At 40.5% G+C, this 56,719-nt stretch carries 59 protein-coding genes and 4 riboswitches (2 of these 63 only partly in view); of the genes, 23 read left to right on the forward strand and 36 right to left on the reverse strand.

Translation table 11 applies throughout. The annotated features are described in order from the left end of the window. Positions 1-27, forward strand: the 3' end of a protein-coding gene (locus DFO73_RS00290) for a globin domain-containing protein (RefSeq protein WP_110062805.1). Its footprint begins 360 nt before the window's first position; only the last 27 of its 387 coding nucleotides appear in the window; the start codon falls outside the window, past its left edge; its stop codon occupies positions 25-27. Positions 28-67: 40 nt separating this feature from the next. On the opposite strand, the gene DFO73_RS00295 is transcribed toward DFO73_RS00290, so the two are convergent. The 3 genes from DFO73_RS00295 to DFO73_RS00305 form a co-directional block, all read right to left on the reverse strand. Further along, positions 68-484 (reverse strand): hypothetical protein, encoded by a 417-nt coding sequence (locus tag DFO73_RS00295; protein WP_110062806.1) that lies wholly within the window; start codon positions 482-484, stop codon positions 68-70. 193 nt (positions 485-677) lie between these two features. Beyond that, on the reverse strand, positions 678-1,682 hold the full coding sequence (locus DFO73_RS00300; protein WP_110062807.1) for a DUF3231 family protein: 1,005 nt from the start codon (positions 1,680-1,682) through the stop codon (positions 678-680). A gap of 141 nt (positions 1,683-1,823) precedes the next feature. Then, positions 1,824-3,992 (reverse strand): beta-propeller domain-containing protein, encoded by a 2,169-nt coding sequence (locus tag DFO73_RS00305; RefSeq protein ID WP_110062808.1) that lies wholly within the window; start codon positions 3,990-3,992, stop codon positions 1,824-1,826. Between the two features lie 107 nt (positions 3,993-4,099). On the opposite strand from DFO73_RS00305, the gene DFO73_RS00310 reads away from it, so the two are divergent. After that, on the forward strand, positions 4,100-5,089 hold the full coding sequence (locus DFO73_RS00310) for a DMT family transporter (protein WP_258309118.1): 990 nt from the start codon (positions 4,100-4,102) through the stop codon (positions 5,087-5,089). A gap of 39 nt (positions 5,090-5,128) precedes the next feature. Here the strand turns inward: DFO73_RS00310 and DFO73_RS29055 are convergent, their stop codons facing one another. Further along, the gene (locus DFO73_RS29055) at positions 5,129-5,257 is read right to left on the reverse strand and encodes a hypothetical protein (protein WP_258309119.1); all 129 of its coding nucleotides are present in this window, start codon (positions 5,255-5,257) and stop codon (positions 5,129-5,131) included. Positions 5,258-5,564: 307 nt separating this feature from the next. On the opposite strand from DFO73_RS29055, the gene DFO73_RS28335 reads away from it, so the two are divergent. Further along, positions 5,565-5,711: a hypothetical protein gene (locus tag DFO73_RS28335; protein WP_181395863.1), complete on the forward strand. Its 147-nt coding sequence runs from the start codon at positions 5,565-5,567 to the stop codon at positions 5,709-5,711. 16 nt (positions 5,712-5,727) lie between these two features. On the opposite strand, the gene DFO73_RS00315 is transcribed toward DFO73_RS28335, so the two are convergent. The 3 genes from DFO73_RS00315 to ltaE all read right to left on the reverse strand — a co-directional run bounded on the left by DFO73_RS00315 (position 5,728) and on the right by ltaE (position 8,216). Next, positions 5,728-6,576 (reverse strand): CAP domain-containing protein, encoded by an 849-nt coding sequence (locus DFO73_RS00315; protein ID WP_258309120.1) that lies wholly within the window; start codon positions 6,574-6,576, stop codon positions 5,728-5,730. Between the two features lie 395 nt (positions 6,577-6,971). Further along, on the reverse strand, positions 6,972-7,118 hold the full coding sequence (locus tag DFO73_RS28340) for a hypothetical protein (protein ID WP_181395864.1): 147 nt from the start codon (positions 7,116-7,118) through the stop codon (positions 6,972-6,974). A 75-nt stretch (positions 7,119-7,193) separates the two neighbouring features. Further along, entirely contained in the window at positions 7,194-8,216 is a 1,023-nt protein-coding gene (ltaE, locus tag DFO73_RS00325) for a low-specificity L-threonine aldolase (RefSeq protein WP_110062810.1), read from the reverse strand. A gap of 948 nt (positions 8,217-9,164) precedes the next feature. Here ltaE and qoxA point away from each other — a divergent pair. Genes qoxA through qoxD form a run of 4 tightly spaced genes read left to right on the forward strand, consistent with a single transcriptional unit; the run spans position 9,165 to position 13,015 of the window. Then, on the forward strand, positions 9,165-10,154 hold the full coding sequence (qoxA, locus tag DFO73_RS00340) for a cytochrome aa3 quinol oxidase subunit II (RefSeq protein ID WP_110062812.1): 990 nt from the start codon (positions 9,165-9,167) through the stop codon (positions 10,152-10,154). Continuing rightward, complete coding sequence (qoxB, locus tag DFO73_RS00345) at positions 10,144-12,120, forward strand: cytochrome aa3 quinol oxidase subunit I (RefSeq protein WP_110062813.1); 1,977 nt, start codon at positions 10,144-10,146, stop codon at positions 12,118-12,120. Before qoxA ends, qoxB begins: the two co-directional genes overlap by 11 nt. Then, the gene (gene qoxC, locus DFO73_RS00350; RefSeq protein ID WP_110063510.1) at positions 12,110-12,715 is read left to right on the forward strand and encodes a cytochrome aa3 quinol oxidase subunit III; all 606 of its coding nucleotides are present in this window, start codon (positions 12,110-12,112) and stop codon (positions 12,713-12,715) included. Before qoxB ends, qoxC begins: the two co-directional genes overlap by 11 nt. Then, on the forward strand, positions 12,716-13,015 hold the full coding sequence (qoxD, locus tag DFO73_RS00355) for a cytochrome aa3 quinol oxidase subunit IV (RefSeq protein WP_110062814.1): 300 nt from the start codon (positions 12,716-12,718) through the stop codon (positions 13,013-13,015). Positions 13,016-13,106: 91 nt separating this feature from the next. On the opposite strand, the gene DFO73_RS00360 is transcribed toward qoxD, so the two are convergent. The 4 genes from DFO73_RS00360 to DFO73_RS00375 form a co-directional block, all read right to left on the reverse strand. Next, the gene (locus DFO73_RS00360; RefSeq protein ID WP_258309121.1) at positions 13,107-13,340 is read right to left on the reverse strand and encodes a hypothetical protein; all 234 of its coding nucleotides are present in this window, start codon (positions 13,338-13,340) and stop codon (positions 13,107-13,109) included. Between the two features lie 126 nt (positions 13,341-13,466). Then, positions 13,467-13,736: a hypothetical protein gene (locus DFO73_RS00365; protein ID WP_110062816.1), complete on the reverse strand. Its 270-nt coding sequence runs from the start codon at positions 13,734-13,736 to the stop codon at positions 13,467-13,469. Between the two features lie 101 nt (positions 13,737-13,837). Then, positions 13,838-14,419: an energy-coupled thiamine transporter ThiT gene (gene thiT, locus DFO73_RS00370; RefSeq protein ID WP_110062817.1), complete on the reverse strand. Its 582-nt coding sequence runs from the start codon at positions 14,417-14,419 to the stop codon at positions 13,838-13,840. Positions 14,420-14,485: 66 nt separating this feature from the next. After that, positions 14,486-14,587, reverse strand: a riboswitch (TPP riboswitch). Positions 14,588-14,639: 52 nt separating this feature from the next. Further along, a complete protein-coding gene (locus DFO73_RS00375) occupies positions 14,640-15,980 on the reverse strand; it encodes an MATE family efflux transporter (protein WP_110062818.1) in 1,341 nt (446 codons plus the stop codon). A 483-nt stretch (positions 15,981-16,463) separates the two neighbouring features. Here DFO73_RS00375 and DFO73_RS00380 point away from each other — a divergent pair, with 483 nt between their 5' ends. Continuing rightward, positions 16,464-18,194, forward strand: a complete 1,731-nt coding sequence (locus DFO73_RS00380; protein ID WP_110062819.1) for an AAA family ATPase — start codon at positions 16,464-16,466, stop codon at positions 18,192-18,194. Between the two features lie 720 nt (positions 18,195-18,914). Here the strand turns inward: DFO73_RS00380 and DFO73_RS00385 are convergent. Continuing rightward, entirely contained in the window at positions 18,915-21,314 is a 2,400-nt protein-coding gene (locus DFO73_RS00385) for a M14 family metallopeptidase (RefSeq protein WP_219993411.1), read from the reverse strand. Between the two features lie 438 nt (positions 21,315-21,752). On the opposite strand from DFO73_RS00385, the gene DFO73_RS00390 reads away from it, so the two are divergent. Beyond that, positions 21,753-23,057, forward strand: coding sequence for a sensor histidine kinase (locus DFO73_RS00390; RefSeq protein WP_110063511.1), 1,305 nt, complete (start codon positions 21,753-21,755; stop codon positions 23,055-23,057). A 213-nt stretch (positions 23,058-23,270) separates the two neighbouring features. On the opposite strand, the gene DFO73_RS00395 is transcribed toward DFO73_RS00390, so the two are convergent. Together DFO73_RS00395 and DFO73_RS00400 are read right to left on the reverse strand one after the other, a co-directional pair. Then, positions 23,271-23,423, reverse strand: coding sequence for a lmo0937 family membrane protein (locus DFO73_RS00395; protein WP_110062821.1), 153 nt, complete (start codon positions 23,421-23,423; stop codon positions 23,271-23,273). Between the two features lie 156 nt (positions 23,424-23,579). Then, a complete protein-coding gene (locus DFO73_RS00400) occupies positions 23,580-24,509 on the reverse strand; it encodes a TetR/AcrR family transcriptional regulator (protein ID WP_258309122.1) in 930 nt (309 codons plus the stop codon). A 128-nt stretch (positions 24,510-24,637) separates the two neighbouring features. Between DFO73_RS00400 and DFO73_RS00405 the strand changes: the two genes are divergently transcribed. Further along, positions 24,638-27,700, forward strand: coding sequence for an efflux RND transporter permease subunit (locus DFO73_RS00405; RefSeq protein WP_110062822.1), 3,063 nt, complete (start codon positions 24,638-24,640; stop codon positions 27,698-27,700). A gap of 424 nt (positions 27,701-28,124) precedes the next feature. Here the strand turns inward: DFO73_RS00405 and queE are convergent, their stop codons facing one another. Genes queE through queC form a run of 3 tightly spaced genes read right to left on the reverse strand, consistent with a single transcriptional unit; the run spans position 28,125 to position 29,988 of the window. Beyond that, a complete protein-coding gene (gene queE, locus DFO73_RS00410) occupies positions 28,125-28,856 on the reverse strand; it encodes a 7-carboxy-7-deazaguanine synthase QueE (RefSeq protein ID WP_110062823.1) in 732 nt (243 codons plus the stop codon). Next, positions 28,849-29,325: a 6-carboxytetrahydropterin synthase QueD gene (gene queD / locus DFO73_RS00415; RefSeq protein ID WP_110062824.1), complete on the reverse strand. Its 477-nt coding sequence runs from the start codon at positions 29,323-29,325 to the stop codon at positions 28,849-28,851. Before queD ends, queE begins: the two co-directional genes overlap by 8 nt. Positions 29,326-29,328: 3 nt before the next feature. Further along, positions 29,329-29,988 (reverse strand): 7-cyano-7-deazaguanine synthase QueC, encoded by a 660-nt coding sequence (gene queC / locus DFO73_RS00420; RefSeq protein WP_110062825.1) that lies wholly within the window; start codon positions 29,986-29,988, stop codon positions 29,329-29,331. Positions 29,989-30,038: 50 nt separating this feature from the next. Further along, positions 30,039-30,081, reverse strand: a riboswitch (PreQ1 riboswitch). Positions 30,082-30,234: 153 nt separating this feature from the next. On the opposite strand from queC, the gene DFO73_RS29060 reads away from it, so the two are divergent. Continuing rightward, positions 30,235-30,363, forward strand: a complete 129-nt coding sequence (locus tag DFO73_RS29060) for a hypothetical protein (RefSeq protein WP_258309124.1) — start codon at positions 30,235-30,237, stop codon at positions 30,361-30,363. A 68-nt stretch (positions 30,364-30,431) separates the two neighbouring features. On the opposite strand, the gene DFO73_RS00425 is transcribed toward DFO73_RS29060, so the two are convergent. Beyond that, a complete protein-coding gene (locus DFO73_RS00425; protein ID WP_258309125.1) occupies positions 30,432-31,154 on the reverse strand; it encodes a CBS domain-containing protein in 723 nt (240 codons plus the stop codon). Positions 31,155-31,607: 453 nt separating this feature from the next. Here DFO73_RS00425 and pxpB point away from each other — a divergent pair, with 453 nt between their 5' ends. The 6 genes from pxpB (at position 31,608) to DFO73_RS00455 (ending at position 38,200) form a co-directional block, all read left to right on the forward strand. After that, positions 31,608-32,315, forward strand: a complete 708-nt coding sequence (gene pxpB, locus DFO73_RS00430) for a 5-oxoprolinase subunit PxpB (RefSeq protein ID WP_110062826.1) — start codon at positions 31,608-31,610, stop codon at positions 32,313-32,315. After that, complete coding sequence (locus tag DFO73_RS00435) at positions 32,315-33,316, forward strand: biotin-dependent carboxyltransferase family protein (RefSeq protein WP_110062827.1); 1,002 nt, start codon at positions 32,315-32,317, stop codon at positions 33,314-33,316. The genes pxpB and DFO73_RS00435 overlap by 1 nt, the downstream gene beginning before the upstream one ends. 12 nt (positions 33,317-33,328) lie before the next feature. After that, complete coding sequence (locus DFO73_RS00440; RefSeq protein ID WP_110062828.1) at positions 33,329-34,099, forward strand: LamB/YcsF family protein; 771 nt, start codon at positions 33,329-33,331, stop codon at positions 34,097-34,099. Positions 34,100-34,345: 246 nt separating this feature from the next. Further along, positions 34,346-35,536, forward strand: coding sequence for an NRAMP family divalent metal transporter (locus tag DFO73_RS00445; protein ID WP_110062829.1), 1,191 nt, complete (start codon positions 34,346-34,348; stop codon positions 35,534-35,536). A 20-nt stretch (positions 35,537-35,556) separates the two neighbouring features. Then, complete coding sequence (locus DFO73_RS00450; protein ID WP_110062830.1) at positions 35,557-36,348, forward strand: putative hydro-lyase; 792 nt, start codon at positions 35,557-35,559, stop codon at positions 36,346-36,348. A gap of 529 nt (positions 36,349-36,877) precedes the next feature. Further along, entirely contained in the window at positions 36,878-38,200 is a 1,323-nt protein-coding gene (locus tag DFO73_RS00455; RefSeq protein ID WP_110062831.1) for a M14 family zinc carboxypeptidase, read from the forward strand. Positions 38,201-38,233: 33 nt separating this feature from the next. On the opposite strand, the gene DFO73_RS00460 is transcribed toward DFO73_RS00455, so the two are convergent. Both DFO73_RS00460 and DFO73_RS00470 read right to left on the reverse strand, forming a co-directional pair. Beyond that, complete coding sequence (locus DFO73_RS00460; RefSeq protein WP_110062832.1) at positions 38,234-39,376, reverse strand: metallophosphoesterase; 1,143 nt, start codon at positions 39,374-39,376, stop codon at positions 38,234-38,236. Between the two features lie 435 nt (positions 39,377-39,811). Further along, on the reverse strand, positions 39,812-40,657 hold the full coding sequence (locus DFO73_RS00470) for an SDR family oxidoreductase (protein ID WP_110062833.1): 846 nt from the start codon (positions 40,655-40,657) through the stop codon (positions 39,812-39,814). A gap of 120 nt (positions 40,658-40,777) precedes the next feature. On the opposite strand from DFO73_RS00470, the gene DFO73_RS00475 reads away from it, so the two are divergent. Together DFO73_RS00475 and DFO73_RS00480 are read left to right on the forward strand one after the other, a co-directional pair. Then, positions 40,778-41,113, forward strand: a complete 336-nt coding sequence (locus DFO73_RS00475; protein WP_110062834.1) for a hypothetical protein — start codon at positions 40,778-40,780, stop codon at positions 41,111-41,113. A gap of 28 nt (positions 41,114-41,141) precedes the next feature. Beyond that, positions 41,142-42,167 (forward strand): AI-2E family transporter, encoded by a 1,026-nt coding sequence (locus DFO73_RS00480; RefSeq protein WP_110062835.1) that lies wholly within the window; start codon positions 41,142-41,144, stop codon positions 42,165-42,167. A 20-nt stretch (positions 42,168-42,187) separates the two neighbouring features. On the opposite strand, the gene DFO73_RS00485 is transcribed toward DFO73_RS00480, so the two are convergent. From DFO73_RS00485 to DFO73_RS00495, 3 genes are all read right to left on the reverse strand, one after another. Further along, complete coding sequence (locus DFO73_RS00485; protein ID WP_110062836.1) at positions 42,188-42,628, reverse strand: HIT family protein; 441 nt, start codon at positions 42,626-42,628, stop codon at positions 42,188-42,190. Beyond that, positions 42,629-43,477: a hypothetical protein gene (locus DFO73_RS00490; protein ID WP_110062837.1), complete on the reverse strand. Its 849-nt coding sequence runs from the start codon at positions 43,475-43,477 to the stop codon at positions 42,629-42,631. Positions 43,478-43,608: 131 nt separating this feature from the next. Beyond that, positions 43,609-44,676, reverse strand: a complete 1,068-nt coding sequence (locus DFO73_RS00495; RefSeq protein ID WP_110062838.1) for an undecaprenyldiphospho-muramoylpentapeptide beta-N-acetylglucosaminyltransferase — start codon at positions 44,674-44,676, stop codon at positions 43,609-43,611. Positions 44,677-44,794: 118 nt separating this feature from the next. Between DFO73_RS00495 and DFO73_RS00500 the strand changes: the two genes are divergently transcribed. After that, positions 44,795-45,172 (forward strand): hypothetical protein, encoded by a 378-nt coding sequence (locus tag DFO73_RS00500; protein WP_110062839.1) that lies wholly within the window; start codon positions 44,795-44,797, stop codon positions 45,170-45,172. Between the two features lie 17 nt (positions 45,173-45,189). Here DFO73_RS00500 and DFO73_RS00505 read toward each other — a convergent pair whose 3' ends face one another. The 12 genes from DFO73_RS00505 to DFO73_RS00560 all read right to left on the reverse strand — a co-directional run bounded on the left by DFO73_RS00505 (position 45,190) and on the right by DFO73_RS00560 (position 53,402). Further along, on the reverse strand, positions 45,190-45,504 hold the full coding sequence (locus DFO73_RS00505; RefSeq protein ID WP_110062840.1) for a DMT family transporter: 315 nt from the start codon (positions 45,502-45,504) through the stop codon (positions 45,190-45,192). After that, complete coding sequence (locus tag DFO73_RS00510; RefSeq protein ID WP_110062841.1) at positions 45,501-45,839, reverse strand: DMT family transporter; 339 nt, start codon at positions 45,837-45,839, stop codon at positions 45,501-45,503. Before DFO73_RS00510 ends, DFO73_RS00505 begins: the two co-directional genes overlap by 4 nt. Before the next feature lie 67 nt (positions 45,840-45,906). Continuing rightward, positions 45,907-46,005: riboswitch (guanidine-I (ykkC/yxkD leader) on the reverse strand. A 48-nt stretch (positions 46,006-46,053) separates the two neighbouring features. Next, positions 46,054-47,286, reverse strand: a complete 1,233-nt coding sequence (locus DFO73_RS00515; RefSeq protein WP_110062842.1) for a dicarboxylate/amino acid:cation symporter — start codon at positions 47,284-47,286, stop codon at positions 46,054-46,056. 144 nt (positions 47,287-47,430) lie between these two features. Continuing rightward, positions 47,431-48,069, reverse strand: a complete 639-nt coding sequence (locus tag DFO73_RS00520) for a hypothetical protein (protein WP_142669496.1) — start codon at positions 48,067-48,069, stop codon at positions 47,431-47,433. A 113-nt stretch (positions 48,070-48,182) separates the two neighbouring features. Next, positions 48,183-48,482: a DUF3817 domain-containing protein gene (locus DFO73_RS00525; protein WP_110063514.1), complete on the reverse strand. Its 300-nt coding sequence runs from the start codon at positions 48,480-48,482 to the stop codon at positions 48,183-48,185. A gap of 86 nt (positions 48,483-48,568) precedes the next feature. Then, entirely contained in the window at positions 48,569-48,847 is a 279-nt protein-coding gene (locus tag DFO73_RS00530) for a hypothetical protein (RefSeq protein WP_110062844.1), read from the reverse strand. 87 nt (positions 48,848-48,934) lie between these two features. Then, positions 48,935-49,690 (reverse strand): exodeoxyribonuclease III, encoded by a 756-nt coding sequence (locus tag DFO73_RS00535; RefSeq protein WP_110062845.1) that lies wholly within the window; start codon positions 49,688-49,690, stop codon positions 48,935-48,937. Between the two features lie 154 nt (positions 49,691-49,844). Then, entirely contained in the window at positions 49,845-50,159 is a 315-nt protein-coding gene (locus DFO73_RS00540) for a hypothetical protein (RefSeq protein WP_110062846.1), read from the reverse strand. 145 nt (positions 50,160-50,304) lie between these two features. Continuing rightward, complete coding sequence (gene thiE / locus DFO73_RS00545) at positions 50,305-50,982, reverse strand: thiamine phosphate synthase (RefSeq protein ID WP_110062847.1); 678 nt, start codon at positions 50,980-50,982, stop codon at positions 50,305-50,307. Continuing rightward, positions 50,972-51,796 (reverse strand): bifunctional hydroxymethylpyrimidine kinase/phosphomethylpyrimidine kinase, encoded by an 825-nt coding sequence (thiD, locus tag DFO73_RS00550; RefSeq protein WP_110062848.1) that lies wholly within the window; start codon positions 51,794-51,796, stop codon positions 50,972-50,974. Before thiD ends, thiE begins: the two co-directional genes overlap by 11 nt. A 13-nt stretch (positions 51,797-51,809) precedes the next feature. Then, positions 51,810-52,622, reverse strand: a complete 813-nt coding sequence (gene thiM, locus DFO73_RS00555) for a hydroxyethylthiazole kinase (RefSeq protein WP_110062849.1) — start codon at positions 52,620-52,622, stop codon at positions 51,810-51,812. An 18-nt stretch (positions 52,623-52,640) separates the two neighbouring features. Continuing rightward, a complete protein-coding gene (locus DFO73_RS00560; protein WP_110062850.1) occupies positions 52,641-53,402 on the reverse strand; it encodes a 3-oxoacyl-ACP reductase in 762 nt (253 codons plus the stop codon). A gap of 114 nt (positions 53,403-53,516) precedes the next feature. Then, positions 53,517-53,627: riboswitch (TPP riboswitch) on the reverse strand. A 108-nt stretch (positions 53,628-53,735) separates the two neighbouring features. Here DFO73_RS00560 and DFO73_RS00565 point away from each other — a divergent pair. After that, a complete protein-coding gene (locus DFO73_RS00565; protein WP_110062851.1) occupies positions 53,736-54,188 on the forward strand; it encodes an OsmC family protein in 453 nt (150 codons plus the stop codon). A gap of 102 nt (positions 54,189-54,290) precedes the next feature. On the opposite strand, the gene DFO73_RS00570 is transcribed toward DFO73_RS00565, so the two are convergent. Continuing rightward, positions 54,291-55,040, reverse strand: coding sequence for a Cof-type HAD-IIB family hydrolase (locus tag DFO73_RS00570; protein WP_110062852.1), 750 nt, complete (start codon positions 55,038-55,040; stop codon positions 54,291-54,293). 457 nt (positions 55,041-55,497) lie between these two features. Here DFO73_RS00570 and DFO73_RS00575 point away from each other — a divergent pair, with 457 nt between their 5' ends. Then, entirely contained in the window at positions 55,498-56,064 is a 567-nt protein-coding gene (locus DFO73_RS00575) for a sigma-70 family RNA polymerase sigma factor (RefSeq protein ID WP_110062853.1), read from the forward strand. After that, a protein-coding gene (locus DFO73_RS00580; protein WP_110062854.1) for a hypothetical protein crosses the window boundary here: on the forward strand, positions 56,057-56,719 show its 5' portion. Its footprint extends 423 nt past the window's final position; the window shows 663 of its 1,086 coding nt (coding positions 1-663); the start codon lies at positions 56,057-56,059; its stop codon lies off the right edge, out of view. Before DFO73_RS00575 ends, DFO73_RS00580 begins: the two co-directional genes overlap by 8 nt.

Raw genomic sequence — 56,719 nt, forward strand, 5'->3', positions numbered from 1 at the left:
GCAATTATGGTTAATAGTTTTGAATAAGAAAAAGACCTTCCTTTAATTTGGAAGGTCTTAAGCCTTTTTAAAGTGATTCGAAATATTCTTTCGCATTTTCTGCTGATTGGAACATTTTCACTTCTGTCACTTCTTTTTCGTCATATGCAACGCCCAGGAACCCATCTGCAAGCTGGAGAATATCTGCAGAAGAAGTATTTTCTTCATCGACTATAACAGTCTCCTCCATTTCAAGCTGACCTTTTTCCGCCCATGACTGAATTTCTGCTGAATAAGTATCTATATTCATCCCCTCATCGATTCGGTCATCCAATTCTGCAACGGACAGAGGTTTCTCTGCCCCTTTTTGGCCCTCAAGGGTATTGTTTTCTTCACTGTTCTTTTCTTCCACATTTACCTCTTCTGAAGCGTTATCTGTTTCTTCGTCTGCCCCGCAAGCAGTCAGCAGCATCACAGCAGAGAATGCATATACCAATTTGCGCATTACATTCAGCTCCTTTTCCTTTTTTCCATTCTAGTATTCTATTACCCCATTTTTTTGGTTGCATTCATAGGAAAAGTACAGCTGTTTGTTTTCTTGCTGGATAAGGGACGGACCTTGCCGCTGCAATTGCGGGTCGTGTCGCGGTTACATCCCTAACAAAATAAGCACCACAACATAGGGTGCTTTCAATCTTCTATTTCTTCCTTAATTCTTCCCTATCAAGTGATTGTGGCGGTTTTTCAAGCCAGCCGTTATCAATCATAATTTTTGCACCATCTTCTGCATACCCTCCAACTTCTGCCATCATTTTCGCATAGCGGGTAGCGAGATCCTTTCTTATGCTTGCTCCAATTGCGATGCCAAAGTCCATAACACCAACAGCGGTGATACTGGCAATTTGAAACATCATTAAACGGTCAGAGAAAGGCGGAATAGTTGAATCTGTTAAAGATCCATCCCAGGTGCTGGGATAAGCAACGTCATCATTTTTTAATACATTGAGAAAATACTCAACATTCTTCAGACTCATTTCGTAGCCTTTTATAAAATAATTGCTAATTTCTTTTTGCTTGGCTACCTGGCTATATGCTAATAACATTGTCTTTGCGATATTAGCTACTTCTATATTTGTTCCTAGATGGGCAATCTCAATCGCGAGCAATTGCCTTTTTTTACCCACTAGTCCTCCCAGAAAATGATAATCCGAAACGTAGTTAACTTTACTTGGATAATTGATATAGGGTGATCGAATGAAATAACCCTTTTCTTCCATTGCATCAGATGCCATGTCAAATAGATTTTCAGTTTGTTCATAGTATTTTTTAAAAAAGCTCCGGATGTCTCTCCTTGCTGATACTGATTTAGCAAGTGAATAGGCATTTAATCCGGTTCTTCCTAGATGGTGCATAAATCTTAAATAAGTTACATCCGAAAACAGCTTGGGGGCATCTTGAACCCAGTCGTTTTCATTAAATCCATTAGGTATGGGGAAATTTTCTTTTTGAAACAAGGAGCTAATGTCTTCTATATGATTCTGGGCAATGGATAAAGCATATTCCAATACAGGCAATACATCAGGATCCTCGTATGTATTTATATAATGCTTAATGCAGCATACCGCTGCTGTGTCTGCTACATAAGTATTCCAAAGCATTGCCATTTCAGATGATATTAATTTGGGAATACTGCTTCCATTCATATTTTCACCAGCCATTTATTTGAAATTATATTTGTATACTATTAATTTTATCTTCTCCTTTAATGAGGGAATTCATTCGCTTAATTGGAAATGTATTCCTGAAAAAAGAACCGGCTTTGTAAGAGCCAGTTCCTCATTTCGTTATGGCAGCTTTAAATCACCCGTTTTTGAGTAGTCTTCCATATGATAGGCAGCAATCCTTTTTGGTGATAAAGCATAGATATGATCACCGATATAAATGAGCCGTTCAATAGTGTTTTCCCACTCCTCATATACCACATCGGTTTCCTGGTAAGTGACTGTCGTTTTCTGTTGAATCCCCTCATTAGCATCTATTCTGTAAACATAAGCTCCTTGGAATTCAAATCTGGATTCGAATTGGCTGCCTTCAACACTTTTGTAAACAGTAATGGGAAAAGCAAACAGATTTTTCTCTTTGTGAAAAAGGAGGGCTTTATGGTCATAATTTAAAGGAGAGTAAGTCCCTCTTCCACCAATTATTTCAGTATCTTTTTCTATTGGGTTATTCATATCGCTAACATCGAAAAGAGATATTTTGACTCCTTCTGTTGTAATAATTGGCTGGTTTCCTGATCCCTTTCCAGACATTACCTTTGTATTATGGCCAAAGCCAATTAGATGATTTTCATCCAAGGGATGCAGATAGTTGCTAAAACCGGGTATTTTGAGTTCACCCATTACCGCTGGTTTTTTAGGATTAGAACCATCGATCACAAAGAGCGGGTCGGTTTCCTTAAAGGTTACCATATAAATCCGATCATTCATGAACCTGGCAGAATATATTCGCTCACCCCTTGCAAGGTCTTCGAGCTGGCCAATCTGCTTTAAATTTTCATCCAAAATATGGAGGTTATTAGATGACGGGTTCCGATTGTCCCAAGCTTGGCCCTTCGTTGTGACTACTCTAAAATTTCCTTTATATTCATCCATGGAAAATTGATTTAGGACTGTACCCTTTACTTCGGCTGTATTTTGAAACTCTACTTTTCCGCCTTTTAAGTTGAATTTATAGATACTGGTGTCTGGGCTGAATACGCGATCTTCTGTAATTGGTTTATAATGATAATTGGAAACAGCCAAATAGAGATTGTTTTTGGACATAAATAGTTCAGTTCCGCTGCCTAAATACGTTGTTATGCCCAAATCGGCTTCTGGGTCTTCCAAATCCATAACGGCTATATTCGTATAGTTTGCATTTCTGGAATTTGGAAAGTATTGAATTTCGTTATAATCGATTGCTTCTAAATCCCTGTTTTTAGAAGTATCGGAGTAGCGCGGGCGCAGGTCTGCATTTTCATTTCTTTCAAGAATCCAAAATTCAGGATAATGGCTTGTAACCATATAAACCTTTCCATCCATTAGTCTCGAAGCAAGCAAACTGCCTTCTATTTCAATCTCCCTTAACCGTTTTGGCTTTTGTTTATTTTGGACATTGTACACGATAGCTTTTGTTGATTGAAAAGCAGGTGCAATCATTAAATCAGCTTCTGCTTTCCCCTGACTTTTAGCCAGCTCCTTATAGCTATGGCCCATGACTACTAATTGGTTTCCTTCCAAAAATAAGTGAGAAGGAGAAAAGGATGAATTAAAAGTAAGCATGGAATCCACTTCCATTTTGTCAGCAGGCACTGCTTTAATAATCTGAACTTTCCCTTCGCTTATTTTATAAATATGATTGCCATTCGTTTTAACCAGGTCAGCTTCATCAATTCCCTGCACTTGAACATTAGTCTCCGAGTAATCCGCCCCGGCTGTATCAGCTCCACTTTTTTCATTGCTGCTTTGCTCGCTTACTGCAAAATCCCTGCCAGAAAAATACTTCTGGCCCTCTTTCAGCAGTTTTAAAAAGTAAGCATTTAACTTTTCCTTTGACCCAATCGTAGGCAGGGTTTCCTTAACCGTAAAAGCAGCTTCAAAGGAACGATTTAAACTTCTGCCTGACTCTGCTTTTATGCGTGTTGTAAAAACTAAAGAATAATGAGGGGAATTCACTTTATACCCATTTTTCGGGGGCTGGACGAGTATGGTTTTTTTGTCCCTGTCCAGTGATACACCGACATGCTGCTTCTTGCCATCTTGATCCAACACATAGACCGTTTGGCTATTAACACTTTGAGCATCCAGTTCTTTTGAAAACTCAACCTCCCAAACTTTATCTTTCAAGACAATGAGTTCTTCACTCTTTCCTGCAAGATCACTGATAATTTTTAGCCGGGTCCCAAAGACAATCGAAACGATTAAAAATAAAATGATCGCCATGCCGCCAATCAAAAGCCATTTTCTTCTCATTTTAGACACCCCTTTAAATCAATTGACGGGTTCGATCTTCCAATTGTTACAATTTCCAATTGATATATTTTCAGAAATTAATGAACTCTTTTGCGAAGAGAGGTAAAATGGAAATTATATTAGGATGGGAAAGAGGTTTTACTGTGCAAGCTGGTGCAAACAAAAATTACGGTTTTTTATTGTTAATATTGGCAAATATGATTTGGGGTGGAAATTTTGTGATTGGCAGAATTGGAGTGGATTATTACCCGCCCCTGCTTTTTTCTCTATTCAGATGGCTGATTGCATTTCTGCTTCTTACTCCATTTATGGTAAAGCCCCTCAAAAAGGATTGGAAGATTCTTTGGCAGCATAAAGCTGTCCTTTTGCTTTTGGCAGTGACAGGGGTGGCAGGCTATAATACGATTATTTATTTTGCCCTGCAATACACAACCTCCATAAATGCATCTGTTGTGAATAGTACAACTCCTCTATTCATTGCAATCTTTGCCATTTTTATTTTAAAAGAAAAGCTTTCATTTCATCAGATTGCCGGAATCATTTTATCTGTTCTCGGAATTTCGTTTATCATTTCAAGGGGATCCATTGATGCTTTTCTTTCATGGAGCATTAACGCAGGAGACCTCTTTGTATTAACTGCAGTTCTTTTGTGGGCAATGTATTCTGTTATTGGGAAGAAATATTCCGGTGTATTGCCAGGGCTTTCGACGTTTTATGTGACTTCATTCCTTGGCATTTTAATATTAGCGCCCTTAAGTTTGATTGAATACAGGCTCTCTGGTGTTGAACCGGCCTTTTCGATTTTTTCGATTGGGATTCTGCTGTATGTCGGCTTTCTGGCCTCCATTGTTGCATTCTTATCATGGAATTATGGAGTTTCAATAATTGGAGCTTCTAAAGCAGGTGTTTTTCTAAATCTTCTACCTGTTTTTGCGACTATTTTTGCGGTTCTATTCACATCAGAATCATTGTATCTATACCAGATAATAGGCGGAGTTATCGTTATTTTCGGTGTATTGCTTTCGTCCAGGATATCTTTTCGAATTAAAAATAAGAATTTTAAGCAGAACAATATTTCCCCATATAAAGCCCAATAAAAAAACTCCCAGCGATTGCTGGGAGCTTTTCTTTCTATATTACCAATCCTGGGTTCTCTCAAGTAAAATATCGATTTCAACTTGTCTGATCATATAGCCAAGATCTTCTTCTGCAATTTCCGATGTGGATTCCAAAATCTGATCAATATCCATTTGCACCAATCTCATAACCAGACCTCCTATTTTAATCAACTTTCTACATAAACAATTTATGTATATTATCTATTTCCTGCTATACTATTCGAGCAGCACTCAACCGCTATGGGGGTAAGCAAAAAAAATATTTTCATACTTATTACCCGCATCCACTATTTGATAAACCAATATGCCGAAAAATTTTTATGTAGTAATTGATGCAAAAATGAATTTGTCACGTACCCTTTCCCGTTTAAATAGTATATAGGGACTGAAGTTTAAAAAATCTTTTACAGGGAATAGTTTCACCAACTATAATTCTTGCTAGAAGGTGCTTATAATGGATGCCAATTTTGATGATTTTGCAAAAGTTTTGGAGTCTGCTCTTGATAAAGGGCAATCAGAGAGTCAAATTACGATTCATGAGTTAGTTGATGATATTAAAAACCAGCTAGAGCCACTAATAAATAAAAAAGAAATCGGCTGAACGCCGATTTCTTTTTTTATTTGCTTATAAACATTTGAGTCCAATAAGACCCGTTTTCTGTATATCCAACTCCTATATGAGTGAATGTTCCATTCAGGATGTTTTTCCGGTGGCCTTCACTGTCCATCCATGCCTGAACGACTTGCTGTGGTGTCTGCTGTCCCATTGCAATATTTTCTCCGGCACTGCTGTAGTTGACACCAAAGTCTCTCATCATGTCAAATGGTGAACCATAAGTAGGACTTGTATGTGAAAAATAATTTTTTTGCTGCATATCATTTGATTTTGCCTGTGCCACATTACTTAATGGATTACTTGCCTTTAAGGCTGAAAGTCCATTCTTTGTTCGTTGTTCATTCGTTAACTCAATGACTTGTGCTTCAAAATTATTGATTTCGTCACCTTGTGCTGCAGGTGCCTGTCCAGTTTCATCCCGCGGCGCTGGTGTTGCCGGCTGCTGTCCGGCAATTCCACCCTGGCCGTATGGCTGCTGGTTAAATTGGTCGGCCCCGGGTTGGCCAGGCGCCATTCCTTGGTCTTGCTGCTCGTTTTCTCCAAATTGGAAAAATGGCAAGCCGCCATCGTTTGTTAATTCGCTGTGGGGGAATTCCTGGCTAGGCATCGCTGTGCTGTAAGAATTCGGGTCAATGGTCAAATAACCGTTATGGACTCTTTGCACTTCAATTGGAGCCTGTCCTCGTCTCTCTCTTTCCACATTCGCATTATTTGTGTTGCTTATTTCCTCCAGCTCATTACCCGTTAAATTTCCATTATCCATCCCTTGCTCTGCATTATTATTGCATGCTGAAAGCAAAAGTACGAAAAATACACCAATAAGAAAGTTTCTGTTAAAGAGCATCTTCATTTTAAGCATATCTCCTTTAAAATTAATTTTACTTTCTTATAATGCGGATTAGTGAAAGAAAATATAGTTGGAAATATAGAGAAAAAGCCTATTTCTCAAGGGGAACTTCAAGTTTTTCGCAGCATATTTTGATGGTAAGGAAAAAAGAGGAGTGATATTTTGAGGCAATATATTATAACAGGAATGAATGGGGCTTCTTATCAGGGGTTTCCGGAGCTTTCTTTTGGGCTTTGGCACCAGCCTGTTCACCATGGGTACCCTTTTCATAGCATTTGGCATCCCAGTCATTATTTTGCCCAACATCATAACTATTCTGCACCTGTATGGCAGGGAAGGCATTAATTGCATTAAAAAACGCATGTTACAGTAATTAACATGCGTTTTTAATGCAATCTCTATCCTAGAATGAGCAATACGATCATGATTAAAGATGGGATCCCATAATATAAAGCATTTTTCCCAAGCACCTCTTTATCTTGCCTGTCTTCCCAGGTTTTATAAACTGAATTTTGCTCACAATACCATTGACCGTTGCTTTTCATTTTCTTCATTCCTTTCTATAAGGATTTTTTGGTCTATACCCTCTTTAGAAAGGATCAAAAGTAAAATTCCTTTTGTTAGTTTATGGCCCTTAGGATGGCTGCAATTGCTTTTTCAATATCGTTTTTTGAAACATCATAATGGGTTACAAAACGTACGGAAGAAGGCCCAAATGTTCCTGCAAGAACACCTTCAGATTTAATTTTTTCAACAAATTTGGACGAATTCATATTAAGGTCTTTAACATCAGCTACAACAATATTGGTATCCACTTGATTTATGATGTGAATTCCATTGATTTGGTTAAGCTGTTCAGCAAGAGATTGGGCGTTTTCGTGATCCTCGGCTAAGCGTTCCCTCATTTGCGTTAATGCTACAAGCCCTGGAGCTGCTATGATACCCGACTGGCGAAGTCCACCACCCAGCCTTTTGCGCCACTTTCTGGCAGAAGCAATAAACTCCCTGCTGCCTGCAAGAATGGAACCAACAGGCGCACCCAATCCTTTGGATAAACATACTTGAACTGTATCACAATATTGAGTGAGCTCGCTCGCTGGCAGATTTAAAGCGGCAGCTGCATTAAACAATCTTGCTCCATCAATATGTACAGGAATGTTACTTCCTTTTGCGATTTTATGTATTTCCTTCATATTTTCAATCGGAACTGCAGCACCGCCAGCCCGATTATGGGTATTTTCAAGGCAGATAAGTCCTGACTCAGGGTAATGCTGATCCTCTTCTCTTATGGCATATTGAACTTCAGCCGGATCCATCGCTCCTCTCGTTCCTTTTATTGTTCTTGTCTGGACACCTGCAAACGCAGAAGCAGCGCCCGTTTCATAGTAAAATATATGGCTTTCTGCTTCAAGTATGATTTCGTTTCCTGGACGGCAGTGCGTCAAAATCGCTATCTGATTTCCCTGCGTACCGCTTGTTACAAATAAGGAAGCTTCCTTTCCCAAAATTTCAGCAGCTGTTTCCTCCAATTTATTTATTGTAGGATCCTCACCGTATACATCATCTCCTACTTCAGCATCATAAGCCGCTTTCCTCATTTCTTCTGTTGGCTTTGTTACTGTATCACTTCGTAAGTCGATCATTTCCTCACCCTGCCATTCATTTTTTTAGTCCATGTTACTTCACTATTCTGTATTTTTCAATAAAAAGGGGTGTTCTGGCACCATGTTGATTGGAGCAGAATGTGCGAGATCCTCGAAAATGCATTCGAATTTCCTTCGTGCAATGTTTATTCGAGGTTGCTTATTCATGGTCCAGTGGGAGAAGCGAGTCAAAGGGAGACCCGCAGGCTTAATGCTTGAGGAGCGCCGGACCGCCCTGGGAAAGCTGGTGCCTGGAGCGGAAACCAACAGGCAATGTTAACAGAGCTAAAAAAAGAAAGAGCCTTTAGCAAGGCCTTCTATTTTTGCTTATTCAAGAAATATAAAAACCAGACAGCATGGTTCTGTTCATCCGCTGATGCCTTTTTTAATGGCTGGATCTGACTTAGACTTATGTTCAGCGATATCCAAATAAAAATCATCGGTATTTTGTTAGTCATGAAACGAAAAATCCAAACCTTCCTTAAATGTTCGGACATTCTTCTGTCATTTTGGGTTCGTGCTGCTTTGCGGTCAGGTTCATATAAATTTGACTGAATTGCTGAAAATGCTTCATCTCCTCTTTTCTGATCTCTAATATTTGATCTCCCCTTTTGCTTTGTTAAAAGCTCCCGCTTTTCAACCCCCATCTCAATGTTCAAAATTTGTTCAAAAATACATTTTTCCTATTAAACCCTTGTTATAAAGGTATTTTGACAAAAATATTTAGCAAACTTAAGGATTACATTTATTTCCTTCTTAGTTTTGTCACACCTTTTCATTTTTCTCTATGTTATTATCATTTACACAGTGTTAACTAGGTTTAACAAAAGGTTTAATGGCTGTTTGGTTTTTCATCAATATATTTTTTTGACATCTTTGTGAAAAACCGCACATTATATGTGAATTATTTAACAATAGCTTTTTTTAACAAAAGGAGATGAAAATCAGATGAAGAAATTTCTGCTCTCTTTAACAGCCTTATTGCCCCTGCTGGTCCTTAGCGGATGCAATATGGTTGTGTTCGAACCCCAGGGCCCTGTTGCAAGAAGCATTACTGATTTAATAAACTGGTCCCTGATCTGGATGCTTCTCGTGGTTGTAGTCGTGTTTGGATTATTTGGCTACATTGTTTGGAAATACCGTGAACGGCCTGAAAATATGGAGTATGAACCGCCGGAGGAACATGGCAGCACACTCCTTGAAATTATTTGGACAGGAATTCCGATCTTAATTGTTATCGCCCTAACTATCCCTACAGTTAAAACTCTTTATGCTCTTGAAGAAGTGCCTAAAGGCTATGAAGAAAAAGAGCCTATTACGATACATGTCACATCCGCTGACTGGAAATGGATTTTCAGTTATCCGGAAGAAGGAATTGAGACGGTTAACTATGTCAATATTCCGGAAGATACTCCCGTTTTGTTCAAACTGACATCAGCTAGTACTATGCAGTCATTCTGGGTGCCTGCTTTAGGAGGCCAGAAGTATACGATGCCGAAAATGGAAACAGAAATGTATCTAATTGCGGATAACCCTGGGTCCTATGAAGGGCAAAATACAAACTTTAATGGCCGAGGTTATGCGGATATGAAGTTTGAAGTGCTTGCACAAACCCATGATGAATTTGACCAATGGGTTGATGAAGTAAAAGAAAAAGCTCCAGAATTAACGGAAAAGGAGTATGAGGATCTGCTCAAGCCTACCCATCTTGGTAGATTGACTTTTTCCAATACTCACCTCTCTTGGGTCAACCACGCCGATCCAGGTTCTAAAGCTTATACAAATCCGGAGCTTTATAGAGGCCATGGGTATCAAGGTAAGACCTTTGAAGAGGAAGATAATTATAAATCCGAAGAAATCAACGAGAATGATAAACATGGTCATGATGAAAATATAGAAAATAATGAAAACCATGGAGGTGGCCATGATGGGCATTAAATGGGATGAACTATTAATTACGGGTGACCCTTTAATACTAGGATCACAGATTGCTATTCTCCTAACGATGATCGGGATCGTTGGCGGGATCACTTATTTAAAAAAATGGAGATGGCTATGGACAGAATGGCTTACAACTGTCGATCATAAAAGAATCGGTATTATGTACATTATCGCTGCTGTTTTGATGTTCTTCCGTGGAGGAATTGACGGGCTGATGATGAAAGCCCAAACGGCCAGACCGGAAATGGAATTTCTAAATGCACAGCACTACAATGAAGTATTTACCACGCATGGCGTAATCATGATCCTTTTCATGGCAATGCCTCTTTTGATCGGAATAATGAACGTCATTATTCCACTGCAAATTGGCGCCAGAGATGTTGCTTTTCCGCAATTGAATGCTTTAAGTTTCTGGTTATTCTTCAGCGGTGCAATGCTGTTTAACATTTCATTTGTTATTGGGGGATCCCCTGATGCGGGATGGACTTCGTACTTCCCTCTTGCAGGAAAAGAGTTTAGTCCCAGCATAGCAAATAACTATTATGCAATTGCCCTGCAGATTGCCGGCATCGGAACGCTGATTTCGGGAATTAACTTCGTGGTAACAATTTTAAAAATGCGGACAAAGGGCATGACTTTAATGAAAATGCCGATGTTCACATGGACATCATTTATTGCATCAGTAATTATCGTGGCTGCTTTCCCGATCCTTACGGTTGCACTTGCCCTGATGACAACTGACCGACTTTACGGAACACATTTCTTTACGGTTTCTGGCGGAGGTATGGATATGCTTTGGGCCAATTTATTTTGGCTTTGGGGACATCCTGAAGTATATATCCTCATCCTTCCGGCATTTGGTATATATTCAGAGATCTTTGCCACTTTTTCACGTAAATCACTATTTGGCTACAAATCTATGATTCTCTCGATCGTGGCCATTGCTATTTTAAGTATGGTTGTCTGGGTTCACCATTTTTACACGATGGGTTCAGGCCCCGCGGTTAACTCCATTTTCTCTATTACAACGATGGCGATTGCCGTACCAACCGGAATAAAAATATTTAACTGGCTATTTACAATGCGAAAAGGCCGGATCAAGATGACAACCCCGATGTTATGGGCTCTAGCCTTTATTCCTTGCTTTATCATCGGGGGTGTTACTGGGGTAATGCTAGGAATGGGTGCAGCAGATTTCCAATACCATAACACACTCTTCCTTGTTGCCCACTTCCATTACACCATTATTCCCGGTGTTGTGTTTGCTGTATTTGCGGCTCTCTACTATTGGTGGCCTAAAATGTTCGGCTTTATGTTGAATGAAAAAATCGGCAAGTGGCATTTCTGGTTATTTGTAATTGGTTTCAACGTAACCTTTATGCCAATGTTTTTCCTTGGTTTAGACGGAGCTGTTAGACGCTCTTACACATATTCCGTTGAATCAGGATTTGCACCATTATTTTTATTATCTGCTATTGGATCAGCTATTTTGGCTCTAGGTTTTGCTGCCTTCTGTTATAACATTTACTGGAGTGCAAGATATGCAGATCGCAAAATTTCCAGTGATCCATGGGATGCAAGAACACTTGAGTGGTCAACTGCTTCTCCGGTCCAATTCTATAATTTTGCTAAACAGCCGGAAGTAACAACCCTTGATCCATTCTGGCATATGAAGAAAAAGAATGAAGGCTTAACATTAAAGGATAGCGAGATTGAAGAAATTCACATGCCAAGCAATTCCGGACTCCCTATTTTCATGGGTGCAGTATTCAGTGTTGCCGGATTCTTCCTTGTATTTGAATGGCATATTGCAGCCGTCATTGCTGCGATAGGCATAATTGCCGGACTGATTATTCGTTCCTTTGATTATGATGAAGGATATCATGTAAAGAAAGATGAGATCAAAAAGATAGAAAGCACTTGGAGAAATGTTGAAGGAGAGGTGCATAATGATGTCAGCTAATGTAGATACAACGCTGCCCCTTGAATACCAAACAGAACAAAACCGCTTGAATATACTCGGTTTTTGGATTTTCCTTGGTGCAGAGATTATTCTGTTCGCCACTCTGTTTGGTGTGTACGGAGTCCTTTATGAGCGCTATGCTGGAGGTCCAACACATAAAGATATTTTTGTTATCAAGGATGTAATGATACAAACCCTTCTCCTTTTAACGAGCAGCTTTACGATGGGGCTGGCCATCTTTGAAATGCGCCAGCATAATCTGAAAAGGCTGATTACTTGGCTAATAATTACACTCGTACTTGGCGCTGGCTTCCTATTCATGGAGATTAACGAATTTATCCATTACGTGCATGAAGGTGCAACAATGCAGACAAGTGCTTTTCTTTCAAGTCTTTTTGTTCTGCTCGGCACTCATGGTGCGCACGTCACACTTGGTATCGGCTGGGCCATCATGGTCATTATTCAGCTGGCCAAACGAGGACTAACACCAGTTACCGCACGCAAAACCTTTATTATTGGTCTGTATTGGCACTTTCTAGATGTAGTATGGATCTTTATTTTCACATTTGTATATTTAAAAGGGTTGGTGGGCTAAATGGAAAAGATCAGGAAAGGTTTCCCTTTAAGTCATGTGATTGGTTTTGTTTTCTCACTTATACTCACTTTCGGTGCAGCAGGAATTGCTTTAAAAACAGACTTATCGTTTAAGGTGATTATGTGGATCATCGGCTCCCTGGCTATCATGCAAGCAGGAATACAGCTTTTCATGTTCATGCATTTGCGTGAAGGCGAAGACGGCAAAACGAACGTCCTTAATATCTTTTACGGCGTTTTCATGGCTGTAGTTATTGTGGCAGGGTCGATTTGGGTTTTGAGCTCAGGCCATGCCCACTAAAATCTTATTATAAAAATGGAAAACCGGTTCTCATTAGGGAGCCGGTTTTTAATTTTGTTTTATATCATCATTCAGAACATGAATTTAGCAGCTATTTAATCCCCTTGCTTCCTTCCGCCATCTCTTCCATTAAATTAATAAATAGGCCAAAGCCGAAGAGCAGCATGGAAGACACCATAACGCTTAATCCTATTGAAAAGATGTATTCCCCATTGATACCGCTTACAAAAAAACTGGCTATAATGACTGTAAACCCAATCAATAAACCTGAACCTGTCATATTTTTAAAAAAGAGCATAACTTTTAGCTGTTTTTCACTCATCATTCTCATCCCCTTTTACTAAATATTCTATCTTTGTTCACAAAATTGTCAAACTTTTTTGTCACAAAATTGTCAAAAAGGTTTATGCAAAGAAAAAACGTCTTGCTATCTGCAAAACGCTTTCTTCTTCTATTGATATAGTTTTTTGATTTGTTCAAGATCTTTTTTAAGACTGCAGATTTCCTGGCGGGTCAGCATAAGCGGCATTTGATCATACAACGTGATGATTTGCCCATCCTCATCATCTTCATGAAGTAATAAGTATCGATATAAATTTTCACACTGAACTTTATTAAGGACAGATTGGGTGTTGAAGTTTTTAACTTTATGAATTTCAAAAGCACTCGCTTCCGCGTCATACACACCCGAAATAATGCTTCCTTGCAAGGTATTAGACAAGGCAATCACTCCCTTTTTGAGTAATATACCCAATTTTAAGGAGTTCTTTACCCGTATTAATGAAAAACCTCTTCGGATGATGATCCAAAGAGGTCCTATCGTTAAGAAGCCCGTTTTTGTGTTGTTCTAAGGGCTAACCTTGGGGCCGAAGAAATTAATAATACTGCCACGATGGAACATAATATGGCTGCTCCAAGCATGGTTGCACCATTCGCCAGGAAGGAAAACAGAACTGGTGACATTCCCTCTGGTGCATAGCTTCCGAAAAAGATTACACCCGCAATAAAATGCCAGAAATAGCGGGCAAAGCTGCCTGCAAAAATGGCCAATACAATCCAGCCCATTGCCTTTTTCTTGTTTCCATTGCGCAATTGTTTTTGGATTGGAAGATAAAACAAACCAGCACATCCTATAAAAGCAAAGGCAACAAAGTATTCAATAAAAGCTTGCAGCGGTGTAGCAATCCATGCATCTCCCATCGCGATCTGCAGGATTCCCCATAATAAGCCTGCAATAAAGCTTGCTTTGAAACCCCATCTGAATGCCAGTATAAAAATAGGAATCATGGCAGCAGAGATAGATATCGATGGCGAAAGTTTAATAGATGGCAGGAAATCCAGAATAATCGCAAATGCTGCGAAAAATGATGCTTCTATCATGGCTGCCAAACTTAATTTTTTCATAAAAAAATCCCCCTTCAAAAGTATGATGATACCCCAAGGGAGAATAAGCAGGCAGAATGATCCCCTCTGCCTTTTATTCCACATTCCTGCGCTAGCATTATCTAACAGGTTCAAAGGGTCAGAACAGCAAATGTTCACTCTCAGCAAAATGCTCCCCTTGTGGCAACGTTATCAAATTATTCCATTTTATTATATATTGTTTTCTAATCTATGAAAAGTGTTATTTACCTTCTTCAAATAGCTTTTGCTCATCCCATTTGCCATATCGATAATAAATAAAAGCAATCACACTGCTGATGGCAAAGCTGACACCCATGCCGGCAGCGATCCCTTTCTCCCCCATGAACTTTGAAAAGAGATAGGTCAAAGGATAGCGCAGAACCCAGAAAGAAATGATGTTGAGCACCAGCACCTGAAACATTGCTCCAGAAGCCCTTACAATCCCATTCAGGATAAAATTAATGCCAAGCAATGGATAAAAAAACGCAATCATTTTTAGATATTCGGTTCCGTATTCCAGCGCTTCTTTGTCCTGGATAAACAGGTTGACTCCATATTCAGCCAACAATACTGTCAGCAATGCGATGATAAGCATAAATGCAAGATTATAAATCACTCCGTAAAGAGCAATTTTATGAACCCGATTCCATTCATTACCGCCAATATTCTGCCCTGCCATACTGTTCACAGCTGTCCCCAAAGCCATAGCAGGGAGCATTATGATGCTGTCAATCCGCTGTGCTGCACCAAATCCGGCAACCACGTCTCCCCCAAACGATGTGACAACACTCATAATGGCCATGACCCCAGCTGAAATAACGGTCATTTGCAGACCAGATGGAATGCCCAGTTTGAAAATTAAAGAAGCCTCTTCCTTCTGCGGCCATGAAGGCATGGTGAATGGAGCCAGATTTTTGCGGAGAATAAGAGCCGTTCCGGCCAGGAATGCAATTCCCTGTGAAACGATTGTCGCGTAGGCTGCTCCTTCAATTCCAAGGTTGAATGTCCAGATGAAAAGCGGGTCCAAAATCGCATTAAGAATCACCGCAATCAACACAAAAATTAAGGGAGTTTTACTGTCTCCCAGAGCACGAAGCACAGTGCCGATAAAATTATAGCCAAATAAAAACAGAATGCCGAGAAAATTAATTTGCAGATAAGATGCAGCGTCTGAAATCATTCCCATGGGGGTTCCCATGAAAGCCAATATTTTTTCGGAAAATAAAAATCCTGCCAAGCCGAGTCCAATGGATAAGACTGTTAAAATCACGACGAAGGCATTTAAATATCTCTTAAGCCCCTTTTCATTGTCTCCTCCCTTTTGCTGAGACAAAATGGTCAAAGCAGCATTGTTAATCCCGATAATAAATGAAAGCACAGTAAATATAACAGTCCCTGAAACCGCAATGGCCCCCAAAGCATTCGCCCCAAGCAAATTTCCAACCCACAGGCTATCAATAAACTGATAGGACACCTGCAGCAAATTTGTCAGCATGATGGGAGCCGAAAAAATAAGGAGCTGTTTAAATATATTCCCTTTTGTAAAATCCTGCTGATTCATTCCAACACCTTTTTCTTATTATAAATTAATAAGTACTATTATTAATGATTTTCCTTTTAATTTCCAATCATATGAATCTAGGAGGCGATTTCCATTTAAAATGACATAATAATGTTAGAGGTTGATGCAATTCGGCGTCTGGAAGAAGCGGATAGATGTAGGAAAGGCGCATAAAGGGGCTTGATAGCATTTCCGAATTTCGAGGAGGGAATTTAGTGTTGGGAATCTTTAATTCAGCATAGGGACTGATCATAAAAAATAGAGTTTGACGCGGGTACATACTTGGAATGTAGTTCATCTAATTGTGTACATCCCTTTGTCACACATCTTTCACAAATATGCATCCTCGTAAGCCTGTTATAGGACACTTGTGCGGCAAAATATTATTTTTCCATAATTTACAACGTTTAAAAAGCGTAAAAGCCTATAAATAACTTTTCTTTTTCCTTATAATGAGAATATGTTCAATAAGGAGGGAATTAGTTGAAATCACGTTTACAGAAACCTTCAACGATTGTTTTGCTTTTATTGGTGGTCACGGTGATTTTGGCAGCGGTTATTTGGACCGTACAAGCAGGAAATAAGGATGTGACAGTCCCGTTTTCTTCTGTGGAAAAGCTTATTGCCTCCCAGGATGGAAAGACTGTTGCAATACAGGAATATAAAAACGGCAAGCTACTAATTACTGCCCCTGATGGAGAGTATATTTCACATGTGCCTCCTAACAGCGAAATGGTTGATAAATTAGTAGAAGCCTATAATATACAATATACTTTCGCAACAACAGGCCCGTATACGCCTTGGATTCTTGGCGGAGTGGTCTTATTATTCATAGCCATCGGAATTTACCTATTTAAATCAGGAAAAGGCGGAATGGGCGCTACAAATACTATGAAGCAAAGTGTTTCAAAGCCAAAGCCCCTTCCTTCCATTTCACTTGAAGATGTAGGCGGCATCCAGGAAGAAATGAAAGAGGAAATCATGCAGACTCTTTCTATTTTAAAAGAGCCTGAACGTTCGCTGAAAATGGGGATTAAACCACCAAAGGGCATTCTTTTATACGGACCTCCGGGAACAGGGAAAACTTTGCTGGCACAGGCAATTGCCAAGGAACTTGGCGCAACGTTCTTCTCAACCAGCGGTTCCGGCTTTAATGAATTATTTGTCGGTGTTGGAGCTTCTCGTGTAAGAAACCTTTTTCAAAATGCCAGAAAGTATGCACCTGCTGTTGTCTTTATCGATGAAGTAGATGCACTTGCGGGCCGCAGAAAGCAGCATGGCGGAGAAGAAAGCGAAAAAACATTGACCGAACTTCTTGTCCAGCTTGATGGCGGACATTCCAATGACGGGATTTTGTTCATTGCAGCAACAAACCGAAAAGATATGCTGGACGAAGCATTCCTTCGCCCTGGACGTATTGATTTCTCCTTTAATGTCCCGCTTCCTGATACAAAGGGCCGAAGAGAGATTATCAATATCCATACGAGAAATAGATTGCTGGCTGAAGATGTCATGACGACTCTTGGTGATTTAGCTGAAAGCACTTCAGGCTTCTCGGGAGCTGATCTACATTCTCTTTTTGAAACTGCAAGTCGAAGAGCGGTACGAAATGGCCAGGAAATTATCTCAAAAGAAGATTTGGATTATGCTCTTGACCGCACGATTCTTGGTACCACTACCCGTGCCCTGCAGGATGCAGGAACTAAGCAGCGTGTGGCGATCCATGAAGCTGGCCACGCATTGGTTGCAGCTTTGACAAAGCCGGGTTCTGTTCGTAAAGCAACCATTATCCCACGTGGTGAAGCGCTTGGATATGTAGCTCCTATTCAAAAGGAACTTCATCTTTCCACAACGAGCGAGCTGCTCGATCAAGTAGCCATGATTCTTGCAGGCGGTGTAGCCGAAAGATTAATTCTCGGTGAGCACAGCATCGGAGTCAGCGGCGACGTTAAGCAAGCTAAGCATATTATCGAGCAAATGGTCGATACAGGCCTGCTGGATAACGGCTTCGAGCTTACTTTTAATAAAGGACAAAAAGAAGCCAAGATGCAGGATCTATTCCAAAAAGCCTTGGAAAGATGCGAATTGCTAATTGCAAACCATCAGCCACAGTTTGAAAATCTTGTAGAAGCTCTTCTTGAAAAAGAGACCTTGGAAGGTACAGAGGTTCAGGAGATTGTGGGAGAATTGAATGTTGATATGGTTGTAGCTTAAAAGTGAAGCCGGCCCTGAATGGGGGCCGGCTTTGTTATTATTAAGGGATACATGTTTCGCGGCATTATTCTTTGTTCATTTAAAGTTTTTAAATCGAGTGGTTTTTCACATCAATGTTACCTCTTTCTTTGAAGGATGGTATCAAAATTAGGGAGAATATCGACGAAAATGCCTGGTCTCCCTTGGATATGGTAGTTAATGAATGGGAATAACGACGAAAATGCCTGCTCTCTCTTGAAAATGGTTGTTAATCAGTGGGATTAACGTCCAAATTGCCTGCTCTCCCTTGGAAATGGTAGTTAATGAGTGTGATTAACGACGAAATTGCTTGTTCTCTCTTGGATATGGTAGTTAATCAGTGGAATTAACGACGATGTTCTCTCTTTCTTTGTGATATTGTACTTAATCAGTAACGTTAACAACGATGATGTCATCTTCCCCTAGGGATGGTAGTTAATCATCATCTTTTACAATTAGTTATTCGAACCAGTATTCTCTTCCTCAGCTTCTGTTCTGCTATCGGCAGGTAATCCGTGTTTTGGCCGGTATTTCTCTGCAATTGGCCGATAAATCCGCGGTTTTGGCCGGTATTTCTCTATAATTGGCCGGTAATCCTGCTAGTTTGACCGGTATTTGTATCTTCTCCGCCAATGAATAGCTTTTTTAGCATAAAAATTAAAGCCCCAGCCGGAAATTTGCTTAGGATGGGGCTTTATTAGCTTACTCGATTGTTATTTTAGCAGAATTGTAGTTGTTTCCTTTTTCAAACGGGTTGTAATTTTTTTCGATGTTGCCGGCTGCGTCTACTGAGAACCAGTTGATGGTTGTTGTTTTTTCGATTTTAAGCATTTCTGCAGGCTCACGGGTTCCGCTTAGCTGCAGTTTATTGGATTCAAAAGTTGGCTTGGTTCCATCCAGTGTGTAGTAGATGCTGGCTGGTTCGCTTGTTTGGAACTCAACATCTACTGGCCCATTAAAAGTTCCTTTGTCAGGTACAGCCTTTGTAGACGGAGGCTGCTTATCCTTGGATTGTTTATAGGCAACCTCAATCAATCCGATAAGGCCATTGGCAAATTCCATTGCTTCTTCATGGCCTTCTTCAAATTCTGGCTGGAACCCAACAGATCTCCAGCGATTTGCTTCTTCATCCCATAAATCGGCGCCAACTTCAAAGTTCCAAGCGTAGATACCTTTTTCATACCATAAATAATCAGCTGAATTGCCTGCTGCCGAGTATAATACATCAGGAATTGGGCCTGTACGGCTTGGTAAAATAACAGTGCCGCGATGATCTTGGATTTCATTTAAAATATGATCAGATGCTGCCCAATAGAAGGATTCTTCCCCTGCAGTCGGTCTAGGGAGTGTCGTGCGGTTAGCATCATAGGCGCCTGGAGACCACATGAAATAACCGCCGTAGCTATGGATGTTCATCGCAAATTTGATATTCGGGTTTTGATCTGCCAGCCAAACTAGATTTTGTGCCTCTGGTTCTGATGTTTCTTCAGGCCCGGCAAAAGTGGTGCTCGAACAGTTCGTAGTACTAGCTCCAATAAATCCATCAAAAGCGGAACCGACTGAATGGTTACGGTTCAAGTCTACTCCCCAGCTATTTCGGCGCCCCGGATCAGATGCAGTTGGTCCGCAATGGTTGGTCATGTTTTTCCGCTGCATATTGTAATCATAGAAACTGTAATGTGCTCCATCCGGATTCATAGATGGAACCAGGAAAATGTCCAGGTTATCTACTAATTTTTTTGTTTCTCCATCATGAGCATAGTTACGCAGCAAACGTTCTGCTGTTTCAATCGTAACCAGCGGTGTCACCCATTCACGAGCATGCTCTTGTGCATAGCCAAGCACACCTGGCTTTGAACCGTCACGATGCTTTCCAATTCGAATGGCTTTAACAGTGAATGGATCTCTTGAGATTTTTTCCGGAGCATTAAGGTTATCCGTTAATTGGGACTCTTCAGGAACAACAATCCCTGATCCACTATCCCCTCTGTATGTACTGGCAGTGACCAGATTGCTTGCTTGGGAATTAATTGCTGCTGCGACTTCCCTGGCAGCGCTTACAGAATTCCCCTTTGAATCTGTAGCTAAATCCACGATAATCCGTTTTTCTTCAACCAATACATTAAGAGGAGAATTGCTGTCCCCTGTATTCCTGAATTCTACAGAAATATCATTTCCGCCCTCATGTCCCCACGCTTTTGATGTCACTACCACGCTGTTATCCGTCATACTGCCAAGGACCGCCTGTGCATTCCTGCGGTAACCATTTGTTTTATTTGGCATTTCAATAATTTCAACCAAATCAGGGAATTCCGCTGCCAATTTTTCAGCCCTTTCATAAAGTTCAGTAGGATCCATATAATGGTCTACAAAGTCTTTTACATAATGCTTTTTCGGGTTTCCAGGCTTATCATCGCCAAGCCATTCTGTTACCGACTGGCTTGCTGTACCGCCCAGATTGCTTTCAATTTTTACTTGATCCGGTATTTGATCAATAGGCAAAAGCAAATAGTGGTATAAATACTCTCCCATATCTACCTTCCTGCCAAGTGCAGCTGATTTCTCTGCGCCATCCTCTGCCCAGAACGCAGTCAAAGCGGTGCTTGATGTTTCTCCAGCACTAGACTTCGCTTCAATGTATAAAAACGTGCCAGATTGATTTGTGAAATGGTTGGCTCTCAAAATAGTAATCTGATCTTCGGCGGCAGTGATTGAATTCTCCTGCTGCTGTGCCTGTCTGCGTTCCTCTGTTCTTTCCTTCCATTGTTTTTCATTGATTAAAGTATCTTTCACTTTAATTCCATGGGTTTTTAAAAGAGCGATTTCTGTCGGCGTTACAACAGCATCAGCCTCAATAACACCATCATGTTCGTGGATCCGGTGAGTCAAATCAATGCCCAATTCTTGCACTTTTTCCATTGCCTGCTTATTTGGCACCTCAAGCTGGACGACAGATACAGGTTCTTCAACTGGCAAAGGCTGCCCATCCTGTTGAACAGCAGCGGTTGGTGTGCTAAAAGATGGGTATACGGTTGAGAAGCCCAGCCCTGAAATTGCTGTCAAGACGACTAGACCGCTCTTCCACTTTTTATTCTTTGACAAAAAACATACACCTCCTATTTTTTTGTTAAACAAGCCCATTATATGATTTACTATAAAAATAAATTGTCATATTTAGACAGATAACGAGAAAACAAGCTAATATTCCTAACCTTGATAAAATAGATTGAATTTCATAGTGGATTATAGATTAATGATCCTGTGTCAAAATTCTTAATAAGGCTGCCATTTGCTGGAAAATGAAGAAGAAACAGACCTTAATGCTCAATTTCACGAGCGGTATTCACCGTTGTTTAATGGAGAAGTCTGTCGAAGCACGAGAAAAATGTTTTTTTTTAGTTGAGTTATTTATAAATATATTATGTAAACTAAAATGATTAAAAAGTAAATTATAGTCATAAGATTGCCTATTTATAAAGGATTCTCTCCCTTATTTGTTTAATTAATTAATAGACAAAAAGGTGTGGAGGCATGGTTCTTTTGAATGATTTTGCAGCTGACTTGATTTTACATTTTTTGATCATGATGATAATACCTTTTACAAATAACCTCCTCTCTCATCAAAAAGCAGGTATGAAGTCACCATCATTCCTTATGATTGCGCTTATTTTCTCCCTTTTCTTGACTATGGCTTTTCCTGTAACAATTGCTGGGGATCAGTCTTTCGATTTGAAATTTATACCCGTATTTGTGGCTTATTTCTATATCCATCCTGCTGCGGGGATTATTACTATCATTGCATTAATCGGTTTTAAAGCCATTTTTTCAGCGGGATCCCTCTTGATCATGACCATAAATTATTCGGTTATCGCTGTTCTCTTTTACCTTGCGTCGAAATATTATCAGAAATGCTCTTTCAGGCAAAAGCTTTGTCTTGCAGCGGTATTTTATGTACCGATTACCATTACTCGTTATCTAATTTTTATTCAGGAGGGGCTTTACGGCGATGCTATATACCTTATCTTGTTCTCGATCGTTTCGATTGTGACCATTTCCATGATTATTTATTTAATTGAAATCGATCGATTACAGGCCGCCATGATGGAAAAGCTGAAGAGTGCGGATAAATTAAATGCCATAAGCCAGCTGGCAGCATCTGTTGCCCACGAAATCAGAAATCCTATGACCACGGTAAGAGGATTTCTGCAAATACTAAAAGATGACCAGAATCTCACTTCAGATCAGAGTACCTTTATTTCAGTATCATTGGACGAACTAGACCGGACCAACCACATTATCAATGATTTTCTTTCACTTGCTCGTCCGGATAGCTCTATTTCCGGAAAGGTCGTTCTTTCGGCTACGCTTTTTGAAGTGGCGGATTTTATGAGGCCGTATGCACTAATGGCTAAGGTCGAAATTAAAACAAAGATTTCAGATGGCATTTTTATTAACGGGAATAGGAATGAACTCAAGCAGCTTTTTATTAATCTAATAAAAAATAGTATTGAAGCGATGCCTGATGGAGGAATTTTAGAGGTTTCCGCATTTGAAAAAGGAAGCACTGCATATATTCAAATAAAAGATGAGGGAATTGGCCTTTCGCAAAAGCAATTGTCAATGCTTGGCCAGCCATACTATTCAACGAAAACAAAAGGTACCGGACTCGGTCTGATGATCTCTTTTGATATAATTAAGCGCATGAAGGGCGAGTATATTATTGATAGCTTAGAGAATGATGGGACGACCTTTACAATCATATTCCCATTGTTTAAATTATCTGATGAACGGATAAAAGTTTCACTCGATAAAGCAAACTCTGCCGGCCGACATCAACCGACTTAGATATCACTCTTTGAGCAAAAACAAATGAAATTTCTGCACTGATGTCAAAAATTGCGCTTTCCCGAGAAATGAAATATTTGAGTAATCGTTTTTATATGGAACCAATGGAATATATTGTTCCAGGCATAGCGGTTGTTCTCTGAAGGTCTATAAAAAGGAAAAGGGCAAAGAAAAAAGCCTTCAGTGAAGGCTTTTTTTAGTTTAAACTTTTTCCTATCCCCTGCCTGATGCACGGCCTTTGATAAAGTTTACGACAATAATGATGGCTGCAATCACTAGCAGTAGATGGATGATGCCGCCTGCTACTTCAAATATTAATCCGAGTATCCATAATACAAGCAAAATACCTGCAATCGTCCAAAGCATCCTAACCTCTCCTTCCATTTTTGTTTATATTGCTTACATACCCTGCATAAAAGCCGGACAAACTTCCGCGTCACTTTTAAAAAAAGGATAAAAATAACATTGCTTCAATTAAAATAGAATTGATGACAATGTTATTTTCACATGTGAAGATCTTATTTATACAGAGAGAATCTCGTTTTCCAGGGCTTTTGCTGCGTTTGCAATTTCCTCGTTTTCTTTTAGCAAAGCGAAAAGCCCTTTTAGCACCACTTTCTCGGGACGGGATCTTTTTGTTTCTTCGGAAATGCGGTTGGCAATTTCTTTTAAGCTGGATGATTGATGAAGATCCATGTTGTTTAGTTTGTTGTAAAGTGTTTTCCAGGCCTGCTCCCTTTTTTCAAAAGAAACGAAGGCCCCCTCCCTATCCATATCGACGATAAAGTCCTGCATCATTTCATCATTAAGGATAGGTTGGCCATTCCCATTTAGAAAGTCATTTGCCATAACATCCAGCTGCCTAACGATGTGTTTGCCAATAGCAGCAGGTTTTGCTTCTGCCTGCCCTGTCACCATGAGCATCATATAGGTACGATAGATGGATTGCGTCATGAACAGCAGATCCCATTTATAAGTAGTTATTTCTTCTCCGTAAAGTTCTAGCAAGCTATTCTGCAGCCAAGAAAATAAGCGGCCTCTCATCCTGTGTTCCATGGCAGAAATCTTTTTGTTATTCGTCCCGGTTTCGCCACGCATATGCATTTTCATATAAGCTTTATAATCGAGAATTCCCTCAAACTGAACCTCAAATTGTTTCTCAAGCTTTTCCCTCGGCGGCAGATCCCCGTCAAGACCTATGATGAAAACACGCTCGAACACAAGCTGCTGATAATGTTCATAAATCGAAATGATCAGATCTTCTTTTGATGTAAAAAAAGAATACAATGAGCCCTTGGAAATCCCCACTCCCTCGGCAATCTCCTGCATGGATGTATGGCTGTATCCTTTCTCGGCAAAAAGCTCAACTGCCGTTTCTAAAATGGCTTCTCTTTTATTCATAAAAGCACCTCGGACATTAATTGGTTTTGTATCTAATCTTAGCACATTCATTGTTGACTCCATCTGCAAAAACATGCAAAATGACTATTGAGTCAATTATATTTCCTTGTTATATAGAGGTTTGAAACTATTTTATTCATCATTTGACCCGCGAGTCAATACCCTGAGGAGGAACATGTATGCTTGGATGGATACTAAAGCGATCCCAAATTTTTATTATCTTGTTTTTACTATTTGTTATTATTGGCGTGTTTACGTTCATGCAGCTTCCGCAAAGGGAAATTCCTGAAACCACTGTCAATATCGGCACAGTCAATACTGTCTATCCCGGTGCTGCTGTTGATAGTGTAGAACGAAATATAACAAACCCCTTAGAATCAAAATTGCTGTCTATTGATGGAATTGAAGACATCAGTTCTTCTTCGGCCGCTGGCTTCTCGGCTATAATCGTAACCGTATCCGACGGAGAAGACAAAAAAGAAGTTTTCAGCAATGTCCGCCAGGCAGTATCGGATACAGCTTCCGGATTTCCTGAAGAAGCATTTGAACCCGAAATTAATGAGTCAACGATTAAAATGCCAATCGTCTCTTATCATTTGACTAGTAATGGTATGGAGAATCTTCTTCCATTAAAAAAAGAATTAACTCGCTGGAAAGAGGAAGTTGAATCCTTAAGAGGAGTATCGGGAGTAACAATTAAAGGTCTCCCGGAAGAAGAATTAGCGATCCAGCTGGATCCTGAGCTATTAAAAGAAAAAGGCATTATCCTTCCTGATGTGATCGAGGCAATTAACGAGGAATATTACCCAACTCCCATTGGGAAGCAGGAAATAAATCAAGAAGTTGTGCAATTGACTGTCGATCATTTTACTTCTGAAGAGCAAATTGAGGATTTATTTGTAGGAAAGTCTCCTCAAGGGGAATCAGTCCTGTTGGGAGATGTGGGAAAGGCTGGAATTGTTCATCAGGAACAAGAAGATATCGTAACACTAGATGGAAAGCCCTCTATTTCGTTTACCGCATTTGTGGAAGAAGGCCAGGATATCCCGTCTGTTGATGAAAGAGTAAGTGAAAAAGTGAAGGAGCTCAGTACAGGGTTGCCTGACAATGTAACACTTGAGAATTACTACTCTCAGGCTAATTTGGTAACAGATATTTTTGACGGATTATTCCTATCTCTCGCCATTTCAGTAATTGCGGTTATTTTAACTACTGCGCTTGGTTTAACGGCATCTGGCGCTTTTGTCGTGGCGCTTGCCATTCCAATCTCTGTCTTAATGGGGCTGATTCCCCTGCCGTTTTCGGATGTAGATTTAAATCAAATATCAGTCATTGGTGCAATCATCGCATTAGGCATTCTGGTTGATGATTCGATTGTTGTTAATGATAATATACAAAGACGCTACAAGCTGGGTGATAATGCCCTTGCCGGCGCTGTAAACGGGACAAAAGAAATATGGGTCTCCATTGTCACCTCTTCACTGGCGATCGTTTTTACATTTCTTCCGCTCGTCTTTTTATCTGGGGGCAATGGAGCATTTATCCGTGCATTGCCGACAGTCCTGATTACGACTATTTTGGCATCAACATTCGTTGCGCTGATTTTTGTGCCGATGATGCGTTTTATGATTTATCGAAAAACTAGTAAAAAGGTTTCAGATGCACCTGGTTTATTGGGCAAACCATTGAATAAAACAGCTGATTTCTATGCTGATAAAATTTTAAAGCCTTTTTCAAAAAAACCAAAACTTGTTTCTATCCTTGGATTGATTTTTACAACAGTAATTTTGGGATTGGTTGTATTAACACCGTTTGAATTTTTCCCGGCTGCTGACCGCGAAGAAGTAACGATTGATGTTTCCCTGCCGATCGGAACGATTCTTGAGGAAACAGCAAATGAGCTAGAAAAGATTGAAGAAATGCTTTTAAGTGATGAGGGTGTAACGGAAACGAGCATATTTGCCGGATCCGGGCTGCCTAATCTGTTTAATAGTTCACTCAAGGTAACTGGTCCTCATACAGGACAAATCGTGGCTCGAGTAGATCGGGAAAGCCAGACAGCGCAGGGGTTGATTGATGACTGGTCTTCCGTGCTTCGGGATAAATATCCTGATGCTGAAATTTTTATGGAAACCATCCAGCAGGGGCCTCCTGCCGGCGCACCAGTAACGGTAATGATTAAAGGACCGGAAATCGGGAAGCTTTTGGAGCTTCGGGATAGCCTGACAGTAGATATGAAAAAAGCAGGAGCCGATTTTGTTGTCGATAATATCGGTAATCCTGAGCCTACCTTAAAGTATGTACCGAACCGGGAGCTTTTAGAGAATTATGGAATCACGGTTAACCAGATTAGTGAGCAAATTCGTCTTGCATCCGAAGGGATTTCTCTTAAACCTTTTGACAATGGAGTTACCAAAATGGATATGCGTATCCTTCTAGGTGAAAAAGATGAAGCTCTTGATCTTTCCGAGCTTGAAATTGCGGTTGGCAGTGCCCGGGGAGGTCCTCCAACTCTTGTGTCTATTGACACTCTTGTAGATGAAGAAAGAACCGAAGAAATTCAGCGGATCCCTCACCTTAATGGAGATCGTGCTATTACGATCAGAGCTTTCCCGAAGGATAAAGAGAATTTCAAGGAAAATGTCCAGAAAGTCGTTGAAGGTGAACGGGAAGAGCTGAATGATAATGATTATAGCATTTCAATAGGCGGAGAAAACCAGGCGCAAAATGATTTTTTTGCTGAGATTACCGTTTTATTTATCATTGTCATCTTTCTCGTATACTTGCTGATTGCCTTCCAGTTTAACTCACTGGGACTTCCATTCCTCGTCTTGGTTGCTGTTTATCTGGCGATTGCAGGTGCAATCCTCGGACTATTTGTCACACAAACGCCCATCAGCTTCCTTGCCGTTATGGGGATGGTTTCATTGACCGGAATTGTAGTTAGAAACTCTGTCGTGCTGATTGAATTTATGGAACAAGGTCTAAGAAATGGAATGGCTATAAAAGAAGCAGTTGTAGAAGCAGGCCGTACAAGAATCCGCCCCATCCTGCTAACAGCACTCACTTCCATTGTAGCATTAATCCCTGTAGCAGTAAGCGGCGATGCCTTATTTACGCCTCTTGCCATCACGATCATCTCAGGCATCCTGTTCTCGGTTATTCTAACCCTGATCATCGTGCCGATGATGTATCTGGCATTCAAAAAGGTACCAGGTACCTATACCGCACTAGACCAGTAAGCTGCAAAAACCTTCCTGCCAATATGGTGAAAGGTTTTTCGCATCCTTTTACTTTGATTGCATATACTATATTCACGGCCGTCCACCTCTTCTAACTTCGCTTCGTTGCGGGACTAACCAGACCGGAATGTGGGCGGCCCCCTTTCAGTACCAGGTACCTATACCACCACTAGACCAGTTTCATTACACACCATAAAGGCTGCAAACCTCTTCGGGTTTGCAGCTTTATTTTTTAAGGTCCTTCGTCAATTAGTTCGTATCCGGGAATTAGTTCTGACAGCGGGACTATATTTTTTTTGTATATAGACAGGGATATATTCCTTCAAAACGGATACCATTTTGGGAACTGTGTGGCCGTATGTATAAAAGCACTCAAAAAGAAGAAAACCCGCACATAATGTATGTAACGGGTTCATGGAAGAAGTTATACTCCCCGCTTATTGCCCCAAATATATGTGTGGAGCTGCGGCAGGACTTTTATATCCTTCAAATCAGGGTCAACCATCGTTTTCTCGATGAGCCAATTATATTTGCCAAGAAGTCTTTGAATGAGATCCTGGTCATCAGCAGTAGCCGTATCATCATTACCCACCTGCAAATAAAATGGGATGCCAGGATAGCGCTTATAGACCATTTTTGCATACTCATAGTCATCATCATTAAAGATAACAATCTTTAATGAGACGTGTTTATTTCTATCGCCTCTTTTTTGGAGTTTTCCGAGGATCAAATCAAGCATTTCAAAATCCGTTTTCATTCCTGAGCTTGGAGGCTTAGGTGAAATGGTCAGTTCATCAATTTCATAAAACCAGTCCTGCCAGCGGCTTCCCTGGGTTTCAAGGCATACTTGGATCCTTTCTGCTTTCAGTAAAGAAATGAACTCATCGAGGTTTTTCAATAGAGCTGGATTGCCACCGGAGATGGTAACAAAGGAAAAACCCTCGCCCCCGAGTTCTTTTAACTCCTTCCAAATCTCATCGGGTTCCATTTGGCGGATGCTGTCTTTTGCGCTGCCATCCCAGGTAAAAGCGGAATCGCACCAGCTGCAGGAATAATCACAGCCTGCTGTACGGACAAACATCGTTTTCTGGCCGATAACCATTCCTTCACCCTGGATGGTCGGCCCGAAAATCTCAAGAACAGGGATTTTACTCAACCTCCATCCACTCCCTTCTTGCTTCAGCATAGCTGGTAGGAGTTTCATAAAGGCGGACAAATTCCACCCGTGCCCCAATATATTGATCCTTCCGGTTTTGAAGGGATTCCGCCATTTTTTCATAAATCCAGACAACCATGTTCTCAGCTGTCGTATTCATAGGCGGAAGTGTTTCATTTAAATATTTATGGTCAAGGAAAATCTCAATTTCTTTTTTCCAGATTTCTTTAATATCGCCAAAGTCAATCATAAGGCCTCTGTCATCAACAAATCCGCTGATGCCAAAAATGACTTTGTAAGTGTGCCCATGCAGGTTTTTGCATTTGCCTTCATAGCAATGAAGGTGATGGGCCGAATCAAAGGTGAATTCCTTGCTGACAAGAACGCGTTTTTGATGATATTTTAGCTGATCTCGTTTAATATCCTTGTCAATCTTTTGAAGTTTATCAACAATCCTGAATCCGTACATGGCTTACAGCTCTCCTTTCTCTTGGAGGTATTCTTCAAGCCCTTTTTGCCTTAAATGGCATGCCGGACACTCGCCGCAGCCATCAGAAGGAATTCCGTTGTAGCAAGTGAGCGTTTTTTCTCGTACATAGTCAAGCGCATTCAGTTCATCTGCCAGCTTCCATGTTTCCGCTTTATTCAGCCACATTAGTGGCGTATGAATGACAAACTGCTGGTCCATTGAAAGGTTAAGAGTTACATTTAGTGATTTTATAAAAACGTCCCTGCAATCCGGGTATCCGCTAAAGTCTGTTTCGCAAACACCAGTAATGATGTGCTTCGCATTGATCTGGCTGGCAAGGACACCAGTAAAGGATAGGAATAGCAGGTTCCTCCCAGGTACAAATGTGGATGGCAGCTCTCCTTCTTCTCCATCCTTCACTTCGATTTCGTCACGAGTAAGGGCATTTGGAGCGAGCTGATTTAATAAAGACATATCAAGAATATGATGCTTGACGCCCAATTCTTTTGCAATTTCTTGTGCACATTCAATCTCAAGCTTATGGCGCTGATTATAATTAAAAGTCACTGCTTCTACTTCTGCAAATCGTTCTTTTGCCCAAAATAAGCATGTGGTGCTATCCTGGCCGCCGCTGAAAACAACGAGCGCTTTATCATTTTTCATAAAAATTCTCCTTTAAATAGAAAAACAGGACTACTAAGAAAGCAGGCCTGTTTTCCTTAGTTTTTTAAAGAGGGTAGCTAGAACCTCTACCGTAAACATACGGATTTCTTTTTAGCTATCACTTTATCTTATCATATTTTCAGCTTTTTTACAGGTACATTTTGTTTTGAGGAAGATGTTTTATTTTTCAAAATCGTGGAAAAGGGAATAATGCAAGGCCAAAAACCAGAAGGAGGGACTGAAGCCATGATCAGGTTTACAGCGACTTCACGGTATTCGTTTGGCATTGCAAAGAAAGGAATCTTTGCTCGTAGGTCAGCGGGGATGCAAGTGCAGGATAGGCCCACACTAATCCGCTTTGGCCTGATGCAATAGGATTCCTGTAAACCCTTATGGGGACTGAAAAAAGGTGCGAACCAATCGGTTTGCACCTTTTTTCATGATTAATTTTCGGCATCCGCTTCTAGAAGGTCCCAGGCAGTTATGATCCCTTTTGGCTTTTCAGTCGGCATTCCCTTTTCAGTAACAATAATGCCTTCCAGTTTTTCACTTTTGGACCGGTACTCTTCAAATAAATCCTCTAAATCAAATATGGACGTATCTTTGCTGACAAACGTTATTTGATGCTTCGATTTTTTATTAAAAAGCTCTTTTATTTGCACTTTTTTTAGCTGGATTGTTTCTTCTGTAAAATGCTCGGCCATCCATTTCACGATATCTGCTGAAGTCAGCAGCCACGAGTACTCTTCCTTTCTATTATAAATAGGAAACTGGGAGTGTGAAAACTTATTGATAATGGCCAATACATCTGACAGCTTTCCATCCTCATAAAAATAAAAAACTGGTGTCGCGGCAATCGAGAGTGCGGATTTCGGCTTTTCAAAATGCTCAGCAATCCTTTCGATTCTTTCAACTGTCTCCAAATGAGGTTCGGCAATGTAATAGTCGAGTTCGATTTTCTCATGCACAATTGCATTTCTTAGTTTGGCAAACTGATATAAATCATCCTCATATAATCGGATGAGTGAATGATTTTTTTGGATTTCAATCAATTTATAAAATTTATCTGTTCTAGCTTTTTTAGCAGATTGTTTTAAGGCTTTATGAATACGGTTAAAAGCCGCTTCGAATCTTTCTGATAGGTTAATTTCTGTGTTTGCACCCACGAGTATCTCTCCCTAATTCATAGTGTTCCTTCTTTATTCCCATTTGTAGAGGTTTTGTAAACTATGAAGAGATCGCGTGAATATTTATACACTTAAAATGGTCCTGTTGAGTTTGGGAAAATTAATAACTTTCCTTTTAAAAGTGCGTGAATCCAATAAAATAGAAATGTTTATTAAGGTAAATATCAAAAACTTTGTTTTACTCACTTATGAATAAATATTGGAACAAGAATTTGCACAAAAAGAATTTTCAGTTTATTATAGTATGATATATTCAGTTTATTCAAAGTTGCTGCATAGCTGGAAAACACTGGACCTTACACCTTTTTCAAAACCTATCGAAATCAATTTTCATAGGTGTTGGTGAATAGAGTAAGATTCCTAATTGCATTTAGGAGCAAAACCTAATTACTTTTTCTAGAATAATATTTTCAAAAGAAAGCAGGTGAAAAGATGGAATATAATTTACACCCTTTGGGAGATAATGCTGTCCTAATTGAACTGGGAAACGAAATTAGCCAAGAAGCCCACGAAAAGGTTCAGGCCTTAACAGCAGTTCTTGAAAAGCAGCCGCCGGATTGGATGACTGAATACATCCCTGCTTATACGACTGTTTGCATTTTTTATGATCCTCTGTTCATTTATCAGCTTTCAAATGAGAAGCTTCCATATGACCACGTTTGTTCTCTTATTCAACCGCTTATGGAGGGTTTAGAAGCAAGCAAAGCTGCAGATGCAAGGGTGGTTGAAATTCCGGTTTGCTATGGCGGTGACTTTGGTCCGGATCTGGAGTATGTTGCAAAGCATAATGGAATTACACCAGAGGAGGTCATTAACATTCATTCTTCGGGCGACTATCTTGTTTATATGATCGGGTTTGCTCCAGGCTTCCCTTTTATTGGAGGCATGTCCGAGAAAATCGCTGCTCCCCGAAGGGAATCTCCCCGTTTGAAAATTCCAGAAAGAACGGTTGGCATCGCAGGCATGCAGACTGGAATCTATCCGATCGAAACACCTGGCGGCTGGCAGCTGATTGGGCGAACTCCTGTGAAATTGTTTCGCCCGCATGATGATTCCCCTACCTTGTTAAAAGCCGGGGATAAGATTAAATTCAAACCGATTAGTCTGAAAGAATACGAGAATTGGAAGGAGACGGAGTAATGCTTAAAATTAAAAAACCGGGTCTCCTTTCAAATATACAGGATATGGGGAGAACCGGTTTCCAAAAATTTGGCGTGATTGCTAGCGGAGCGATGGACCCATTTGCACACCGAATGGCTAATTTACTGACAGGTAATGCTGAAAATGAACCCACTCTGGAAATAACCATGCTTGGGCCCACAATTATTTTTGAAGAAGATGCCCTTATCTCTATTTGCGGCGGGGATCTATCTCCAGCTATAAATGGCGTACCTGTTCGCTCCTGGAGATCTATTTTTGTGAAAAAAGGCAGCGAACTAAAATTCGGCTATACCCGGAGCGGCTGCCGGGCCTATTTGGGTGTTGCCGGAGGCTTCCCTGTACCCGAAGTAATGAAAAGCAAAGCCACTTATTTGCGTGCTGGCATTGGCGGTTATGAAGGAAGGGCTTTAAAAGCTGGTGACCTGCTTGTTTTGGGGACACCATCAGACCAATCAGATAAAATGACGGAATATTTAGCACGTCAGTTACAAAGCCAGTCTTTTTTAGAAAGTGATTGGTCCATAACAGCCGAGCTCATTCCGAATACTGAATCCAATCCGTTCATCCGATTCACAAAGGGCCGGCAATTTGAGCTTTTTTCAAAAGAGAGCCGGCAAAAACTGATCGGTGACGCCTTTGAAGTAACTGCACAGTCAGATCGAATGGGTTACAGGCTGAAGGGCCCTGCCCTTTCATTATCTGAGCCCACGGAATTGATTTCCGAGGCAGTCAATTTTGGTTCAATACAGGTTCCGCCTGATGGGAATCCGATCGTTTTGCTTGCAGACAGGCAAACAACCGGAGGCTATCCAAAAATCGGCCAAGTGGCTTTTGTCGACCTCCCTCTGCTTGCACAGGCCAAGCCCGGTGATAAGCTGAGATTTGTGGAAATATCGCATGAAAAGGCTCAGCGCCTATACCTCGAGAGGGAATGGAAATTGAAAGAATTGAAACAAGGAATCTATTTAAAAACCAGATAGGAGGAAAATGAGATGCATATTGTTGATATTAATTGTGATATGGGTGAAAGTTTTGGAGCGTATAAAATGGGACGGGATGAGGAGATCCTGGAATATATTACTTCTGCCAATATTGCGTGCGGCTATCATGCAGGCGACCCTGCCACGATGCGCAAAACGGTAAAGATGGCATTGGATAAAAACGTCGGAATCGGCGTACACCCTGGCTTGCAGGATCTTTCCGGATTCGGACGGCGCGAAATCAGCATTACATCCCAGGAAGCCTATGACCTGGTAGTCTACCAAATCGGGGCTTTATATGGTTTTGTTAAATCCGAAGGCGGTAAGCTTCAGCATGTAAAGCCTCATGGAGCCCTATTCAATATGGCTTCCAAAAGCGGTCCTCTTTCTGAGGCAATTGCCGAAGCGGTATATAAAGTGGATCCTGAATTGATTCTATTTGGTCTTGCTGGCAGTGAGCTTGTGAAAGCCGGGAAAAAAATCGGCCTCCGTTCTGCCCATGAAGTGTTCTCAGACCGTACCTACCAGGAAGATGGCTCGCTAACTTCCAGAAGAGAAAGCAATGCCCTCATCACAGACCATACAGCTGCAGTTAAACAAGTGATCCGGATGGTAAAGGAAGGAAAAGTAACTGCTATTCAAGGTACGGAAGTTTCCATCGAAGCCAATACGATATGCATTCACGGCGACGGTGAAAGCGCACTTGAATTTGCCAAATATATTCCAACTGCTCTGAGGGATGCAGGGATTAAGGTAGCTAAAATTAGTGATTTTTTGAAATGAAAGAGGCCTTTATGGGAAGTTGATGATAGTTTGGCCTGAGTGATGAAATATGGCTAAAGCTTATGATAAAAAACGAAATAGTTGACGATATAGCTAAAGTTGATTGATATTTTTTGCAAAGTTGACGATAAACATAAATCTCACTTCCTTGGATCGCTTTTTTAGAAACAAAAAGCGGCATAAGAGCCCTGTTTCTTAAATTTTTCTCGAAACACTTTAAAATTAAACAAAACAGGGGGAAACTGAATGAAAAAGCAAACGAATGCGAGCTTATTGCTGGGGGCCGCGTTCCTAATGGCGACATCTGCCATAGGACCAGGATTCCTCACACAAACAACTGTATTTACTGAAACACTTTTAGCCAGCTTTGGCTTTGTTATTTTAATATCAATTATTATTGATATTGGTGCACAAATGAATATTTGGCGAATTATTGCTGTTTCCGAGAAACGGGCACAGGATATTGCTAACGATCTCCTTCCTGGTCTTGGTTATTTCCTCGCTGTCCTTATTGTCATGGGCGGTCTGGCTTTTAATATTGGGAACATCGCCGGAGCCGGCCTGGGTACCAATGTAATTTTTGGCATCTCCCCTGAAATGGGTGCTTTGCTAAGCGGAATCCTGGCCATAGGGATTTTTATTGTAAAAGAAGCTGGAAGGCTGATGGACCGCTTTACACAGATTTTAGGATTTGTGATGATTGGCCTTACCATTTATGTCATGTTTACTGCACAGCCTCCAGTTGGCGAAGCTGTTGTTAAAACATTCGCCCCGGATAAAATTGATATTCTTGCCATTATTACTTTGGTTGGCGGAACAGTTGGCGGATATATTACATTCGCTGGCGGCCATCGCTTGATTGACGCAGGGGTTAAAGGAAAAGAAGCTCTTCCTGAAGTTACAAAAAGCTCCATCAGTGCGATTGGTATTGCATCTATCATGCGTATATTCCTCTTCCTTGCTGCATTGGGGGTTGTATCTCAAGGATTGGCGCTCGATCCATCCAACCCTCCTGCTTCCGTATTCCAATTGGCAGCAGGCAATATCGGCTATAAAATTTTCGGGGTTGTTATGTGGGCTGCCGCTGTAACCTCTGTAGTCGGCGCAGCTTATACATCTGTTTCCTTTATTCGTACCTTCAGCCCGGTCCTGGAAAAATATCACAAATGGCTGATTGTAAGTTTTATTGCCATATCCACACTTGTTTTTGTCATCATCGGAAAACCTGTTAAGATTTTAGTTTTAGTTGGTTCATTAAATGGTTTAATTTTGCCGATTGCATTAGGTGTCATGCTGGTTGCTGCCTATAAAACCAAAATTGTCGGTGACTATAAGCATCCGCTTTGGATGACGATTTTTGGCGTGATAATTGTTGCTGCCATGTCTTACATGGGTGTTTATTCATTAATAAATGGTATTCCACAATTATTTAAATAAGGCTGAAAGGAGAATTTCTCATGAGCGACCCTTCTCTTTGGAGTCCTGCAGAAGCACGTAAGGTAATCCGCGGCCAAGGCTGGGACAAGCCTACATCTGGAATGGCAAATGGCTATATTCAGGCGAATTTGGCCATCCTTCCAAAAGAAATGGCATTCGAGTTTTTGCTCTTTTGCCAAAGAAATCCGAAATCTTGTCCAATCATTGATGTCACCGAACCTGGTTCTCCTGTTCCGCAGCTCTCTGCTCCTGATGCTGACATAAGAACTGATATTCCTAAATATAGGATTTACCGGAACGGCGAGCTGGCTGAAGAGCTGACAGATATAAGCTCTTATTGGAATGAAGACATGGTAGGATTTCTGCTGGGCTGCAGTTTTACGTTTGAAGAGGCATTGATTAAAAATAATATCCCTATTAGGCATATACAGGAAAACCGAAATGTGCCGATGTATAAAACGAATATTGATTGTGTAAAAGCAGGCCGGTTTGAAGGTCCAATGGTTGTCAGCATGCGGCCTATGCAGGAAAAAGATGCAATCAGAGCGGTGCAGGTGACAAGCCGCTTCCCTTCTGTCCATGGCGCTCCAGTCCATATTGGGAATCCGGAAGCCATTGGGATTAAAAGTATCAATCAGCCAGATTTTGGCGACTCTGTCACAATTAAAGATGGGGAAGTTCCGGTCTTTTGGGCCTGCGGTGTCACCCCTCAGGCAGTTGCCATGCATGTAAAGCCAGAAATCATGATTACACATGCACCGGGCCATATGTTTATCACAGATTTGAAAAATGAAGATTTAGCTGTTTTTTAAGAAGAAGGCGTCCAGATAACTGGGCGCTTTTTTATGTTATGGCTGTTTTCGTATAGTTTGTTTTGAAGGCAAATGTATTTTAACCAACTGAGTTGATTGTAGCGGATGGCACTTGACTCCTCGAAAATGCATCCGCATTTTCTTACGACGAGGTGTTAATTCAGGGATGTTTAGACAATATCCTGCGGGAAGAGAGGGAAGTGCGAGACCCCACAGGCGAAGCCGAGGAGGCTCGCAACCCTCCCAACGGAAAGCAAGTGCCCCGTGCTGAAATCAACGGGCAGACTTCATAAACAAAAACAACATTCTATGAGAAAAGAGCCTAAGTTTTTTACAAAATGGTAATAATCACCTATTTCGCCTGGTTCCTTTTTCTTAAAATAAACAATCTGCCCTTATGCCTTTTGAATCGTTTTTATAAAATACAGTATTTTCAATTAACTTTATTCCTTTTATCTATTAAACTCTTTATTAAGCAATACGAAAATTTCGCACTACATAATAATTATTCACTTAGGAGGATGGAAGAATGAAAAAAGTAACTAAAGCAGTAATTCCTGCAGCTCTAGCACTGTCAATGATTGCTTCGTCAACAGCTCTTGCAGATCCACAGTCAAAGCCAAATGGGCCGTACATTGAGAATGAACAGAATATTTCTTTATCCAGCTATATGTCAAATGAAGAGCTATATAAGACCCTTCAAAAGCTGGAAGCTTCTTCTAATGGAAAAATGAAGCTTGAAATTGCCGGTTATTCAAACCAGTCTCCTGATGGATACCAAACTGAAGAAGATAAAGGCGAGCCTCTTTACGTTGTAAAATTCGGAGATGCAGATCCTAATAAAAAAAGTGTGCTGATCACAACACAAATCCACGGAAACGAGCAAATCGGCACAGAAGCGGCTATTGATATCATCCAAAAGTTATCGACAAATTCCAAAGAAGTAAATGAAATGCTGGACAAGGTTTCTATCTGGATTATGCCGCGCATTAATCCTGAAGGTGCAGACAACCAGTACGAAGATAAATGGTATCCGACAAGGTATACTCACCAAACGTGGCTGCCGGAGAACATTGACCTACCTGAAGGTACAAAAGCTCCATGGTATTATAACAGTGACGGTAGTGAAAGAGCTCAGAATAATAATGGACGAGTAGTATATGGAATTCCTGGATACGACCAGAATCGTGACTATAACCCGAACCTGGATTTCAGAGTGGAAGACCAGGATAAAGATGAAGTGGAAGCTTTCCTAAATGATAGAGCTACCAATAACAGTAACTTCGGCGGATTCTACGTAACAGCAGAAGCCAGAACGGTTACGAGTGTTTTCCAGGAGCTGCAGCCGGATGTCTATGTAGATGTTCATCACCGCGGTTTCAATACCGTTTCTGACGAAGATAACCGCTCTGTTCCGATGCAGCTTGCAGCTGTTGTGGCAGACCCATATACCGATCCATTTACAGGACAGCAATACGAGGTAGATGAAGACGTTCTTACATTAGGCAAGCAGGTGAATGCCCTTGCTGCTCAAACATTGCAGAGAGGCTTCTCCCACTTTGGTGCAGTTCAGAAATACCCTGATGTAAACCTTCCGGGTACTGCGCTTGGTGCCTTTGCCTTGAACGATGCTGCGATTATGCTGATGGAAATTAAAGGGCAAAGCCAGACTTTAGGACAGAAACAAGCTGGCATGCTGAAAGAAACTGTTAAGGCACCGCTCTACGATTTATTCAATGCACTTGCAGATGGATCCATCAAGGAAGTAGATCCAGCGGTTTATGATGCTATACCGGAATCGGCAAACAGAATTACAGACCCATCTACAAGAGATACCGAGAAGGATTTTTAAATCTAAGAACCCCTCCCTTCAACGGGCGGGGTTCTATTTTTTATCTTTCAAAAAATCCAAAGTCTCTTTATGGTCTTTTCTCATAATTTGTTCAATTAGCGGATCTGTCGGGATAGCAGGCCTGCTTTTCTTATTGATTGTACGATAAACGGGCCTAATCGAGGATAAGCTGCTTTTAACTTTCCAGCTGCCTTCCTGTTGGACAATTTTTAAATCAATGAGTCCCAGATGGTTGCCCCAATACCCGGCCTGTACTGCAGCAGTTCCATTTATGGTCCCCGCATTCAAATCAATCCCTGGCAGCTTCTGCAGTTCATCCCTTACAGGAAAGACAGAATGGCTATGGCCAAATAGAATGGCATCAATGCCTTTTACCTTGCTTAGAGCATAGACAGAGTTGCCTTTTTTCTCATCCAATCCTTTATCTGATTGCAGTCCAGTGTGGGCAAGAGCCACAATGATATCTGCACCCTTATTCTTCATGATCGGGATGAAATGTTCAGCAGTTTCCTTAATATTTTTCACCTTCAGATTGCCTCGAAAATACTCTTTATTCCATTCAGCGACAATAGGAGTGATAAAGCCAATTACGCCAATGTTAAGCTTATGCTTCTCCCCTGCTGTATCTGTCACCTCTTTTTCGAGAATCGTATAGGGATTAAAATAATTAAGATCATCATTTTCAAAATGGTTTCGGTCTTCTACATATATATTGGCATTTATATAAGGAAAATTTGCTCCCCTTAAACTTTCTTCCATAAAATCAATTCCATAGTTAAATTCATGGTTCCCCACTGTAGCCGCATCGTATAACAATGTGTTCATGGCTTTAAAAACCGGATGGACATTTGCCAGATCCAACGGATGGCTCCTATAGGCATATTCATCAAGTGCGTTGCCTTCCAAGATGTCTCCATTATCAAAAAGAAGGGAGTTTGGCACTTCCTCCCTGGCTTGTTTGATCAAGTTCGCCGTTCTGGATAGTCCAAACTCTACCGTCTTTTTTCTATTTTCGTAATTATATCCAATCATGTTCCCATGCAGATCAGTCGTTTCCATAAGGCGCAATTGAATGGTTGGAGGCCCGGATACTTGTGCTAGTGTTTGATTCCAGACCATCAGCAGGGTCATGAACGACAGTGTTAATATTAAAGCTTTTTTCATTCCCTTTTTCATTCCATCCCCCCCAGATGATTAATGGACTAGTTTTTTTATTTTCTCTTGATATTAGAAAATTAATCAGGGATTGGGAACTTCAGAAAAAAGAATAAAAAAGGAAACTTTTGAACCATTTTTATGGCCAGGCAAAAAGGTTATTTTATTCTGGACGATTTGATTTTTTACTTTAAAGGCCTTTTGGCTGCAATAATTTCCTGTCTTTTTCACTTTCATCTTCTTGATACAATGGCTTACTCTGGTTTTATTTTTTTGTTCTTACCTTTTTGCTATCTCCCAGGTAGATGCGTGGAATATTAATGTGATCTCCGATTCAAAGCTTAACTTGATGACTCATTTGAAAGAGGAAGAACGGCAAATTATCAATCCTTTTATTGACGGTACTTTTCCCTATTTTTCTCAATGGTGGCTGACTACGGTGTACTTGTTTATTAATTAGTTTTTGTACAAAGTTTTCATCATTACTTTTTCCCAACTCTTCCAGCTCAGCATATTTTTTAAATTAATTCTGGTTCGTACACCTTTTCCAACAGGATATCTTAAAGTTGGATTTTCCTCCAAAGCAATGCTGGCCGCCTTTTTTGCTACTATGATTGGATCTTCATAGAAAGGCTCGCTTTTATCAAGATAATCTTGAATTTTTCTCATATAAGCATAATATGGCGAGTCTTTTTTCATTGATTGCTCCGTTACTTTTTTTCCTGTTGTCCAAATGCCTGTTCTAAAAGAGCCTGGTTCAATTAGAGCGATATTTACGCCAAAAGGCTTCATTTCAAGCCTTAAAGATTCGCTCCAGCCTTCGATCGCATACTTTGAGGCAGCATATGGAGATAAACCGGGAAATCCTGCTCTTCCGCTAATGGAACTTATATTGATGATCGTCCCTTTTCTTTGTTTACGCATAAACGGAAGAACCGCCTGTGTAACTGCTATTGTTCCAAAAACATTCGTTTCGAATTGGCTTCTGTATTCATCAAGCGGAATCTCCTCTACAAAGCCTGCACCGGCATAGCCTGCGTTATTAATAAGGACATCCACTGATGGGAGATTGTTTAGTAAAGCTTTTAGATCCTCTATCGATTCTGCTAAGGTAACATCCAATTTATGGATGGAGATTTGTCCCTGTACTCTTTCCATATTTGCTTTTTCCATTAATAAATTTCTTTTTTCCATGTTCCTCATTGTCGCAATGACATGAAAGTTATTTTTAGCTAATTCAATGGCCATTAAGATTCCAAAACCACTGGAACAGCCGGTTATAACTGCATATTTCTTATTCAAACCCATCATCCTTTGTCCATGTGCTGAAGTTTTTATTTTAATACTGCAATTAATTATATAATTAAAATAGAAAGTATTATAAAATAATAAATAAAATGAAATTTTAAGAGGATGAACAAGTTGGCACACATATTATTTAGCATATTGTTCCTAGTATCTGGTTTGTCTTCATCTTTGCAGCAAACAACGGAATTGAACAAGTGGATTGATTTCGATAGACAGTTCAATGGGGATTCCATCGTAATTGATGCAGCTGTTGTAAAAAATGCTGCATCGAAAAATGCTTCCGTGGCTGCTTTTATGAAACTTGCCGCGAAAGTTTTTACTCTTAATGATATGAAACGCAACAAGCTTGAATTTGCTGGTTTTGTTCTTGTCCCTCAAAGCCATATTTACATGACTCCTCATAAGTTTCAGAGCAACTATCTCCACATAGGCAGAGGGATTTCTATATGAAAAAGAAGAGAAGTGTGGAGGAATGAGAATGGAAAGCTTGAAATCATTTATTAACAATAATGGATTAAAACGTTTTATTATTTTCGGGATTATTGTTTTGGCGCTCTATTTGCTAAGAAGCATGATCAACTTAATCCTGATTACCTTTATTTTTTCATTCTTGATGGACAGGCTTGTGAAGCTGGTTTTATCAAGATTTAAACTAAATAGGAAGCTAACGGTAGTAAGTCTATACCTAGCGATTATTGGCATGCTGTCAATAGGGATTACAAAATACCTGCCCCTTATAGTATCGGAAATATCACAGCTTTTTACGCAGGTTGAAAGCTTTTACACGCAGAAGCATGACAATATTGTTATCACCTATATGGTTCAAATGCTCGAAACAAATGAGATTTCGAAATATCTGGAGCAAGGGTTTGCGTTTTTGCTGCAATACTTTTCAGATGTTAGCCATATTGCCGTCCAGGTTATGCTCTCCTTGATCCTGAGTTTGTTCTTCCTTCTTGAAAAACCTAAGCTTGTTGAGTTTACTATGAAATTTAAATATAGCAAAATTGCAGACTTCTATAATGAAATCGAATACTTTGGCAAAAAATTCGTGCAAACGTTTGGAAAGGTTATAGAGGCGCAGTTTGTCATTGCGCTTGTCAATTGCACCTTAACGACACTTGCACTATGGATTATGGGTTTTCCTCATCTTATGGGGCTATCCATTCTCATATTTCTGCTAGGTCTCATTCCTGTAGCCGGTGTGATTATTTCCCTTATTCCGCTTAGTACAATCGCCTATTCACTTGGTGGTTTCATCCAAGTATTTTATATACTCATCGTTATAATGGTCATTCATGCGATTGAAGCGTATATCCTAAATCCTAAGCTAATGTCGTCAAAAACAGATTTGCCTGTATTTTATACTTTTATCGTCCTTATTTTCTCGGAACATTTCTTCGGCGTTTGGGGACTGATTGTCGGCATTCCAGTGTTCGTCTTTCTTCTTGATGTGCTTGGTGTTAAAAACAATCCACCGAAAACACCTGTAAAAGCAGCCTGATCTAGTTAAAAAACACACAGTTACAGATGAAGCTGTGTGTTTTTTTTCTGATCTTTTTTCAATGCTGCTCTTTTATTATCCGGCTTCTTAAGCCAATGCCTTAACCCTTTACCCGCATGCGGCTCATCATTATATCTCGGGATAACGTGAAGATGGCTGTGGAGGATGGTTTGGTTAGATGCCTGACCAACATTCCAGCCAAGAGTGTAGCCGTCGGGTGAGAATTTTTTATCAATATATTTCTTTGCTTTCTGCAATAATTCATTTGTATCGTTCCACTCTTCAGCAGTTAAGTGAAAGGCATCTTTATGGTGGGCTTTCGGGACAATGACTCCGCTTCCCTCTAATACATCCTGCTCCGTATTATGCTGAAGGAAGTAGCATGTTTTGTTCTCAAAAATAATATGCTGATCTGGATCTCTATGCGGATAGCAAAATGGACAATTTTCCAAATTGGTCATCTAAACATTTCCTTTCTGATTAAGATGGTTGTTCAACAAAGCTTCCATTGCGTTTTTATGTATGTTTTTATCGAAAGAAGAGTTATCAACTATGGATTTTCTTATAGATAACTCATTAAGTATGTCCAATTCTAGTTCTCTTCTCGCTTTCAGTACTTTTATAGTGCCTTCAACTCCTGCTAAATGATTCAACTTGCCATGGCCTTGAATTGTATAATAGTTGATAAAACCTTCCGACCAGCTTTGCGGCCGTTCTTTGATGGTTTTTTTGAAGGAATAATCCAGGTCCCTTTGGTTGATATAAATTAAAATCGGGTTAAGCTCTCTTATTGATTTTTCGAGTGCCAAAACATAATTTTTAACCATTTCATTTGACGCACCGTATTTAACCATCCCAACCGTAACCGGATTTTGGATAAAACAGCACTCAAAAATATAGACCATATCTTCCTTCTTGGCACGCTCTCCAAACCGTTTCCAATTCTCCTTAATAAGCTTAATGTTCAAATCCAATGGAAGCTCATAGACGTCATGTTTAAGGACTCTTTCAAAAAATCCATCCGGAGTGCTTCTTCCTAACTTTTGATATGGCAAGAAATACCCGACATCCTTTTGAAATCCTTTTTCATTAAGAAGTGCTTTTATGGATGGAAAATCTGCTAACAGGCTATTCCACTCTCCTTTTGAAAAAAAAGCGACCCCATCATAATCGGCAGGGTGGTCGAGATTGCCCTCTAAAAATAGATTTGTTTCAATCCCTTTTTGTTTCAAAATTTCAGCTGCCATACCGGCGGTTGTCGATTTACCAGAGCCGGGAAGCCCTTCAATTAAAATTAATTTTGTATTCATAGATCACCTTCAAAATGTTCTAAATTCTTCCTATATTGTAATACATAAATAAAAAAACAAACAGCACTGAAAGGCTGTTTGTCCATTAAAAAATCATCCATTCATTTATTTATCTTACTGCACTGCCAAGGTTAACGATTACTTTGTATTTCTTTAATTAGGACAGATAGTGCATCTCCCATTGGGGAGGTTTGCATTTTACGGATGATGTTTTCCCGGTTTTTTTCGAGATTTTCCAGTGATTGAATAAGACTGTTTTTAGTTAATTTCTCTTCGTCCAATGTCAATGAGTATCCTTTTTTTGTGAAATCTTCCGCATTTAAAATCTGATCGCCTCTGCTTTGCTTTTTTGTCAGAGGTACAATAAGCATGGGGATTTTCATAGCCAGAAATTCAAAAATGGCATTTGACCCTCCCCGTGTTACGATTGTGTCGGTAGCTGCCAGGATATCAGGCAGCTCTTCGTTTACATACTCGAATTGCCGATAGCTTGTGGTGTTATCTAAACTGTCATCTTTTTGCCCTTTTCCGCATAGGTGGACGACTTGGTATTTGGCGGTGAGCTCCTGAAGTGAAGCCCTTACTGTTTCATTTATTTTTTTAGCTCCAAGGCTTCCTCCCATTACCGTCAAAATTGGCCGTTCGTTTGTAAAACCAAGATACTTTCTTCCTCTCTCCTTATCACCAGAAAAAATCTCTTTCCTGATAGGAGATCCGATTACGACCGTTTTATTAGCTGGAAAATGCTTTGCGGCCTCTTCAAAGGAGGTGAAGATTTTTGTGGCAAAACGCTGGGAAATTTTATTGGCCAACCCTGGAGTCAAATCGCTTTCATGAATATAAATAGGGATTCTTAATGATCTGGCGGCAATGACCACAGGCACAGAAACAAAGCCTCCTTTTGAAAAAACGAGCATTGGGTTTAGCTTTTTCAGTAAGCTTCTTGCTTCTATAATCCCTTTTAAAACACGAAAAATATCCTTCACATTTTCTGCATCAATATATCTTCGAAGTTTTCCGCTGCTTATCCCGCAATAAGGCAGCCCCATTTTTGTAATCAACTCTTTTTCAATGCCTTTTTTCGAGCCTATATAATGGACCTTCCATTCATCTTTGGATAGTTCATTTATTATGGCGATATTTGGGGTCACATGACCCGCAGAACCGCCGCCAGTAAAAACGATTGATTGTTTGTTCATTTTATACCTGCCTATAGAGATTTAATATTACTATTATAATTTATACTGAGTTTCAAGAGAAGGTAAAAACTGGGTTCATGTTGAATGAATAGGTAACTGTTTTGAAGGAGTGAACCTTTTGAAAAAATGGATCTTCTCGATTATCGTTTTGTTTGCAGCCTTAGCAGGATCGTTATTTTACTCAAAAATTTTTTACCCCGACCTTCCGATCGAATCAATTACGAAGCGTGAAGCAGCAGAGAAAGGAGAAAAAAGCATCAGCAAAATTACGAAGCTTGCAGAGGAAAACAACACAGTTTGGTATGTGGCACAAATGGAACAGGGAAAAGCGTATGACCTAATAAAAGAAAAAATGGAGGCAAGCGGCTGGAGCTTTATTGAACAAAACGGAGCTGGTTTCTTCTTTGAAAAAGGCGGAGAGACACTTATTGTAAACAGCCAAATGTGGACTGGCAAATATGTTATATTCAGTGTGCCAAATGAAAGAGGCCGATAATAATACCGGCCCCTTTTTTAGGAAATCAGCTTCAATCCGATAGCAGACCCAAGCACTAATGCAATAAAGAAAATTCTTTTGGAATCCTTCGGCTCTCCGTAAAAAATCATGCCAAGGATGGCCCCTCCAGAAGCACCAATGCCTGTCCAAACAGCATAGGCAGTTCCCATTGGCAGTTCTTTCATGGCAAAAGCGAGGAAAAGAAAGCTGGCGCCAAATCCGCCAAGAAGCAGGAACAGAGATTGCCAATTTCGATTCCTATGCCAGCTGTTGATCATGGTTACACCTGCCATTTCAAATAAACCCGCAAGGACAAGATAAAACCAACTCATGATGTTTCAGCCCCTTCCGATTCTTCTTCACCTGTTGCCAGCTTTAATCCAAGTACACCAATCAATAATATGAGTACAAGAATCATTTTGAATAATTTCAAAGGCTCACCGAAAAAAATAATTTCGGCTAGAACAGTACCCGCTGTACCTAATCCAACAAAAACAGCATAAACAGTACCTACCGGCAGCACCTTTCCTGCCATAATCATTAAATAAAAACTTACCGCAATACTAAATATCGTGCCTGTCCATGTTAAAGGATCATCCGCATGCTTTAAACCGATGACCCAAAACACTTCAAAGAATGCGGCGATAAAGACTTTTAACCAATGCATTTTAGCCGCTCCCTTCCAACCTATTATCCCTCAAAACAAAAAGCCCGGAAGATATCTGTTAAACAGTATCTCCCAGGCTTTTATCCTTCCGTGGCACAGCTTCACAGCTGCGAGTTTTCTCTCGGACCAGGCCAGCAGCTGCTGCGGAACCCTAGAAAACCTTTTTATTAAATTTGCTAGTATTATAACAAAAATCAAATGTCTTCTCAAGAAACTATGCGGTTACTTCATTTGAATCTGATGCTCCTGACTCTTCTCCTTTTTCAATGATGACAGCACATGCTGCATCTCCAGTAATGTTAACAGCAGTTCTGCACATATCTAGAAGGCGGTCGACTCCTAATACAAGAGCAATCGCTTCAACAGGAAGTCCAACAGATGTAAGGACCATGGAAAGCATGATTAACCCAACGCCAGGAACACCCGCAGTTCCAATACTTGCCAGCGTAGCTGTTAAAATGACTGTGAGCAATTGCCCTAACCCTAATTCTACGCCGTATACCTGGGCAATGAAAATGGTTGCGACTCCTTGCATGATTGCTGTTCCATCCATATTAATCGTTGCACCGAGAGGCTGAACAAAGCTGCTGACGGTTTTTGAAACGCCGAGGTTATTTTGAGCTGTTTTCATGGAAATGGGCAGCGTGGCTGAGCTGCTCGAAGTACTAAAAGCTACAACCATTGCCGGAGAGAATTCTTTTATGAAATGGATAGGATTCATTTTTCCAAGGAAGGATATCGCAGAACCATATGTGATAACTAAATGAAGCAATAGCACAAAAAGGACGGCAAACATATATTTGCCCATTGCCATAATCGCATCCATACCCTGTCCGCCAATGGCAACAGCAATCAAGCCAAAAGCGCCATACGGGGCAAATTTCATAATAGCCTGGACAAGATACATTAATACCTCATTCGCTTGTTCAATAAGACGGAGTACACCTGATACTTTGTCCCCTAGTCTGGATAGTCCGTACCCGATAAAAATGGAGAAAGCAATAATTTGAAGCATGGATTCCTGCACCATGGCACCAAACGGATTTGCAGGAATTATATTAACGAGCGTTTCAATAACAGGCGGAGTTTCCTTTCCCTCGAAATTTGCGCCATCAAGCTGGAAATCGCCCGCTCCCGGCTGGAACAACATCCCGGCTCCCAAAGCTAAAATGATGGCAATTGCCGTTGTAATAAGAAAGAATAAGATCGTTTTTCCGCCAATCCGGCTAAGCTTTTTCGGATCGCTAATACCGGCAGTTCCCAAAATCAAGGATACAATGACAATTGGAACGACAAGCATTTTAATCAGGTTGACGAAAATTTTCCCTAATGGTACCAGTACATACGTGGAAGCAGCATCATACCACCCTGGCAGTGCCAAGTTCAAAATTAAGCCAACCACAATACCCATGCCCATCCCTATGAGAATCTTCTTGGTTAAAGACATAATCAACCTCCCTTTAAAAAAGTGTAGGAAAGCGCTTACATTAAAATAGTTATTCAATACTTGATTAGATTATGCAGTTTATTAAACTGGGAAGCTTGGAAAATAAAACCCGTGCAGCATTTTGTCTGCACGGGTTAATAATTATTACGGGTTAATTGTGAAAAACATAAAAATCATCATTCCTAAAATAAGAGCCCCGTTTCCTGCATTCCCCAGTATTTGTTTCCAGAATATCTGTCCGTCTCTTTCTTCCTTATAAAATTCGATTATATTCTCTCTAATTTCTATGTAATGATAAATACGCCACCATTTTTTAAAGCTTAATCTATAAGTATGCATTTCCTTTTCTTCACCGCGCCAGCTAACTTTTAAGGCAGCATCTTCCTCAGTAAGCTTAAAAACATACTCTTTATCATTCAGCATTTCTTCTTCTTCATAATGAATCGAAAAGAGGTCCAATTCACGGCGAATTCTTTTCACCAGTGTCTCCCTGGACGTCTCATGGATGATAAAAACCTGCCCTTTTATGGAAATTTGAATGAAAATGTATATGATAGCTGAAAGCACAATTATAAGGAAAAATATCGCAGGGTTTAATGAAAAAATTTTAAACCCTAAAAAAGGCTGGGCGAGCCCGGCCATAAAGAGAATAAGCGGAATCACCCATGATTCTGACATAATTCCCCTTTGGTGCTGAACTCTAAATCCATCGTACATAGCCCCTAAAAATATAAAAATACCGGAAATCATAAATAAATAATAGAATAGCAATTCATCTTCCATCCAAAAACTCCTTGCCAGTTTTCTTCCTTTTATCTTAACATATCCTTTGGAATAGTTTGTAAATAATTTGGAAATTGAAAAAGCCTGCATTTCGCAGGCCGCCTCTAATTCTATTAATCTGTTAATGATGATTTTTTCAAAAAGATGTCCAAAATAAAATTGCCAAATGGTATAAACGCCACAGCTACTGCACTGGCAGCCCATTTTAGTGACCATCTGATTTTGAAAGTCGTGTAGGCAATCACCAAAAGATAAGTGATGAACAGGAACCCGTGCAAAGAGCCGACAACTCTGACAGCCTCCGGAATACCTGCAGCATATTTAAGCGGCATGGCTATAAATAAGAGGAGCAGCAAAGATCCTCCTTCAAGAAAGCCCATGAATCTGAATTTTCCGATCGGTGTTTTTAGCATAAAAGCGACCTCAACCTTCATTTCTTTTTATCCCTACCCGTGTATTATAGCATTGTATTTAAAGCGGATACCAGAGCAGAATTATTTTAAGAAATATCATTAGTCAGGATGTACTCTTCGTGCCAGGTACAAGCTTCAAAACTTGCTGGCGTATATTTATGCTCCAAACTTTTAGCCGCTATATATTGTATTGACGGGGGGTATGGACTTCTTCTAATATGGTCTTTAATGCAATCCATTGCTTGTTTGAAGTCCATGTCCGGGCATAGCCCAAAATAATAGTGGACGATTTCATTTTTAATCCTAAAGCCTGGATATACCCTTTCTATAAGAACAAAAAGCTTCAGCATTTCTGTTTTGTTCATCTTACCATCCCTTTTTGAAATAGTAATAAAAGTATTGCCGTATTTTCAAAAATAAAAACCCCTGCTTTTATGCGGGGGTTTTGCATCTTAAATATCTAGTTCAAGCGCAATCGGACAATGGTCGCTGCCCATTATATCACAGTGGATTTGAGCATCATTAATTTTCTCTTGGAGTCTCTCGGAAACAATAAAATAATCGATCCGCCATCCGATATTCCGTTCGCGCACCTTCGCCATGTATGACCACCAGGTATAAGCGCCCTCTGCCTCCGGATACTTGTAACGGAATGAATCAACAAAACCTGAATGAAGCAAACCTGTCATTTTCCCTCGTTCTTCATCTGTAAAACCTGAATTGCCTCGATTAGACTTTGCATTTTTTAAATCTATATCCTGATGGGCAACATTTAAATCTCCACAGAGAATGACAGGTCTGACCTGATCAAGCTCAAGAAGATATTCACGGATCCGTTCTTCCCACTCAAGACGGTAAGAAAGCCGGGCCAAATCCCGCTGAGAGTTAGGTGTATACACATTCACAAGATAAAACTCTTCATACTCAAGAGTTAGAATTCTGCCTTCCGGCTCTGCTTCACTATCGCCTAAGCCATACCGGACCGAAAGCGGTTCTTTTTTTGTAAAGACGGCTGTACCCGAATATCCCTTCTTAATCGCATAATTCCAATACTGATGGTAACCTTCGAGAATGAGGTCAATCTGACCCTCCTGCAATTTGGATTCCTGGATACAAAAAATATCTGCATCCACATCATTAAAGTAATCTATAAAGCCTTTTTTCACGCAGGCTCTAATTCCATTTACATTCCAGGAAACAAGTTTCATTATATTAAATCTCCTTACGTTGAAAATCTACCAGACTATCAGATTACCATGGATAAAGCTCCACTGCACACATAAAGCATCGTTGCCCGCACCATGGCCGGCAAAACCGGTACCATTAAAAACATAAAAAATAGGCACTTCTATGAAGCAGTACCTATTTCTTAAAAATCATGGTTCCGGCATTCACCTGCACCAATTTGATGTTTTCCCCCGGATGAATTCCTTCGTACAAAGAGGCCGTCAGCTTAACGGATTGTCCATTTTCCATACGAATCCAGTATTCCTGGTGCACATCATAATTGCTCAAGTAATTATCGATTGAAGCTTGGAGATATTTTTCTTCCACTTTCCCTTCAATTTCTGTAATTTTTGTTTCCGCAGCAACCAGACCGGTGAAAAAGCCATAATACACAATAAGCAATAAAATTGATCCTTGGATATAGAGACCGACTAGCATCCATTTTGTCAAAATCCATCCCTCTATTTCTATTGTTTGTTAAAAAGCTACCCTCAATAGAATGGGTTAAACGGGATGGCGTCAAACGTTTTAAATCGAAAATTATGGAAGATTTTGAGCTCTTGAGTAAATTTGCAAAAATTAGAAAATGCCCAACTCAATGGGCATTTTTTTGCTTATTTCCTTCAATATGAACCGATTTATAAAGCATTCGTGCAGATGCTTCCGGTGAATCGGCTTGGCTAATTGCAGTGATGACCGAAACACCGTCTGCCCCCGCACCGATAATTGGAGCTGCATTTTCTGCTGTAATGCCGCCTATTCCAACAAGCGGAATATTAATATTCGCGTTTTTCAATTCTCTAATAAAACTCAGACCCTGAACGGCTTTCGCGTCTTTCTTTGTGGAGGTCGGATAGATCGGGCCGACTCCAAGATAGTCTGCTCCATCAGCGATTGCTTTCTTTGCTTCACCCAAATTATGGGCAGACACACCAAGAATTTTATTGCCTATTTTTTTTCGAACCACACTAGCCGGTTCGTCTTCCTGGCCGATATGGACGCCATCTGCATTTATTTCAAGTGCAAGCTCAATATCATCGTTTACAATAAAAGGAATATGGTTTTCCCGGCAGATCGATTGCAGTCTTTTTGCCAGTTGAAGCTTGTCTTCGCCTTGAAAACACCCTTTTCCTTTTTCGCGGAATTGGAAGAGACTAATACCGCCCTTAATTGCAGATCGCAGAACCTCTTCCGGAGTATCCGAGCAGTTTGCACTGCCCATAATAAAATAGAGTCTTAGTAATTCTTTCATTTCTGCCGGTTTAACTGCCATGAACAAGAGTCTCCTTTTTCCGCCGGTTATAGGCCCAATGATTCGTAGGTCCATGCCCGCTGCCCAGCTGAAGGTCATCTTCAATAGCAGCCTGGATAAACTTCTTGGCGCACTCCACAGCATTTAAAACAGTCAATCCTTCCGCAAGTCCTGCAGTTATTGCTGCCGAAAAAGTGCAGCCGGTTCCATGTGTATTAACTGTTTGTATTCTCTTACTCCTAAACTCAAAAAAGTGCTGTCCATCAAATAAAAGGTCGGTTGCATCGTTTTCGGCGTCGTCATGGCCCCCTTTTATCAGAACATTTCTAGCGCCGATAACATGCAGCTTCCTTGCTGCATCTTTTTTATCCTGATCTGTTTTAATCGTAAGCCCTGTTAGCACCTCTGCCTCCGGGATATTTGGCGTGATGACCTTCGAAAGAGGGATCAGGTATTCCTTCATGGCAGATATGGCCTCTTTCTGGAGCAGGCTTGCTCCGCCTTTTGCGATCATCACTGGATCAATCACAACATTTCTCCATTTATACCGGGCAATCTCACGGGATACTCCCTCTATGATTTCTGCGTTAAAAAGCATTCCCGTTTTGACTGCGTCTGGTTCAAGATCTTCTCCGATAGAAGTGATTTGGGCAACGACCGCTTCTGCTGACATCGGATAAACGCCTTGAACGCCTTTCGTATTTTGTGCAGTAACTGCTGTTAATGCTGACATGCCAAAAACCCCAAGTTCCTGGAAGGTTTTTAAGTCAGCCTGAATTCCGGCACCGCCTCCGCTATCTGATCCGGCAATTGTCAATGCTTTGTTCACCTTCATTTTAACCGCCTCCCTACTTGCTGATTTTTTCAAAAGAACCGCGAGCTTCAATATCTGAAGCTGTAATGTTATATAAACTATTCAAAAATTCAATTTGGAAAGTACCCGGACCTTTATCATTCGTAGCTTCTGCTGCCATCTCTGCTGCAGCACCGTATACAACCAATGCAGCAACGGACGCTTTAACTGGATCCTTTTCGACAGCAGAAAATGCACCAATTACTGAGGTCAACAGGCACCCCGCACCAGTTACCTTCGTTAGATAGGGATCGCCGTTGTTTATGGTGTATGTTAAAGTTCCATCTGAAACGACATCCTGTTTCCCAGTTATGACGGCAATGGTTTCTAGCTCTTTTGCTACCATTCCTGCAAGTTCACTGGCGTTTCCACGGGCTTCCCCAGCATCTACCCCTTTAATTTCCCACTGCTGGCCGGCGGTATTGGCTATTTCTGCAGCATTCCCTCTTATTATGGAAATATTTAATTCTCCCAATAATTTTTTTGCGGTTTCTGTCCGGTAAGGAGTTGCCCCAACACCTACTGGATCAAAGATAACAGGCACCCCATGCTCGTTCGCTGACTTTCCGGAGATCAGCATGCTTTTTACCTCTTTTTCGGTAAGAGTTCCCATGTTCAAAACCAATGCTCCGGCTATTTTCGCCATATCCGCTACCTCTTCATGCGCATAAGCCATGACGGGTGAAGCACCAATTGCCAAGAGTCCATTGGCAGTAAAATTGGTCACCACAACATTTGTAATATTATGAACCAGCGGATTAACTGATCTTACTTTTTCTAAAAGACTGCTAATTTCGTAAATATTCATTATTATTCCCCCTTACATTTAGTTCATGACAAGTCCACCGTCAACCACAAGGTTCTGGCCAGTAACCGCCCTTGCCCATGGCGATGCGAAAAATACAATTGCATCCGCTGCCTCTGCCGGGTCAGTGACCTTTTTCAAAGGCGTCGAGTTTTCGATCATTTTGAAGACTTCTTTTGAAGTTGCTGCGCTGGCATCTGTGGTTTGTAATAATCCGCCGGATACCATATTTACCGTAATGCCGTATTGCCCAAGTTCGTTCGCCATATTTCGGGTAAACCCTAAGAGAGCTGCTTTGCTGGTTGTGTAGTCATGATACGGTACGACCGGGTTTTGAAATAGGTTTGTGCCAATTGAAATGACTCTTCCAAAGCCATTTAATTTCATATCAGCCAAGCCTGCCTGAACTGTATTCAATGCTCCGCGAACAGCACCCTCCAGCTGTATTTGGAAATCTTCCCATCCAATCGTTTCTGCATCTTTTGTGGAAACCGGGTCAAATCGAAAGTTTACAAGTGCGTTATTGACAATGGTTGTAATTGGGGCTCCGAAGTGTTTGTTCACTTTTTCAAACATTTCCCGAACCTGATTCTTGTCCCGTACGTCTGCTTGGATGGCAATAGCCCGTTCACCAATTTCTCTTTGCAGCTCATAGGCTTTCTCTTCGCTATGAAAATAGTTAATAACCACCCTCGCTCCTTCTCTTGCAAAAGCTTTTGCCGTTTCCCTGCCCAAGCCTCTGCTTCCTCCTGTGATGAGCACAATTTGATCTTGAAGTTTCATCTGAATCCCCCTATACAATGAAGTGTTCAACCTCGTTATCTGCTTTTTTTGGACAAAATAAAAACCAGATCCTTTAATGGACCCGGTTGAATAATATAAGAGTAAGAACGATTGTTCCCGCTATCACTACTTTCCTACGCTGGCATAATCCAGATCAGGTCCGAAGGGTAAAAAACAGATCGGTTTCTTTCTCAGCCCGCGTATCGGGCACCCCTAGCAGTAAAACTATTAAGTTGGCTGTTTTTATCTTAGCTCTAAAAATGAATTCTGTAAAGTATTGCAATCCAAACGCTGCCTATATATAGTAATATTAATCAAATTGGAGGTATCTATATGGCAGAACATCAATTTTACTTAAAAGCACAATGGCCAGGATTGCGTAATGATGTTGGATGCATAGAAGCCGGCCAGCTAAAAACGAAGGTATCGATTCCGCCTGAGATGGATGGTCCGGGAATCGGCACAAATCCGGATGAAATGCTTTTAGGGGCTGCTGCGACCTGTTATATTATTACACTTGCAGCTATGATGGAACGAAGCAAACTCGAAAAAGTAGACCTGACCATGGAATCAATCGGAATGGTTGATGTAACCAATGGAATTATTACATACAAAAAAATTATCCATCGTCCCCTGGTCATACTAAAATCAGACGCGTCTGATAAAGACCACTCCCTTGCAAATAAACTGGCCCATAAAGCTGAAGCGTCGTGCATGATTTCAAGAGCAATTAAAGGAAATGTTAAGGTTGAATTGCAAGCCAAAATTATGAGGAAACCCGCTTAAATTTATTTAAGCGGGTTTCCTCATAATGTCTTTTTCGCTGTTGGCTTCAGGAATTGCGCAACAGGCATGTATCCGAATTTCGGCATGATGCCGGCTCAAAACTTATAAAGCCCATTTCCGAATCGCTTTGGCAACGCCAGCTTCATCATTTGAAGCAGTCACAGCATTTGCTGTCTCTTTTACAATGTCCTGGGCGTTTCCCATCGCAACTCCCCATCCTGATTCCTTTATCATGGCAATGTCGTTTAAGCTGTCACCCATTGCCATGACATTTTCCATAGAAATGCCAAGAATTTCGGTTACTTTTTGAATCCCCATTGCTTTATTGATGCCAAGTGCATTAACTTCAATATTGGTTAAGCTTGAATTGGTAATTTCAAGATCACCCTTTGACTGGAGTTCTTTATGGATGATTTCCCTTACTTCATCATCAGTGATATCAAATCCAAATTTCAGCCATTCATGGTCGTGGATATTTTCAGGCATTTCATTTGTCCAGACCTGATCACAGCTGGTAGCCCAGAAATGGGTTTTATGTGTTTGAGATAAATTCCACATCCATTCCATTACCTTAGTATCAACTGGGGTTCTAGAAATTAATTTCCCTTCCGGTCCGAAGATTTCACTTCCATTGACCGTAATTAAAAAAGAGTTTAATTCAAGCGAGTCCGCATGATTACGGGCTGTAAGCCTTGATCGGCCGGTACTTAGGATAACTTCGATCCCTTTCTCCTTTGCTTCGCGGATGGCAAGGCGATTTTCTTCAGGTATTTCCCCTCTTGAATTCAATAAAGTTCCATCCATATCAAGAGCAATTAATTTTATCTTTGGAGCTTTCATTTTTTCTGACATTATAATCTTCCTTCCCTAAACAATAAAGATATTATATAAAGAAATATTATTCCATTCAAAGGAAAGCCTTTAAAGGCGAATATTTTAATATAAATTGGAAATATCCGTATGTATATTTCCCGATAGGTGAGAAACTATGTATGTACTATTTGTCGTGGTGCTATTGCTTCCCGCTGGAACCTGCCGTGTTGTTCTTTTTTGCCACTACAACCTCAACATGTTCTAATATAATCATACTCTTTGGGCATTTTTGCAACATTTGAACTGAAGTGGATTTTTCTTATTTGGAAAAAAAGCAAACAAAGACCCAAGCGTAAACCTAATGTTTTGCGCTTTTTTGTATAATCATAGTATATTTTGAAAATTTGAAGCCAATGGTTGTTATCTGTCGTCTAACTGTCAGTAATATAAAAGGTTACCGGAACCGAGATCAAAATTTTGCTGGGAGGCTGTCAAGTTGAGCCCTGAAGAACGATTAGAGCGGTCAATCGCCTCAAAGGTAGACCGTGCCCTTGTCATTGAAATGATTATGGATGAGTATGGAACAGTATTGAAAAGATTGATATATACCTATGTAAAAGACTGGAATATTGCAAGTGATCTCACACAAGAAACGTTTATAACCGTTTATGAAAAGCTGGAGAGTTTTCAGTATAGGTCCTCTTTTAAAACATGGATTTTTACGATTGCCATTAATAAAAGCAAAGATTATTTAAAAAGCTGGCATTATCGCAATATGGTTATGAATGAAAAGGTATTTTTTCTTAAAAAGAACAAAGAAAAAGACCCGGAAACAAAATTTCTTGAGCGTGATCAACAAGATGAATTGCTGAAAGTGATTGAATCGCTATCAGTTAAATATCGGGAAGTGTTCCTCCTCCATTATTATCAAGACCTTAGTCTTGCCGAAGTCAGCGAAACATTGGATGTCCCTATATCTACTGTGAAAACACGGTTGTACCGAGGGCAGGAAAAAGTTAAAAAACTTTATTCCTCAATAGAAAGAGGTGAACAGCATGGCTGAACTGAAGCAGGAAGTGAAACAAACTATAAATGCTTCATGGCCGGAAGAGGCGATTTTTACCGAGGAAGAAAAACAGCGTGTTAGAAGTCGAATAGGCTCTTATGCGATCCAAAGCAAGAAAATGAAAAAAGATTATGTTCCAAAGGCACTTACTGCTGCAGCTGTGGCAGGCTTTGTGATCTTAATGGGCGGAATCGCCGGCAATCAGACTGGATTCTTTAATCAGCAAAACGGTGAACAGATCGTGTCTGAGGGAAAACCTTTTTACCCAGGAATGGCAAGTGGAGATATGCTGAACGGCTGGGAACTGAAGAAAATAGATTCTAATTCAAATGGCAATTCTATTGCTGTTTTTGCAGGGAAAGCTGAAGTGGCAGGTACCCTTGAATTTCAAAAAGAAAATGTCTTTCTGCTGCCAGATCAAGCTTCTCTGGAGCAATTGCCGATTATGGAAGGGAAGAATCCAAGGATTTCTTTTAGTGAGAAAGACCAGCAGATGCTAAAAAAGGTTTTCGGCATTGCTTCTGCTGTTAAAGTGGAAGAAGTTTCGCTTATTATTAATGAATATAGAGCGCACAGTACTTTAGATGATCAGGCAAAGGTTTTAGAGGCAGTAATACCAAAAGAGCCAGAAAGAACGTCCACTCCTTTTCAC

Origin of the sequence: Cytobacillus oceanisediminis (assembly GCF_003182355.1) — a bacterium.
In the GTDB taxonomy this organism is placed as follows: Bacteria; Bacillota; Bacilli; order Bacillales; family Cytobacillaceae; genus Cytobacillus; species Cytobacillus oceanisediminis_A.

Coding starts and splice junctions, on each gene's coding strand:
- DFO73_RS00505 (WP_110062840.1), bottom strand. CDS start 45,504: ATGAGTTGGTTTTATCTTGTCCTTGCGGGTTTATTTGAAATGGCAGGT.
- DFO73_RS00480 (WP_110062835.1), top strand. CDS start 41,142: ATGGAAAGCTTGAAATCATTTATTAACAATAATGGATTAAAACGTTTT.
- DFO73_RS00485 (WP_110062836.1), bottom strand. CDS start 42,628: ATGACCAATTTGGAAAATTGTCCATTTTGCTATCCGCATAGAGATCCA.
- DFO73_RS00535 (WP_110062845.1), bottom strand. CDS start 49,690: ATGAAACTTGTTTCCTGGAATGTAAATGGAATTAGAGCCTGCGTGAAA.
- DFO73_RS00565 (WP_110062851.1), top strand. CDS start 53,736: ATGGCAGAACATCAATTTTACTTAAAAGCACAATGGCCAGGATTGCGT.
- DFO73_RS00305 (WP_110062808.1), bottom strand. CDS start 3,992: ATGAGAAGAAAATGGCTTTTGATTGGCGGCATGGCGATCATTTTATTT.
- DFO73_RS00405 (WP_110062822.1), top strand. CDS start 24,638: ATGCTTGGATGGATACTAAAGCGATCCCAAATTTTTATTATCTTGTTT.
- qoxB (WP_110062813.1), top strand. CDS start 10,144: ATGGGCATTAAATGGGATGAACTATTAATTACGGGTGACCCTTTAATA.
- DFO73_RS00520 (WP_142669496.1), bottom strand. CDS start 48,069: ATGGAAGATGAATTGCTATTCTATTATTTATTTATGATTTCCGGTATT.
- DFO73_RS00450 (WP_110062830.1), top strand. CDS start 35,557: ATGAGCGACCCTTCTCTTTGGAGTCCTGCAGAAGCACGTAAGGTAATC.
- thiT (WP_110062817.1), bottom strand. CDS start 14,419: ATGAAAAAATTAAGTTTGGCAGCCATGATAGAAGCATCATTTTTCGCA.
- DFO73_RS00310 (WP_258309118.1), top strand. CDS start 4,100: ATGGAAATTATATTAGGATGGGAAAGAGGTTTTACTGTGCAAGCTGGT.
- DFO73_RS28335 (WP_181395863.1), top strand. CDS start 5,565: ATGGATGCCAATTTTGATGATTTTGCAAAAGTTTTGGAGTCTGCTCTT.
- pxpB (WP_110062826.1), top strand. CDS start 31,608: ATGGAATATAATTTACACCCTTTGGGAGATAATGCTGTCCTAATTGAA.
- DFO73_RS00530 (WP_110062844.1), bottom strand. CDS start 48,847: ATGAACAAAACAGAAATGCTGAAGCTTTTTGTTCTTATAGAAAGGGTA.
- DFO73_RS00460 (WP_110062832.1), bottom strand. CDS start 39,376: ATGAAAAAGGGAATGAAAAAAGCTTTAATATTAACACTGTCGTTCATG.
- DFO73_RS00315 (WP_258309120.1), bottom strand. CDS start 6,576: ATGAAGATGCTCTTTAACAGAAACTTTCTTATTGGTGTATTTTTCGTA.
- DFO73_RS00455 (WP_110062831.1), top strand. CDS start 36,878: ATGAAAAAAGTAACTAAAGCAGTAATTCCTGCAGCTCTAGCACTGTCA.
- DFO73_RS00300 (WP_110062807.1), bottom strand. CDS start 1,682: ATGAATGGAAGCAGTATTCCCAAATTAATATCATCTGAAATGGCAATG.
- queC (WP_110062825.1), bottom strand. CDS start 29,988: ATGAAAAATGATAAAGCGCTCGTTGTTTTCAGCGGCGGCCAGGATAGC.
- DFO73_RS00445 (WP_110062829.1), top strand. CDS start 34,346: ATGAAAAAGCAAACGAATGCGAGCTTATTGCTGGGGGCCGCGTTCCTA.
- thiE (WP_110062847.1), bottom strand. CDS start 50,982: ATGGCAGTTAAACCGGCAGAAATGAAAGAATTACTAAGACTCTATTTT.
- DFO73_RS00495 (WP_110062838.1), bottom strand. CDS start 44,676: ATGAACAAACAATCAATCGTTTTTACTGGCGGCGGTTCTGCGGGTCAT.
- DFO73_RS00435 (WP_110062827.1), top strand. CDS start 32,315: ATGCTTAAAATTAAAAAACCGGGTCTCCTTTCAAATATACAGGATATG.
- DFO73_RS29060 (WP_258309124.1), top strand. CDS start 30,235: ATGATCAGGTTTACAGCGACTTCACGGTATTCGTTTGGCATTGCAAAG.
- DFO73_RS00400 (WP_258309122.1), bottom strand. CDS start 24,509: ATGAATGTGCTAAGATTAGATACAAAACCAATTAATGTCCGAGGTGCT.
- DFO73_RS00490 (WP_110062837.1), bottom strand. CDS start 43,477: ATGAATACAAAATTAATTTTAATTGAAGGGCTTCCCGGCTCTGGTAAA.
- DFO73_RS29055 (WP_258309119.1), bottom strand. CDS start 5,257: ATGAGATTGGTGCAAATGGATATTGATCAGATTTTGGAATCCACATCG.
- qoxC (WP_110063510.1), top strand. CDS start 12,110: ATGTCAGCTAATGTAGATACAACGCTGCCCCTTGAATACCAAACAGAA.
- qoxA (WP_110062812.1), top strand. CDS start 9,165: ATGAAGAAATTTCTGCTCTCTTTAACAGCCTTATTGCCCCTGCTGGTC.
- thiD (WP_110062848.1), bottom strand. CDS start 51,796: ATGAAGGTGAACAAAGCATTGACAATTGCCGGATCAGATAGCGGAGGC.
- queD (WP_110062824.1), bottom strand. CDS start 29,325: ATGTACGGATTCAGGATTGTTGATAAACTTCAAAAGATTGACAAGGAT.
- DFO73_RS00560 (WP_110062850.1), bottom strand. CDS start 53,402: ATGAAACTTCAAGATCAAATTGTGCTCATCACAGGAGGAAGCAGAGGC.
- DFO73_RS00525 (WP_110063514.1), bottom strand. CDS start 48,482: ATGCTAAAAACACCGATCGGAAAATTCAGATTCATGGGCTTTCTTGAA.
- DFO73_RS00295 (WP_110062806.1), bottom strand. CDS start 484: ATGCGCAAATTGGTATATGCATTCTCTGCTGTGATGCTGCTGACTGCT.
- DFO73_RS00395 (WP_110062821.1), bottom strand. CDS start 23,423: ATGCTTTGGACGATTGCAGGTATTTTGCTTGTATTATGGATACTCGGA.
- thiM (WP_110062849.1), bottom strand. CDS start 52,622: ATGAATATTTACGAAATTAGCAGTCTTTTAGAAAAAGTAAGATCAGTT.
- DFO73_RS00510 (WP_110062841.1), bottom strand. CDS start 45,839: ATGCATTGGTTAAAAGTCTTTATCGCCGCATTCTTTGAAGTGTTTTGG.
- DFO73_RS00515 (WP_110062842.1), bottom strand. CDS start 47,286: ATGTCTTTAACCAAGAAGATTCTCATAGGGATGGGCATGGGTATTGTG.
- qoxD (WP_110062814.1), top strand. CDS start 12,716: ATGGAAAAGATCAGGAAAGGTTTCCCTTTAAGTCATGTGATTGGTTTT.
- DFO73_RS00375 (WP_110062818.1), bottom strand. CDS start 15,980: ATGAATCAGCAGGATTTTACAAAAGGGAATATATTTAAACAGCTCCTT.
- DFO73_RS00440 (WP_110062828.1), top strand. CDS start 33,329: ATGCATATTGTTGATATTAATTGTGATATGGGTGAAAGTTTTGGAGCG.
- ltaE (WP_110062810.1), bottom strand. CDS start 8,216: ATGATCGACTTACGAAGTGATACAGTAACAAAGCCAACAGAAGAAATG.
- DFO73_RS00570 (WP_110062852.1), bottom strand. CDS start 55,040: ATGTCAGAAAAAATGAAAGCTCCAAAGATAAAATTAATTGCTCTTGAT.
- DFO73_RS28340 (WP_181395864.1), bottom strand. CDS start 7,118: ATGAAAAGCAACGGTCAATGGTATTGTGAGCAAAATTCAGTTTATAAA.
- DFO73_RS00360 (WP_258309121.1), bottom strand. CDS start 13,340: ATGATGAGTGAAAAACAGCTAAAAGTTATGCTCTTTTTTAAAAATATG.